The organism is Vreelandella piezotolerans (genome assembly GCF_012427705.1).
GTDB lineage: Bacteria > Pseudomonadota > Gammaproteobacteria > Pseudomonadales > Halomonadaceae > Vreelandella > Vreelandella piezotolerans.
In genome coordinates, this window is sequence record NZ_CP048602.1 from 517,364 (window position 1) to 573,133 (window position 55,770).

56 protein-coding genes (2 of these 56 only partly in view) are annotated in these 55,770 nt (G+C 60.4%); 38 read left to right on the forward strand and 18 right to left on the reverse strand.

Annotated elements, in window-relative coordinates; all coding sequences use genetic code 11:
- On the forward strand, positions 1 to 685 hold the 3' portion of the coding sequence (gene phbB, locus GYM47_RS02390; RefSeq protein ID WP_139528264.1) for an acetoacetyl-CoA reductase. The gene continues 62 nt to the left of window position 1, outside the view; the window shows 685 of its 747 coding nt (coding positions 63-747); the start codon falls outside the window, past its left edge; its stop codon occupies positions 683 to 685.
- A 100-nt stretch (positions 686 to 785) separates the two neighbouring features.
- On the opposite strand, the gene GYM47_RS02395 is transcribed toward phbB, so the two are convergent.
- The gene (locus GYM47_RS02395) at positions 786 to 3,593 is read right to left on the reverse strand and encodes a DUF349 domain-containing protein (protein WP_153843424.1); all 2,808 of its coding nucleotides are present in this window, start codon (positions 3,591 to 3,593) and stop codon (positions 786 to 788) included.
- Between the two features lie 181 nt (positions 3,594 to 3,774).
- Between GYM47_RS02395 and minC the strand changes: the two genes are divergently transcribed.
- The 4 genes from minC to sbcB all read left to right on the forward strand — a co-directional run bounded on the left by minC (position 3,775) and on the right by sbcB (position 7,345).
- Positions 3,775 to 4,512: a septum site-determining protein MinC gene (gene minC / locus GYM47_RS02400; protein WP_139528266.1), complete on the forward strand. Its 738-nt coding sequence runs from the start codon at positions 3,775 to 3,777 to the stop codon at positions 4,510 to 4,512.
- A 149-nt stretch (positions 4,513 to 4,661) separates the two neighbouring features.
- Entirely contained in the window at positions 4,662 to 5,480 is an 819-nt protein-coding gene (gene minD / locus GYM47_RS02405) for a septum site-determining protein MinD (RefSeq protein ID WP_139528267.1), read from the forward strand.
- Complete coding sequence (gene minE / locus GYM47_RS02410) at positions 5,477 to 5,728, forward strand: cell division topological specificity factor MinE (protein ID WP_016915987.1); 252 nt, start codon at positions 5,477 to 5,479, stop codon at positions 5,726 to 5,728. The genes minD and minE overlap by 4 nt, the downstream gene beginning before the upstream one ends.
- Before the next feature lie 123 nt (positions 5,729 to 5,851).
- Positions 5,852 to 7,345 carry an exodeoxyribonuclease I gene (gene sbcB, locus GYM47_RS02415; RefSeq protein WP_153843425.1) on the forward strand — a complete coding sequence of 498 codons (1,494 nt, stop codon included), beginning with the start codon at positions 5,852 to 5,854 and terminating at the stop codon, positions 7,343 to 7,345.
- A 17-nt stretch (positions 7,346 to 7,362) separates the two neighbouring features.
- Here the strand turns inward: sbcB and GYM47_RS02420 are convergent, their stop codons facing one another.
- On the reverse strand, positions 7,363 to 10,206 hold the full coding sequence (locus GYM47_RS02420; protein ID WP_153843426.1) for an insulinase family protein: 2,844 nt from the start codon (positions 10,204 to 10,206) through the stop codon (positions 7,363 to 7,365).
- Positions 10,206 to 10,892: an SOS response-associated peptidase gene (locus tag GYM47_RS02425; protein ID WP_139528270.1), complete on the reverse strand. Its 687-nt coding sequence runs from the start codon at positions 10,890 to 10,892 to the stop codon at positions 10,206 to 10,208. The genes GYM47_RS02420 and GYM47_RS02425 overlap by 1 nt, the downstream gene beginning before the upstream one ends.
- Positions 10,893 to 11,081: 189 nt before the next feature.
- On the opposite strand from GYM47_RS02425, the gene GYM47_RS02430 reads away from it, so the two are divergent.
- Together GYM47_RS02430 and GYM47_RS02435 are read left to right on the forward strand one after the other, a co-directional pair.
- The gene (locus GYM47_RS02430) at positions 11,082 to 11,696 is read left to right on the forward strand and encodes a TetR/AcrR family transcriptional regulator (RefSeq protein ID WP_139528271.1); all 615 of its coding nucleotides are present in this window, start codon (positions 11,082 to 11,084) and stop codon (positions 11,694 to 11,696) included.
- Positions 11,693 to 12,373 (forward strand): 1-acyl-sn-glycerol-3-phosphate acyltransferase, encoded by a 681-nt coding sequence (locus tag GYM47_RS02435; RefSeq protein WP_139528272.1) that lies wholly within the window; start codon positions 11,693 to 11,695, stop codon positions 12,371 to 12,373. The genes GYM47_RS02430 and GYM47_RS02435 overlap by 4 nt, the downstream gene beginning before the upstream one ends.
- On the opposite strand, the gene GYM47_RS02440 is transcribed toward GYM47_RS02435, so the two are convergent.
- Positions 12,370 to 13,644 carry an HlyC/CorC family transporter gene (locus tag GYM47_RS02440; protein ID WP_139528273.1) on the reverse strand — a complete coding sequence of 425 codons (1,275 nt, stop codon included), beginning with the start codon at positions 13,642 to 13,644 and terminating at the stop codon, positions 12,370 to 12,372. The genes GYM47_RS02435 and GYM47_RS02440 overlap by 4 nt on opposite strands.
- Before the next feature lie 101 nt (positions 13,645 to 13,745).
- Positions 13,746 to 14,543, reverse strand: coding sequence for a cytochrome C assembly family protein (locus GYM47_RS02445; protein ID WP_139528274.1), 798 nt, complete (start codon positions 14,541 to 14,543; stop codon positions 13,746 to 13,748).
- A 267-nt stretch (positions 14,544 to 14,810) separates the two neighbouring features.
- On the opposite strand from GYM47_RS02445, the gene ffh reads away from it, so the two are divergent.
- The 11 genes from ffh to GYM47_RS02500 all read left to right on the forward strand — a co-directional run bounded on the left by ffh (position 14,811) and on the right by GYM47_RS02500 (position 25,760).
- Positions 14,811 to 16,223: a signal recognition particle protein gene (ffh, locus tag GYM47_RS02450; RefSeq protein ID WP_139528275.1), complete on the forward strand. Its 1,413-nt coding sequence runs from the start codon at positions 14,811 to 14,813 to the stop codon at positions 16,221 to 16,223.
- Between the two features lie 295 nt (positions 16,224 to 16,518).
- Positions 16,519 to 16,767 (forward strand): 30S ribosomal protein S16, encoded by a 249-nt coding sequence (gene rpsP, locus GYM47_RS02455; RefSeq protein WP_009098555.1) that lies wholly within the window; start codon positions 16,519 to 16,521, stop codon positions 16,765 to 16,767.
- A gap of 51 nt (positions 16,768 to 16,818) precedes the next feature.
- Entirely contained in the window at positions 16,819 to 17,364 is a 546-nt protein-coding gene (gene rimM, locus GYM47_RS02460; protein WP_139528276.1) for a ribosome maturation factor RimM, read from the forward strand.
- Between the two features lie 77 nt (positions 17,365 to 17,441).
- Complete coding sequence (trmD, locus tag GYM47_RS02465) at positions 17,442 to 18,218, forward strand: tRNA (guanosine(37)-N1)-methyltransferase TrmD (RefSeq protein ID WP_153843507.1); 777 nt, start codon at positions 17,442 to 17,444, stop codon at positions 18,216 to 18,218.
- Between the two features lie 147 nt (positions 18,219 to 18,365).
- A complete protein-coding gene (gene rplS / locus GYM47_RS02470) occupies positions 18,366 to 18,722 on the forward strand; it encodes a 50S ribosomal protein L19 (protein WP_054640811.1) in 357 nt (118 codons plus the stop codon).
- Positions 18,723 to 18,826: 104 nt separating this feature from the next.
- Complete coding sequence (xerD, locus tag GYM47_RS02475) at positions 18,827 to 19,708, forward strand: site-specific tyrosine recombinase XerD (RefSeq protein WP_139528277.1); 882 nt, start codon at positions 18,827 to 18,829, stop codon at positions 19,706 to 19,708.
- Complete coding sequence (locus GYM47_RS02480) at positions 19,683 to 20,474, forward strand: DsbC family protein (RefSeq protein ID WP_139528278.1); 792 nt, start codon at positions 19,683 to 19,685, stop codon at positions 20,472 to 20,474. Before xerD ends, GYM47_RS02480 begins: the two co-directional genes overlap by 26 nt.
- An 85-nt stretch (positions 20,475 to 20,559) precedes the next feature.
- The gene (locus GYM47_RS02485) at positions 20,560 to 21,876 is read left to right on the forward strand and encodes a homoserine dehydrogenase (protein ID WP_139528408.1); all 1,317 of its coding nucleotides are present in this window, start codon (positions 20,560 to 20,562) and stop codon (positions 21,874 to 21,876) included.
- A gap of 3 nt (positions 21,877 to 21,879) precedes the next feature.
- Positions 21,880 to 23,268, forward strand: a complete 1,389-nt coding sequence (gene thrC / locus GYM47_RS02490) for a threonine synthase (protein WP_139528279.1) — start codon at positions 21,880 to 21,882, stop codon at positions 23,266 to 23,268.
- Positions 23,269 to 23,274: 6 nt separating this feature from the next.
- Positions 23,275 to 25,071, forward strand: coding sequence for a single-stranded-DNA-specific exonuclease RecJ (locus tag GYM47_RS02495; protein WP_153843427.1), 1,797 nt, complete (start codon positions 23,275 to 23,277; stop codon positions 25,069 to 25,071).
- Positions 25,072 to 25,142: 71 nt separating this feature from the next.
- Positions 25,143 to 25,760 carry a YitT family protein gene (locus tag GYM47_RS02500; RefSeq protein ID WP_153843428.1) on the forward strand — a complete coding sequence of 206 codons (618 nt, stop codon included), beginning with the start codon at positions 25,143 to 25,145 and terminating at the stop codon, positions 25,758 to 25,760.
- Between the two features lie 88 nt (positions 25,761 to 25,848).
- On the opposite strand, the gene GYM47_RS02505 is transcribed toward GYM47_RS02500, so the two are convergent.
- The gene (locus GYM47_RS02505; protein ID WP_231125618.1) at positions 25,849 to 28,362 is read right to left on the reverse strand and encodes a heavy metal translocating P-type ATPase; all 2,514 of its coding nucleotides are present in this window, start codon (positions 28,360 to 28,362) and stop codon (positions 25,849 to 25,851) included.
- Positions 28,335 to 28,781, reverse strand: a complete 447-nt coding sequence (locus GYM47_RS02510; RefSeq protein WP_139528282.1) for a MerR family transcriptional regulator — start codon at positions 28,779 to 28,781, stop codon at positions 28,335 to 28,337. The genes GYM47_RS02505 and GYM47_RS02510 overlap by 28 nt, the downstream gene beginning before the upstream one ends.
- A gap of 262 nt (positions 28,782 to 29,043) precedes the next feature.
- On the opposite strand from GYM47_RS02510, the gene GYM47_RS02515 reads away from it, so the two are divergent.
- From GYM47_RS02515 to rimI, 8 genes are all read left to right on the forward strand, one after another.
- Complete coding sequence (locus GYM47_RS02515; RefSeq protein WP_153843429.1) at positions 29,044 to 30,396, forward strand: OmpP1/FadL family transporter; 1,353 nt, start codon at positions 29,044 to 29,046, stop codon at positions 30,394 to 30,396.
- 272 nt (positions 30,397 to 30,668) lie between these two features.
- Positions 30,669 to 31,767 (forward strand): peptide chain release factor 2 gene (prfB, locus tag GYM47_RS02520; protein ID WP_139528284.1). Its coding sequence is split into 2 segments (ribosomal slippage): positions 30,669 to 30,743 and positions 30,745 to 31,767, totalling 1,098 coding nucleotides; the frame shifts between segments, so codons are not numbered across the junction.
- Between the two features lie 34 nt (positions 31,768 to 31,801).
- On the forward strand, positions 31,802 to 33,313 hold the full coding sequence (gene lysS / locus GYM47_RS02525) for a lysine--tRNA ligase (RefSeq protein WP_153843430.1): 1,512 nt from the start codon (positions 31,802 to 31,804) through the stop codon (positions 33,311 to 33,313).
- Between the two features lie 89 nt (positions 33,314 to 33,402).
- On the forward strand, positions 33,403 to 33,789 hold the full coding sequence (locus GYM47_RS02530; RefSeq protein ID WP_137093711.1) for a hypothetical protein: 387 nt from the start codon (positions 33,403 to 33,405) through the stop codon (positions 33,787 to 33,789).
- A gap of 89 nt (positions 33,790 to 33,878) precedes the next feature.
- Positions 33,879 to 35,282: an MFS transporter gene (locus tag GYM47_RS02535; protein ID WP_153843431.1), complete on the forward strand. Its 1,404-nt coding sequence runs from the start codon at positions 33,879 to 33,881 to the stop codon at positions 35,280 to 35,282.
- A 40-nt stretch (positions 35,283 to 35,322) separates the two neighbouring features.
- On the forward strand, positions 35,323 to 35,631 hold the full coding sequence (locus GYM47_RS02540; RefSeq protein WP_139528287.1) for a BolA family protein: 309 nt from the start codon (positions 35,323 to 35,325) through the stop codon (positions 35,629 to 35,631).
- Positions 35,628 to 36,434 carry a hypothetical protein gene (locus GYM47_RS02545; RefSeq protein WP_153843432.1) on the forward strand — a complete coding sequence of 269 codons (807 nt, stop codon included), beginning with the start codon at positions 35,628 to 35,630 and terminating at the stop codon, positions 36,432 to 36,434. The genes GYM47_RS02540 and GYM47_RS02545 overlap by 4 nt, the downstream gene beginning before the upstream one ends.
- A complete protein-coding gene (rimI, locus tag GYM47_RS02550; RefSeq protein ID WP_231125619.1) occupies positions 36,431 to 36,877 on the forward strand; it encodes a ribosomal protein S18-alanine N-acetyltransferase in 447 nt (148 codons plus the stop codon). Before GYM47_RS02545 ends, rimI begins: the two co-directional genes overlap by 4 nt.
- On the opposite strand, the gene zapB is transcribed toward rimI, so the two are convergent.
- Together zapB and rsmD are read right to left on the reverse strand one after the other, a co-directional pair.
- On the reverse strand, positions 36,874 to 37,068 hold the full coding sequence (zapB, locus tag GYM47_RS02555) for a cell division protein ZapB (RefSeq protein WP_139528290.1): 195 nt from the start codon (positions 37,066 to 37,068) through the stop codon (positions 36,874 to 36,876). The genes rimI and zapB overlap by 4 nt on opposite strands.
- Before the next feature lie 115 nt (positions 37,069 to 37,183).
- A complete protein-coding gene (rsmD, locus tag GYM47_RS02560) occupies positions 37,184 to 37,804 on the reverse strand; it encodes a 16S rRNA (guanine(966)-N(2))-methyltransferase RsmD (RefSeq protein ID WP_153843434.1) in 621 nt (206 codons plus the stop codon).
- Between the two features lie 89 nt (positions 37,805 to 37,893).
- On the opposite strand from rsmD, the gene ftsY reads away from it, so the two are divergent.
- The 4 genes from ftsY (at position 37,894) to rpoH (ending at position 42,114) form a co-directional block, all read left to right on the forward strand.
- A complete protein-coding gene (ftsY, locus tag GYM47_RS02565) occupies positions 37,894 to 39,294 on the forward strand; it encodes a signal recognition particle-docking protein FtsY (protein ID WP_168444427.1) in 1,401 nt (466 codons plus the stop codon).
- Positions 39,291 to 39,959, forward strand: a complete 669-nt coding sequence (gene ftsE, locus GYM47_RS02570; RefSeq protein ID WP_139528293.1) for a cell division ATP-binding protein FtsE — start codon at positions 39,291 to 39,293, stop codon at positions 39,957 to 39,959. Before ftsY ends, ftsE begins: the two co-directional genes overlap by 4 nt.
- Positions 39,956 to 41,002 (forward strand): permease-like cell division protein FtsX, encoded by a 1,047-nt coding sequence (ftsX, locus tag GYM47_RS02575; RefSeq protein ID WP_153843436.1) that lies wholly within the window; start codon positions 39,956 to 39,958, stop codon positions 41,000 to 41,002. Before ftsE ends, ftsX begins: the two co-directional genes overlap by 4 nt.
- Positions 41,003 to 41,244: 242 nt before the next feature.
- Positions 41,245 to 42,114, forward strand: coding sequence for an RNA polymerase sigma factor RpoH (gene rpoH / locus GYM47_RS02580; protein WP_139528295.1), 870 nt, complete (start codon positions 41,245 to 41,247; stop codon positions 42,112 to 42,114).
- Between the two features lie 93 nt (positions 42,115 to 42,207).
- Here rpoH and slmA read toward each other — a convergent pair whose 3' ends face one another.
- From slmA to coaBC, 5 genes are all read right to left on the reverse strand, one after another.
- A complete protein-coding gene (gene slmA / locus GYM47_RS02585; RefSeq protein WP_139528296.1) occupies positions 42,208 to 42,816 on the reverse strand; it encodes a nucleoid occlusion factor SlmA in 609 nt (202 codons plus the stop codon).
- Positions 42,817 to 42,837: 21 nt separating this feature from the next.
- Complete coding sequence (argB, locus tag GYM47_RS02590) at positions 42,838 to 43,737, reverse strand: acetylglutamate kinase (protein WP_054644931.1); 900 nt, start codon at positions 43,735 to 43,737, stop codon at positions 42,838 to 42,840.
- Positions 43,738 to 43,834: 97 nt separating this feature from the next.
- Positions 43,835 to 45,223 carry a phosphomannomutase/phosphoglucomutase gene (locus tag GYM47_RS02595; protein ID WP_153843437.1) on the reverse strand — a complete coding sequence of 463 codons (1,389 nt, stop codon included), beginning with the start codon at positions 45,221 to 45,223 and terminating at the stop codon, positions 43,835 to 43,837.
- 42 nt (positions 45,224 to 45,265) lie between these two features.
- Positions 45,266 to 45,727 carry a dUTP diphosphatase gene (gene dut / locus GYM47_RS02600; protein WP_139528299.1) on the reverse strand — a complete coding sequence of 154 codons (462 nt, stop codon included), beginning with the start codon at positions 45,725 to 45,727 and terminating at the stop codon, positions 45,266 to 45,268.
- 2 nt (positions 45,728 to 45,729) lie between these two features.
- Positions 45,730 to 47,010, reverse strand: a complete 1,281-nt coding sequence (coaBC, locus tag GYM47_RS02605; protein ID WP_153843438.1) for a bifunctional phosphopantothenoylcysteine decarboxylase/phosphopantothenate--cysteine ligase CoaBC — start codon at positions 47,008 to 47,010, stop codon at positions 45,730 to 45,732.
- Between the two features lie 182 nt (positions 47,011 to 47,192).
- On the opposite strand from coaBC, the gene radC reads away from it, so the two are divergent.
- From radC to ald, 7 genes are all read left to right on the forward strand, one after another.
- On the forward strand, positions 47,193 to 47,867 hold the full coding sequence (gene radC, locus GYM47_RS02610; protein WP_153843439.1) for a RadC family protein: 675 nt from the start codon (positions 47,193 to 47,195) through the stop codon (positions 47,865 to 47,867).
- Between the two features lie 263 nt (positions 47,868 to 48,130).
- Positions 48,131 to 48,367, forward strand: coding sequence for a 50S ribosomal protein L28 (gene rpmB, locus GYM47_RS02615; RefSeq protein WP_038481085.1), 237 nt, complete (start codon positions 48,131 to 48,133; stop codon positions 48,365 to 48,367).
- A 37-nt stretch (positions 48,368 to 48,404) separates the two neighbouring features.
- Positions 48,405 to 48,560, forward strand: a complete 156-nt coding sequence (gene rpmG, locus GYM47_RS02620) for a 50S ribosomal protein L33 (RefSeq protein WP_009098622.1) — start codon at positions 48,405 to 48,407, stop codon at positions 48,558 to 48,560.
- Positions 48,561 to 48,696: 136 nt separating this feature from the next.
- Entirely contained in the window at positions 48,697 to 49,524 is an 828-nt protein-coding gene (gene mutM / locus GYM47_RS02625; protein ID WP_153843440.1) for a bifunctional DNA-formamidopyrimidine glycosylase/DNA-(apurinic or apyrimidinic site) lyase, read from the forward strand.
- 79 nt (positions 49,525 to 49,603) lie between these two features.
- Entirely contained in the window at positions 49,604 to 50,794 is a 1,191-nt protein-coding gene (locus GYM47_RS02630; protein WP_139528303.1) for a class I SAM-dependent rRNA methyltransferase, read from the forward strand.
- A gap of 48 nt (positions 50,795 to 50,842) precedes the next feature.
- Positions 50,843 to 51,280, forward strand: a complete 438-nt coding sequence (locus GYM47_RS02635) for an acyl-CoA thioesterase (RefSeq protein ID WP_153843441.1) — start codon at positions 50,843 to 50,845, stop codon at positions 51,278 to 51,280.
- Between the two features lie 179 nt (positions 51,281 to 51,459).
- Positions 51,460 to 52,578 carry an alanine dehydrogenase gene (gene ald, locus GYM47_RS02640; RefSeq protein WP_153843442.1) on the forward strand — a complete coding sequence of 373 codons (1,119 nt, stop codon included), beginning with the start codon at positions 51,460 to 51,462 and terminating at the stop codon, positions 52,576 to 52,578.
- A gap of 22 nt (positions 52,579 to 52,600) precedes the next feature.
- Here the strand turns inward: ald and GYM47_RS02645 are convergent, their stop codons facing one another.
- Complete coding sequence (locus tag GYM47_RS02645; protein ID WP_139528306.1) at positions 52,601 to 52,849, reverse strand: SlyX family protein; 249 nt, start codon at positions 52,847 to 52,849, stop codon at positions 52,601 to 52,603.
- 110 nt (positions 52,850 to 52,959) lie between these two features.
- Between GYM47_RS02645 and GYM47_RS18450 the strand changes: the two genes are divergently transcribed.
- A complete protein-coding gene (locus tag GYM47_RS18450) occupies positions 52,960 to 53,490 on the forward strand; it encodes a cold-shock protein (protein WP_139528307.1) in 531 nt (176 codons plus the stop codon).
- A 61-nt stretch (positions 53,491 to 53,551) separates the two neighbouring features.
- On the opposite strand, the gene GYM47_RS02655 is transcribed toward GYM47_RS18450, so the two are convergent.
- The 3 genes in view from GYM47_RS02655 to dapD are tightly spaced (each overlapping or abutting the next) and all read right to left on the reverse strand, a layout consistent with a single transcriptional unit that may run on beyond the window.
- Entirely contained in the window at positions 53,552 to 53,941 is a 390-nt protein-coding gene (locus tag GYM47_RS02655; protein WP_153843443.1) for a hypothetical protein, read from the reverse strand.
- Complete coding sequence (dapE, locus tag GYM47_RS02660) at positions 53,938 to 55,110, reverse strand: succinyl-diaminopimelate desuccinylase (protein ID WP_153843444.1); 1,173 nt, start codon at positions 55,108 to 55,110, stop codon at positions 53,938 to 53,940. Before dapE ends, GYM47_RS02655 begins: the two co-directional genes overlap by 4 nt.
- A protein-coding gene (gene dapD / locus GYM47_RS02665) for a 2,3,4,5-tetrahydropyridine-2,6-dicarboxylate N-succinyltransferase (RefSeq protein WP_153843445.1) crosses the window boundary here: on the reverse strand, positions 55,097 to 55,770 show its 3' portion. 352 nt of this gene lie beyond the right edge of the window; only the last 674 of its 1,026 coding nucleotides appear in the window; its start codon lies beyond the right edge, outside the window; it ends in the stop codon at positions 55,097 to 55,099. Before dapD ends, dapE begins: the two co-directional genes overlap by 14 nt.

Consider the following 55,770-nt stretch of genomic DNA (forward strand, 5'->3'; position numbering starts at 1 on the left):
TTGCCGTTCGTTGGCGGATGCGGGTTATTTGGTAGTGGCGGGGTATCACAATCCCGACAAGGCCAAGACCTGGTTAGAAGCGCAAAAAGCCGACGGCTATAACAACATCGCGCTATCGGGTGTTGATTTATCCGACCACAATGCCTGCGTCGAAGGTGCCCGTGAGATCCATGAAACGCATGGTCCGATCAGCGTGCTGGTCAACTGTGCCGGTATCACTCGCGATGGCACCATGAAGAAAATGTCCTACGAGCAGTGGTATCAGGTCATCGATACCAACTTGAACAGTGTGTTCAATACCTGCCGCAGCGTTATCGAGATGATGTTGGAGAACGGCTACGGTCGCATCATCAACATCTCTTCCATCAACGGTCGCAAAGGACAGTTCGGGCAGGTGAACTACGCCGCAGCCAAAGCGGGGATGCACGGGTTGACCATGTCGTTGGCGCAAGAAACGGCGACCAAGGGCATTACCGTAAACACCGTCTCGCCTGGCTATATCGCCACCGATATGATCATGAAAATTCCGGAGCAGGTGCGCGAAGCGATTCGTGAAACGATTCCGGTCAAGCGCTACGGCACTCCCGAAGAGATTGGCCGCTTGGTGACCTTCCTGGCCGATAAAGAGTCCGGCTTCATTACAGGCGCCAACATCGATATCAACGGTGGCCAATTCATGGGCTAAGCCCCCGACATCCCCCACGTTCTCTTTCCACAAGAAAGAGAACGCAAAACGGGAGGCGATCTGCCTCCCGTTTGCTATTTAGCGACTAGGTACGCTCCGGTTAGGGTTGCGGTGGGCGCGCTAAACGGCCCAGTAGGTTGTCCAACTCGTTGACTTCCTGCTGCCAAAGACGTTTTGGCATAGGGCCGAGGGCCAAGAGGTCGACCAGCACCTCCTCTAGTTCGTCTGCTTTGCTGCGTTCAGCGTTCAGGCCATTATTCAAACGCTCTACTTGAATGGCAAGCCTTAGCGGTTCGTCCCGCTGCTTGACGCTGCCGAGAGCAAGCAGTGAGAGATGGACACGCAGGCGTGCCAACTGCTCCTCAACGTCGTCCTGCTGTGCGCTGGAGAGAGGCTGCGTGGTAGACGAACGGACCTCGTTACGGCGCTGGTGCGCATCGCGATACGTAGTGGGCAGAGGCGCGGTCAGCACGCCAGCGGCGTCCACCGTCTGAGCATCTTCACCACTGAGTGCCCGATGGTCCGCTGCCAGATGTGCATTGATCAGGGGCAGTAGCGCATGCCACTGCTGCACCTTGTCGACGACTTCAAGGCGGCTCAAGCGTTCCCGTTTTGCACGCAAGATGCCGCCAAGCCGTTTCTGCATGCCGTCGCTTCGGCGGTTGCGGGGCAGCGGCTCTAGCTGCTGAAGACGGGCAAGGTAAGCCTCTAGCCGCTCGGCCTCATTGGCGTGGGCGGGTTGCCAGCTATCCATGTCATCAATGAGATGCTGAAGCTGGTCGAGCGTTTGCTGTTGCCGAGCGGCTTGCTCCTGTTTTTGAGCGTCGCGCTGCGCAAAAAGCTGGTCACAGGCGCTACGAAAGGTCTTCCAGAGCGCTTGTTCGTCACCCTTTGGCGCCCGCCCGAGTGACCGCCACTGCTGCTGTAGCCGCTTGGTGTGAGCAATACGCGTTGCCAGCGGCTGCTCGGAATCGTTCTGCAACGCCTGTACCTGCTCGATCATTGAACGTTTTTGCGCTGCGATTTGCTCGGCGCGCTGGTCGATCAGTGCTTGAAGGCGGTGACGAATCGCACCAAATCGGCGGCCAATGGCTTCGGAGTGCTCTCGGGGGATGGGAGAGTAGTGGCGCCATTGGTGACGTGCTTTGTCACGGATCTCCCGCAGCACGTCGGGGTCTGCATCCTCGGCGGGCTGAGCCAGCAGCGTTTCAAGCTGCTTACAGAGTGCCTCGCGGCCACGCAAGTTGGCCTCGCGCTCTTGGTCGAGCTGGTCACGCCAGGGCGCTAAGCGCTCATGAATACGATCAGACGCTGCACGAAAGCGCGCGGATTGCTCTCTATTGGCTGCCGCATCGCCCAGTGCTTTCCACTCCTTTACGAGCTGGCGGTGATGACGGTCCAGCGCCGATTCGGCCATATGAGGATCGTCGGCCAAGGCTTCGATACTGGCGCAGAGCTGCTCACGCTTGGGACCTGCCACAAAACCGCGCCAGTCGCGCAGCTCGGCAAGCCGCGCGCCAAGATGTTTCAAGCGACGCTTGAGCGGCTTGGCCTCTTCGTCCGTGAGGGCATCGAAGGTGGGCTTCAAACGTTGGTGGAGGCGGCTGGCGCTCTTGAACGCGCCGCGCTCTAGCAGGTGCTCGAAGTTATCGAGCTCACCCTCAAGCGCATCGTGCGACACCTCTGGGCTTGCGGGGGCCGCTTGCTGAGACGCTAGCTGTTTTTGCGCCTGAGCCAGAAGCGCAGGTGGGGTCAGGGCCTCGGGCCAGCGGCATGCGTTGACATGCTTTGACAACGCTTGATCATCGCTATTGGCCAGGGCGCGCTCCACCGCAGGGCATTGTGCTTGCCAGCGCTGCCACGCTTCCATACTCTGCTCGTACTGCGCCAGCGCTTGGCTGTAACGTTGCTGCGTGACTTCGTTAGGAGGATGAAGGTCAGACAGCGCCTGCCAGCGCTGACCCAAAAGCTGACGCTGGGCGCGCAGGCTGTCGATATCCTGGGCGGTCAGTTCCTCGGCCTGGGTGAGGCCTTCTAAGGTTTCTTCTAACCCCTCCAGCAGATGGTCACGCGTACTATCCGCTTCAGCGCGGCGGGCTAGGCGCTGTTGATGCGCCTGTTCCTGGGTTTCGTGATCGTGCAGCGTTTTACGGCATCCCAGCATGGCTTGCTGGAAACGCTGCTCTTGGCTGATGCTGGGCGGATGATTGAGCTGCTGCCACTCGCGCTCCAAGTGGCGCAAACGGCCGCCGTAAAGTGGCTCCCACGGGGCACGGGCGTGCTGCTCCAACTGCCTCAATAGGTGCTCGCGCTGTTCCTGTTGCTCTTCTAACCACTGTTCGTCGTTACGCCGCTGGGTGAGCTGCTCCTTCGCAAAACGTATGATCTGGCGGTCGCGACGCGCCTCTTTCAATAGCCGCTTGAGCGACTCCTCGCTATCGATACGCTGCGCTGCCTGATGGCGTACCGCTGCTACGCTATTGTGGCACGCTTGGTGGACTAGATCGGCTTCATTGCTCAACTGTTCAACGGCGATGAGTCGCAGGCCTAGATTGTCGCCCTGCAGCGCAATCGCGTTGAGCAGTCGTTGGTCGCTCAGCAACGCCACCTGGGCTTGGCGCTGCTGTAGGTCGCTATGCCCCTCGGCACCCGTGAGCCGCTGACACACCGCGTTGAACCATGACTCGTTCTCCTGATGCGGCGGATAGGCAGCCAGCAGTTTTTCGATATCGTCGAGCGCAAGCAGGGCCGCGAGCTGGATGTCGCTGTCGCTATCGCTGGCCAGAGAGAGTAGGGCCTCCCGCTGCTCTGAGTGCTGCGGGTCGAGGGATTGAAGTGCCTTGCGGCGCACCTCGGGATCGGGGTGTTGCCACCGAGGAGCGAACAGGCGTCGTAACAGTCCGTGCATGGATCATCCTGCTGTGAGGTGCGGAACGTGAAAAAAATCAGACATCGATGAGCAGGCGGTTGCAGTCCTCGTCGCTGTCGCTTAGCTTTGCCTTAGCGCGGTGAGTTCTCCAGCCAGTCACCACGCAAGGCGCGAGATTGCGCTACCCTTATCTTACCTGAACATGACATGGAGTTCGGCCATGAGCCTCAACGCCAACAGTGCCGACGTAGCCTTCACCTTCAAGGGCGGCATGCTGCCGATGACCGTCATGGAGTTGACGAGCGCTGACCCGGAGCGTATCCGGCGTCAGCTGGCTGGCAAACTGTCGCAATCTCCTGCGTTCTTTCAGCATACACCCGTTGTGCTGAGCGTGGAAAAACTCGATGAGCCCCACCTGGCCCTGGAGCGCATCTGCGCAGTATGCCGTGATCACAAACTATTGCCCGTAGCGGTGCGCGGTGGAGCCGAGCCGATTCGACAGTCGGCGTGGGCGCTAGGGCTGGGGTGGTTCGCACCCGTTGAAGAGGGACGCGTACGCGCCTTGGAAAGCGTTGAACCGATTGCCGAACCCGAGGAAACCGACAGCGAGCCTGAAACGAGCGGTTTGGGAGCATCCCGGCTTTATCGTGGCACGGTGCGCTCAGGCCAGCAGGTGAGCGCTGCAGAGGGCGACTTGATCGTCATCGGTGCCGTCAATGCAGGCGCTGAAGTGTTGGCGGCAGGCAGTATTCACGTTTACGGCGCGTTACGTGGCCGCGCATTGGCAGGCATTCATGGCAATACTCAAGCGGGTATTTTTTGTCGCGAGTTGGAAGCCGAACTGCTCTCCGTGGCGGGTAATTACAAACGGCTGGAAGATATCGACTCTCAACTGTTGGGACGTGCTGCCGAAGTCCATTTTGTCAAAGAGCAGTTAGAGATTAAGCCGCTGGGATAAGCCACACGACTGAGTGTCGGATAGTGCATCGTGCTTAGCGACGCCACGGCTGCGATCCGTTACAGTGTGTGTTTTGTTGACAGTGATGTTCCCGTTATGCGGGTAGCGCCACGCGCTCGCAATGAACGACTTCAAGAAGGAAGTGACTCTTGGCCAAAATTATAGTTGTGACCTCAGGTAAAGGGGGGGTCGGTAAAACCACCAGCGCTGCGGCGATTTCGACAGGGCTCGCGCTGCGTGGCAAAAAGACGGTCGTGATCGATTTCGACGTGGGGCTGCGCAACCTGGATTTGATCATGGGCTGCGAGCGCCGAGTGGTGTATGACTTGGTCAACGTGATCCAAGGCGAGGCGGGGCTGAATCAGGCGCTGATCCGTGATAAGCGCGTCGAGAATTTGTTCATTTTACCGGCCTCGCAGACCCGGGATAAGGATGCGCTGACCCAAGAAGGCGTTGAGAAAGTCCTGGAGCAGTTGAAAGATGATTTCGACTACATCTTGTGCGATTCCCCCGCTGGGATCGAGCGAGGCGCGCAACTGGCAATGTACTACGCCGACGAAGCCATCGTCGTGACTAACCCCGAAGTCTCTTCGGTACGTGACTCTGATCGCATTCTTGGGTTGCTAGGTTCGAAAACTCAGCGTGCCGAGCAGGGCCTCGATCCGGTCAAAGAGCATTTGCTGATTACCCGCTATAACCCTGCCCGTGTCACCTCAGGCGATATGCTGACCCTGGACGATATTCGCGAGATTCTGGCGATCGATCTATTGGGTCTCATTCCAGAATCCGAAGCCGTGTTACGAGCCTCTAACCAAGGGGTGCCCGTCACCCATGATGGCGGGAGCGATGCGGGCCAGGCGTACGCCGATACTGTGTCACGCCTACTAGGGGAGGAGATGCCGCTGCGCTTTCATGAGATGCAGCGTAAAGGCTTGTTGAGCAGGATGTTTGGGGGTAGTCGTCGATGAAACTGTTGGAGTTCTTGAAGCGTGAGCGCAAGAAATCCGCCTCGGTGGCCAAAGAACGATTACAAATCATCGTGGCGCATCAGCGTAGCCAGCGTGGTCAGCCTGATTACATGCCGCTGCTTGAGCGCGAACTGCTCGAAGTGATTCGTCGTTACGTGCATGTGGACGACGATGCCATTCAAATTTCACTGGATAGTGAAGATAACTGCTCGGTACTGGAACTGAACGTAACGCTGCCCAAAAGCTAAGCGTCAATGTGCGTTCGGGGCGGCGGGTGGCGTCGCGGGTGTGCTAGTCTTGGGCTTTTGTTCCCATCCAGCGAAGGTTGTCGGCGCATGGATGGGCGGTCACGCTCAAGGGAGTTTGCATCCATGGCGACACCGAATGCCGCCCCTGCCAGTTTCCTCTGGCACGATTATGAAACGTTTGGTGCCGATCCTCGCCGCGATCGGCCCGCTCAGTTTGCTGCATTACGTACCGATGCGGACCTCAATGAAATCGGCGAGCCCATCGAACTGTATTGTAAGCCCGCTGATGATTACCTACCTCACCCCGCGGCTTGTTTGATTACCGATATCACCCCTCAAAAAGCGCAGCGCCGTGGGCTGCCAGAAGCGGAATTCGCGCGGCAAGTGCAGAGCGCCATGAGTGAGCCCGGCACCTGCGTGGCAGGCTATAATAGCCTGCGTTTCGATGATGAAGTCTCGCGCCATCTGTTTTATCGCAACTTGCTCGACCCCTATGCCCGCGAGTGGCAAAACGGCAACTCCCGCTGGGACTTGATCGATGTGGTGCGGGCGTTTTATGCGCTGCGCCCAGAGGGTATCGAATGGCCATTGCGAGAGGATGGCGCCCCCAGTTTCAAACTAGAGCATCTGACGGCGGCGAACGGCATTGCCCATGAGGGGGCTCATGACGCGGTGGCCGACGTGCGCGCCACCATCGCCTTGGCACGACTTCTGAAAGCGCGTAACCCCAAGCTGTTCGATTATTTGCTCGGTTTGCGCGGCAAGCGCGCGGTGGCCAAACAGCTCGACCTTCCCAGCGCCAAACCGCTATTGCACATTTCCCGCCGTTATCCGGCCAGCCGAGGCTGTAGCGCCCTGGTCATGCCGTTGGCAGAGCATCCCACCAACCCCAACGGGGTGATCGTGTACGATTTGAGCGTCGACCCCGGCGATTTGCTGTCGCTCAGTGCCGAGCAGATTCGTGAACGCGTGTTCGTCAGTCAGCAGGACCTTTCTGAAGGTGAGGCGCGCATTCCGCTCAAGGTGATTCATATCAATCGCTGTCCGGTGGTCTTTCCCGCCACGGTGCTCAAAGACGTGGAAGGTGAGCAGAAGGGCGAGTACGGTGCGATCGTGGCGCGCTTGGGCATCGACATCGCCGCCTGTCGAGGGCACTGGAAAACTCTGCGCGAGGCCAGCGGCGTGGCGCAGAAGGTGACCGAGGTATTCAGCGGCGGCTACGAAGAGTCGCCCCAAGACCCTGATTTGATGCTCTACTCCGGCAGCTTTTTCTCTGCGGCGGATCGTCAGCAGATGGAGCGGGTGCTGGCGATGGACCCCTGGGACTTGGTGGGCCAACGCTTTGCTTTTCAAGACCCGCGCCTGGAGGAGATGCTGTTTCGCTTGCGTGCCCGCAGCTACCCCGACACCCTGGAGGGTGAAGAGCGCGAGCAGTGGGAGGCGTTTCGCTGGATGCGTATGAACGATCCTGCGCTATCGGGATTGACGCTCAAAGCGTTTGCGCGTGACATCGAGCGTTACAATCAGCAGCCGCTCACCGATCATGAGCGGCAGATTCTCGAAGAGCTGGTGATGTTCGTCGAGGCCATGATGCCAGCCCAGGCATTCGATGCCTAAGCTGGCAATGGTGACGGCTAGCGAGCGTCGAAGGGGGCGAGCGTCTCACGGTAAGCGGCGATATCGCTGGGCGCATCCCCAGGATTGAAGCGAATGTCTAGCGGGTGTGCGAGCAGCGCAGGCCAGAGCGCCTGCAGCTCCTCGACACTAACCTCGAGGGCGCGTTCTGCGATCTGCTCACGGCGGTCGAAGCGTACCTCGTCGAGTGCCGTGGCTTGCCAATAGCGATTGGCCATGCCCTGCAGGCTGGTATCCCGCTGGCGCAGTCGGTCATGCACCGCTTGCCGGTGGGCCGCCAGCTCCTCATCGCTGAGCGTCTCGAGGCGCTCCCCGGCGGCTGCCATGAAGGCGTCCATCCGTTCGGCAATGGTGCCACTATCCACGTCCGGCGACTGCACGATCAGACCAATGCCCGGTGCTTCCAGCAGCGGCGAATAGCCCGCATTGACGATATAGCCAAGCTGCTCCTCGGTGCGTAACTGCTGGTAGAAGGGCGTGTCCAGCCACTGGGCCAGAACGCTGAGGCGCGCCTGCTCGTCGATGCTGGTATCGCGCCCCTGCAGGTAGCGCAGTACCAGTGACTCTTCACGGGTGCTGTGTGGATGAAGCACCGTCGATTCCTCGCTCGCCTCCAGTGGCGCCAGCGTGGGAATGTCATCCTGCGTCAAGCGCGGGGTCAGCGCGCCGCGAATGAGACTGGCCTGTTCTCGTGCCTGGTCGGCGGTCAGGTTCCCCACGGCCATGGCGTCGATGTATAGACCATCGAGGAAGCGTTCGCGAAAATCCTCCAGGTGGTGCTTATCGAGTCGTTTGCTGGCGGCCAGCAGTTCGTCGGTCGACCACTGGGGGGAGAGCAGCGCCTCACCCAGGGCTCGGCTGGCTTGGCCGGTCAACGACGCGCGTGGCGCGTTGCGCCACTCCCGCTGTAGCTGGTAGCGCACCCGCTCGAAGGCGCCAGCAGAGATATCCGCCTGCTGAAGCTGCTCGATGGCTTGCTCGATGAGCGGCGTTTGGCCATCCCGCCAACCGGAAAACGACAGCGTCATACCGCGCGCGTGGGCGTAGGCGCTAAACGACTGACCGGCAAGCCACGCGGGGTAAAGCGACTCGTTGAGGCTGTCGTTGAGCCAGCCTGCGAGTAACCGCGTCAGCACGGCCTCTTCCGCCGAGTAGCTGGCGCTGGGGTGCTGTAGGCTCACCCGCCATTCGACGCTGGGCGTATTGAAGCGGCTGTCCTGCATGTGCCAAGCGGTAAACGTCGGCGTATCGATGAGTGTCGACGGCTGCTCGTCCTGGCCCGCTTGAAGGGTTAGGTCGCTGGCAATGAAAGGGTTGGGGGCAGGGAGCGCGAGACCGCTCAAGATCTGACCGGCCGTCGTGGGTGGCAGCTCTTTCCACTGGGTATTGAACCACGGTGAGACGGTATCGCTCTCCACATCCGGCGCAGAGTAGACGCGCAGCAGGTTGTCAGGCGTTAGGGCGTCCAAGTAGAGCTGCTGGCGCTCGCTGTCCATGCCGTCCATGCGATAGGCGGCGTACTGCACGTCTTCCACCGGGTAGCGCGAAAGGCTCATGGCTAGGCGGGTGGCCTCTTGCTGGGGGGCGCCGTGCTGTTGAAAGCGAAACGCCTGCTCGCTGAGACTTTTTTGCTCGTCGTAGCGCCACTCGGCCAGCCCGTCGGCGCGAATCTGCTCGATCGCGGCAAACAGCGTGGCTTCGATGTCGTCAAGGCGTTCGGCACCCATGGGCGTCAGGCTAATGGAGACGGTAAATAGTGCTTCATTGCCATCACCGCGGCCCACACCCGCTGAGAGCCCATCGGCCAGGCCCGCCTCACGCAGCACGGCCAGCAGGCTACCGTCGCCCTCATCGCCTAGTAAGTGGGCGATGAGCTGAGTCGGCTTGGTGCGGTACTCGTCCGTGGGGTCGGGAACGGGGAAGTAGAAACGCAGTTGGCGGCGATCCTGCAGCGACTCTCGTTCGATATAGCGCGGCAAGGTGTCGGGGTCGATCAGCGGCTCGTCGACGGTGGGTGCGCTTAATCCATGGTCAGGAATGTCGGCAAAGCGCTCCACCACGAGGGCTTCCAACTCGTCGAGCGGCTGGGGGGCCACCACGGCCAAGTTCATGACGTTGGCGTCGTAGTAGCGGTGGTAAAAATCGATCACCCGCTCGCGTAGCGTTGCTTCGCCCTCTGGCGGGTTGGCCAGGGTGTCTCTGCTGCCCACCGCGAAACCGGTGGTGGGATTGTCTGGGTTGAGCAGTTGATTCAGCACGTCGTTTTCACGACGGGACTCATCGCGGATGCGCGCCATGTACTCGGAGTGGACGATGTTGCGCTCGCTCTCCAGGTGGTCGGCATTGAACAGCGGCGAGAGAAAGAATTCGCTAAAGCGATCCAGCGCGCCGGGCAGCGCGGAGGGCTCGATATCGAAAAAGTAGTTGGTGTCCTGCTGAGCCGTGAAGGCGTTGTGCGACCCTGCGTTATCCGAGATGTAGCGCTGATAGGCATCCGACTGCGGGTAGGGGTCGGTACCTAAAAACAACATATGCTCAAGGAAGTGGGCCAGACCCTGGAGGTCGTCCGGGTCTTGAGCACTGCCGACCCGCACGTTCATGGACGCGGCGGCCTTGTCGGCATCGGGGTCGCTGACCAGCAGCGCCTGTAAGCCATTGTCGAGGGTGATGACCCGGTAGTCGCGGTCATCGAAAGGGCTGATGGTCGGGGTAATGGCCTCGGCGACCGGGCTCTCTTCTGCCCAGAGGGGAGTGGCGGGCGCCAAGAGCAGGCCGATGGTCAGGCCAACAAGCGCGCGCCTTGCCAGCAGGCGAGGCGGAATAACAGACATAGTGGGCAACATTACGGCTCCTGTGACACGGACCAGCGCAACATGGGCCCCGTAGGGTGTGCGCAAGAGGGTGACTGATAGGCAGGGTTATTCACATGCTTTGATACCGGAAAAGCGCCCAACAGTTCCAGTGGGGCGGGCATCAACATGGGCGTTAGTGCCTCGACGTCGGTGCCAGGGTCTAGCCAGCGGTGTAGCGCCTGAGGGGGAATGATCACCGGCAAGCGGTCGGTGAGCGACGATAGGCAGGCGTTGGCTGGCACGCTAATCAGCGCCGTCGAGTCGGTAAAGGTGGTCAGCGTGGTGTGGTAACGGCACCAGAGCGCACCGAGTAGCAGCGGGGAGCGGTTCACGTGGGTCACCAGAAACGGTTGCTTGCTGCGTGTCTGGGGCTTCCACACGTAAAAGCCACTCACCGGAATCACGCAGCGCCGAGCGTTGAACGCTTCGTGAAACATGGGGCGCTCACTCAGCGTTTCCGCTCGGGCGCAGTGCGGGGCGTGGTCGAGGACCTTGAGCCAGGGCGGCGTCAGCCCCCAAAAGAGCGGCGTGTGCGTTAACTGCCCCTGCTCTAAACGAAGGGCGGACACGGGCTGGCGCGGTGCTAAGTTGGGAGACTCGATGAGCAAAGCGGTGCTTTTGAGGTCTGGCGCAAGGCGGGCAAGGGATAGGCGCTGTACGTGTAGGCGTCCCGTCATGCCGGTCTCCTTAGGGCGCGATGCCTGCGGCGCTGATGCAAAATGGCAAAGGGAAGTCGTAATACGTTAAATGTCGCGTTTTAGTGTCGAAAACAGTGTTCGATGTAAGGTATCCTATCGTATACCTTGCTCACGCTAAAGCGCGAGGAGGCATTCTTCCCTGTTTGCCGCTGACCTGAAGAGATCGCCATGGCCCGTCCTAGACAGCATGCGCCCGATGCCCTCCACGCGCAGGTCATGCACGCTTGTGATGAGTGGTTGGCTAAGCAGCCAGTCCATGGTTTATCACTACGTGCTCTGGCCAGAGAGGTGGGCTGCGCGCCCAGTACGCTGCTAAAACTCTACGGCAGCTTTAACAATTTATTGCAGCACGTCAACGTAGAAACCCTCGCACGTTTGCAGCACACCATCACGAGTTTGGCTGAAGACGATCCCGAGCCCTGGCTGCGTTCTCTGGCGCATGCTTACTGGCGGTTCGCCGAGCAGGACTGTTATCGCTGGCAGCTGTTGTTCGACTATCCGCTGGCTCAGGAGGGTGAGCTGGACCAGCGTCAGAGCGATCTCATCGAGGCGCTGTTTACGCAGGTAGAAACCTCGTTAAAGCAGTATCAACCCGTTCTAGACGACTTGGAAGCGCGTCGTCTAGGCCGCACGCTCTGGGGCAGTGTACATGGCTTGGTGCAGCTTGGCTTGAATGAGCGGCTTGGCTATTGGCAGGGTCAGCAACTCAAGGTCGATGAACTCTTGGAGCAGCTCATGAGCACGGTGCTGGCTGGGTTGCGTCACCGGGGTGCCACGACGTGACATGGGGGATCAAGACCACCCGTTGCTTATTACGCCGTGTCATTTACCTGGCCATGCGCGGCTGTTATCGGCTATCTGTACACGGTCAATTCAATGTTCCCAAGCAGGGGGCGGCGCTGGTCGTGTGCAACCATGTGAGCTTCATGGATGCACTGGTGCTGGGCGGTGGAAGCCCCCGCCCGCTGCGCTTCGTGATGGACCAGCCTATTTTTGAATCCCGCTGGCTGAAGTGGTGGTTCCAACTGGTGGGGGCGATTCCGATTGAGTCGGAGCGCCACAGCCCCGGCGCGCTGCGGCGCACCCTGGATGAGGTGAGCAGGGCGCTGCGCCAGGGAGATATCGTCATGGTATTTCCAGAGGGGCGCTTGACCCCCGATGGGGAGATTCACACCTTCCGTCGTGGTCTCGAAACCATCCTCGCGCGTGACAATGTACCGGTGATTCCTGCCGGGCTGGCGGGACTATGGGGGTCGTGGACGTCCCACTACGGCGGCAAGGCGTTGAAAAAGTGGCCCTCCCGTTTTAGGGCGCCAGTGAGCCTGCATTTTGGCCCACCCATCGCCGTCCATGAGGTCGAAGGCGTCGCGCTAAGGCGTTTTTTAGAGCAGCGAGTTAGAGCATTGAAAGCCGCGGGCGACAGCGACATCGCTCGGCGCCCGTCGAAGCAGGCGGATTAACGGCGGGGCAGGCGTAGTTTTTGCCAGCAACGTGCCGATGTGATCAAGTTGTCGCGAATCTCCAGAATTTCCATCCGTGTATTGCCGATTTGCAGGCAGGCAGGGCCTTCTGGGAACGCCTCCAAGTGTTCGAGAATCAGCCCGTTCAGCGTCTTGGGGCCGTCGGTGGGTAGCTGCCAGCCAAGCATCTTATTGATCTCGCGGATATTCGCCGTGCCTTCGATGACATGGCTGCCGTCGTCCTGCTGATGAATTTCGTCATCTTCGGAAACGTCGGTGGTGAACTCGCCGACGATCTCTTCGAGAATATCCTCCAGCGTCACCAGGCCCTCTACATCGCCGTACTCATCCACTACGATACCGATCCGTCGCTTCTGCTTCTGAAAATTCAGCAGCTGGGTATGCAGTGGCGTGGACTCGGGAATGAAGTAGGGCTCCCGCGCTTCTTGAACGATGGCGGCTTTAGTCACCTCGCTGCGGGATAAAAAGCGCGCAGCGTTACGCAGGTGCAGCATGCCAATGATGTTGTTGATATCGCCCTTATAGACCGGTAGGCGTGTGTGCTGGCTGGTCCGGATCTGGGTCAGAATGTCTTCCAGCGAATCGTCCAAATCGATACCCAGCACTTCGTGGCGGGGCACCATGATGTCGTTCACCGTCACATTTTCGAGGTCCAGAATCGATAGCAGCATGGCGCGGTGGCGGTAGGGGATTAGCGTGCCCGCTTCGTGCACCACGGTGCGCAGCTCGTCACGGGTAAGATTGTCGCCGCCGTTATCGACGCTTTTGACGCCCACCAGGCGTAGCAGGCCGTTAGACATTACGTTGACCAGCCATACCAAGGGGTAGAGCAGTTTGAGCAACGGTTCCAGCGCAAAGGACGTGGGGTAGGCGATGCGCTCTGGCTTGATGGCTGCGTACGTCTTGGGCGTCACTTCCGCAAAGATCAGAATAGTGATGGTCAACAGCGCGGTGGAGATGGCGGGGCCCGATACATCGCCAAAAAAGTGAATGGCGATGATGGTGGCAATCGAGGCTGCCAGGTTGTTGACGAAGTTATTGCCAATGAGGATGACGCCAATGAGACGATCGGGCCGGGTGAGCAGGCGCATGACACGCTTGGCTCTGCGGTCGCCGCTGTTGGCCTGGTGGCTAAGCCGGTAGCGGTTGATCGACATCATGCCTGTTTCAGAACTTGAGAAGAAGGCAGACAGCAAAATGAGTAAGGCTAGCAGGCCGAACAGTAACCCCAGGGGGAAGTCGTCGCTCAAGTCGAAAGTTCCTTTATGGCGTATGAAGCTCGATTTGTAGAAGGATGCCAGTAGCGTGTCAAGCATGCCGCCAGGGCTGCTTGACCGCAATGCCCGCAGGCTTAGCGGTTAAGCAGAATTTCCAGCACGAATTTACTACCAAAGTAGGCCAGCAGCAGTAGAGCACAACCGCCGAGTGTCCAGCGTACGGCGCGCATGCCACGCCAGCCAAACCGGTAACGCCCTACTAAGAGCGTAGTAAAGATGACCCAAGCGCCCAGCGATAGCACCGTTTTATGCACCAAGTGCTGGGCAAAAAGATTATCGAGGAAGATAAGCCCGCTGATGATCGATAGGGTGAGCAGCACGATGCCTGCCCACACCAGCTCGAACAGTACGCGCTCCATGGTGGTCAGCGGTGGTAGCGACTGAACGATGCCGCGAATATGGTGATGACGCAGCGCCTGATTCTGCAAGCCCACCAGCACCGCCTGAACTGCCGCAATGGCCAGCACGGCAAAGGCCAGTGCAGAGCTTACCGCGTGGAGCAAGATGCCCGGCGTCAGGCCGCTATGGCTACCCTGGCTGGGTAGCCATGTCGCCGCGATCAGCGCAATACCGGCCAGCGGAAAGAGAGCAATACCGGCATTCAGTACCGGTTTGAAGAGGCTGGCGACGAGCACCACGTTGACGGCCACCGCCATCAGTAGCGTGGCGCTGGTGGTAAATCCGGGGAGTAGTCCCGGAGATGCACCCACTAGTTTGACGACGACGGGGATGTGGAGCAGTAGGCCGAGTGCACCCAGCAGGCGCACCATCCCCTGGCGAGGTGGCACCCGGCGAAACAGCGTCATGCCCTGCCAGATGGCAGCGGCGACATAGAGTACAAAAGCGATCGTGGCGAACGGGAGCGCCTGCATGATGCTATCCATGCGCCTTGCAGCGCGTTGTTGAACAATAGGGCCAAATCGGCGACAACGTTTGCTGAGGGGCAACTTGCCAGCGCGCCTCAGGCTTTCTCCGTTCCCTCTAGAACGGCTACCCTACTATAACCAATCAAAGCGGCGTCGCACAGCCGTCGAGCGCCAACGCTGACGGCCATGGAGACTCAAGCCGCGAGCGCGTATAATTGCCGCCACATTCGTCCGGTGAATACGCCCGGCGACAGCGACGGAGGCAGAGGCCCCATGTTTCAGAATCTGAGTGAGCGTCTTTCCCAGACGCTGAAGTCGATCAAAGGCCAAGCACGGCTGACCGACGACAATATTAAAGACACCCTGCGCGAGGTGCGCAAAGCGCTGCTGGAAGCCGATGTGGCGCTTCCGGTCGTTAAAGCGTTCATCGAACGGGTACGCGAGCGCGCCGTAGGTCAAGAGGTGTCAAAAAGCCTCTCGCCAGGTCAGCAGTTCGTCAAAATCGTCCAGCAAGAGCTGGAAGCGATCATGGGCGAGGCCAACGAGGGCTTGAGCCTGAAGGGCTCGCCTGCCGTGGTGCTGATGGCGGGTTTGCAGGGGGCCGGTAAAACCACCTCCGTCGCCAAGCTGGCCCGCTACCTGCGTGAGCGCGAGAAGAAAAAGGTATTGGTGGTGTCGGCAGACGTCTACCGTCCAGCGGCTATCGACCAGCTCGAAACGCTGGCGAAAGAGGTGCAGGTCGACTTCTTCCCCTCGCGCTCTGATCAAAAACCGGTCGATATCGCCAATGCGGCCATCAAACACGCCAAGATTCAGTTCCACGACGTGGTGCTGGTGGATACCGCCGGTCGCCTGGCCATCGATGAAGCGATGATGGCGGAAATCCAGGCGCTGCATAAGGCGATCTCCCCCCAGGAAACGCTCTTCGTCGTCGACGCCATGACCGGCCAGGACGCGGTCAATACCGCGAAAGCCTTCCACGATGCGCTGCCGCTGACCGGTGTCATACTGACCAAGGCGGATGGCGATGCGCGCGGCGGTGCCGCGCTCTCGGTGCGCCATATCACCGGCAAGCCCATCAAATTCATGGGTGTGGGCGAGAAAGTCGATGCCCTCGAGCCTTTCCATCCTGACCGGGTCGCGTCGCGCATTCTGGGTATGGGCGACATGCTGTCGCTGATCGAAGAGGCCGAACGCACCGTCGATAAAGACAAGGCCGCGAAGCTCGCCAGCAAGGTCAAGAAAGGCGATGGCTTTGACCTGGAAGACTTTCGCGACCAGCTCCAGCAGCTCAAGAAAATGGGCGGCATGGGCGGTTTGCTAGGCAAGTTGCCCGGCATGGGACAAATGGCCGAGCTGGCGCAAGGCCCTGGTCCTGAAAAAGAGCTGGGCAAGCTGGAGGCGCTGATCAACTCCATGACGCCCCACGAACGCCGCAAGCCCGATATCATCAACGGCTCTCGCAAACGGCGTATTGCTGCTGGCGCAGGCCTTCAGGTGCCCGATCTAAATCGCCTGCTCAAGCAGCATAAGCAGATGCAGAAGATGATGAAGAAAGCGGGCAAGAAAGGCGGCATGCAGAAAATGATGCGCGGTATGTCGGGCATGATGGGCGGCGGTGGTGGTCCGGGTGGCCCCGGCGGCATGGGGGGTATGGGTGGCCCTGGCGGCTTACCCTGGCGCTAGTACCGCCTGGAGAGTGCGCTTGAGCGCGTTCGGCATGGTTGACGGCCTGTGAGTTTTCTGGCTATCAGGCTTTCCAAGCCGGGCGCATTTGCGTAGAATGCGGCCTCTTCATGCGTGGGTGTTGGGAAAATGCGCGTCAGCGTGGTCTCCGACACTGCCCAGTGAAGGTCCTGATGGAGTCTCGCCAACGCTTTGATAAGCAGGCGGTGCGCCAAGAAAACAGTATGACGAGTGTTCTGATAGCGGCTTGCGCTATGTCCCACTCGCGTAACCTCAACCGAAGGATAGTTATCGTATGGTTACCATTCGTTTGGCACGTGGTGGCGCCAAAAAGCGTCCCTTTTATCACCTGACCGTGACCGACTCTCGTAACGCCCGTGACGGCCGTTTCATCGAGCGTATCGGCTTCTTCAACCCGGTCGCCCGTGGTCAAGAAGAACGTCTGCGCGTCGATCTGGATCGCGTCACTCACTGGCAGAGCCAAGGCGCCCAGCTGTCTGGTCGTGTTGCCGAGCTGGTCAAGGAAGCGCGCAAACAGGCGTAAGCCTGTCGCACGCTGTAGCAATCGATGCTGTTGTAGCGGGAGTGGTCGTCGATGACGCGTTTCAATACTGGCCATACTGACGACACGCATGTGGTGCTTGGTAAGCTCACCAGCCCTCACGGGATCAAAGGGTGGCTAAAGGTGTACTCCTATACCAATCCCATGGACAGCATTCTAGAGTACCCCGAATGGTGGGTGCGCCAAGGGGAAACCCTCACGCGCATGACCGTCTTGCAGGGGAGTCGGCAAGGCAAAGGGCTTGTCGTGCAGCTGAAAGGCGTGGATGATCGAACGGCAGCCGAAGGGTTGGCCCAAGCGGACATCCTGATGCCCAAAGAGGCGCTGCCCGAGCTTACCGACGACGAGTATTACTGGCATGAGCTCGAAGGCCTTACCGTCTTCACTCGGTCAGGCGAACGGTTAGGGCAGGTCAGCTACCTGTTCGAGACCGGCGCGAACGATGTCATGGTGGTACGCGGTGATAACGACGCAATCGACAAGCGCGAGCGGCTGTTACCCTTTTTGCCCGATGATGTGATCGTTGAGATCGACCTGGAAGATGGCCGTATGGTGGTCGACTGGGATCCTGAGTTCTGATGAGCCAAGACGCTTTGAACGAACAGCCAGCGGACGATCCAGCGGTGCTCGAAGAGGACGCGACAGACGTACCGGCGATGTGGATTGGCGTGGTATCGCTGTTTCCCGACATGTTCGATGCGATAACCCAGCAAGGTGTGATCGGTCGAGCGGTAGAGAAGCAGCGCATTGCCCTTGAGTTCTGGAATCCGCGTGATTATGCCACCGACCGCCACCGCAGCGTGGACGATCGCCCCTATGGCGGCGGCCCAGGCATGCTGATGAAGGTAGATACGCTCCGAGCGGCTATCTTTGATGCGCGCCAACGTGCCGAGCAGGCCACCGGCCTGACGCCAACGGTGATCTACCTGTCGCCCCAAGGGCGTCGGTTGGATCAGCAGGGTGTTCAAACGCTCGCGTCGGCAGGCCCGCTGGTCGTGGTCGCCGGGCGCTACGAAGGTATCGACGAGCGTGTGGTGGAGAGTGACATCGATGAAGAGTGGTCGATTGGCGACTATGTGCTGAGCGGCGGCGAGCTGCCCGCGATGGTGCTGATCGACGCAGCGGCAAGGCTGGTACCCGGCGTGCTGGGCCACCAGGATTCCGCTATCGAAGACTCGTTTAACGACGGTTTGTTAGACTGCCCGCACTATACCCGTCCTGAAGTGATTGACGGGCGCCGAGTGCCTGACGTGCTGCTTAGCGGAAATCATGCAGCCATCAAGCGCTGGCGGTTGAAGCAGTCGCTGGGGCGTACCTGGCAGCGTCGTCCTGATCTGTTGGCAGGACGTACTCTTAACGCCGAGCAGCAAACGCTGCTAGACGAGTTTATCGAGGAATACGCTTTGTCCTCTACGGCGGTTGCCCGCCCGTAGCACAAAGCGGCGGTGCAGGACGACGACAGCCGTGCGTACCTGCGTCACCCATAACGACTCCCGCGTAGCTCGCTTCGAGCGCCGGGATCACGGTTTGCCCCTTCCACGACTGCGTGGCAAGCCATTACGTTATTTAGGAGTATGAAGATGAGCAGCAAGAACAAGGTGATCCAGGCGATCGAAGCCGAGCAAATGAGCAAAGAGATTCCTGCTTTTGCACCGGGCGACACCATCGTCGTTCAGGTTAAAGTAAAAGAAGGCACTCGTGAGCGTCTGCAGGCGTTTGAAGGTGTGGTCATCGGTAAGCGTAACCGTGGCCTGAACTCCGCTTTCACCGTGCGTAAAATCTCCCACGGTGTTGGCGTCGAGCGTACCTTCCAGACCTACAGCCCGCTGGTAGACTCCATCGAAGTCAAGCGTCGCGGTGACGTTCGTCAAGCCAAGCTGTACTACCTGCGTGAGCGTAGCGGTAAGTCGGCGCGTATCAAGGAAAAGCTGGCTTAATCGCCACTTTTTCTCGAGCGCCTGGCGCTCGGATACGGAAAACCCCGTCACCGCTTTGCGGGGCGGGGTTTTTGTTTATGGCTTTGCAATGAGACCGTTAGCCGATGAGCGTGATCGATGCGTATCTGGATGCTCTGTGGTTAGAGCAGGGCGCCAGCGACCATACGCTAGCGGCCTACCGTCGTGATTTGACCGCTTGGCAAGAGCAGCTCGAGCGCGATGATGAAACGTTGCTCACGGCGTCCCCCGCGCGGTTTGGCGCTTGGATGGAGCAGCGCCGCGAGCAGGGATACCAGCTGCGCAGCAATGCACGGATGTTGTCGTCGCTACGCAGTTTTTATCGCTGGGCACGACTGTATGGTCATATCGACAGCGACCCGCTGGCCAACGTGTCGCTCCCCAAAGTGCGCCCCAGCCTGCCCGATACGTTGGAAGAAGACGAAGTCGAGCGTTTGTTGCTAGCCCCGGATGTGGGCACGCCGCTGGGTGTGCGTGATCGCACCATGCTGGAGCTGCTTTACGCCTGCGGGCTACGAGTGTCGGAGCTGGTCGGGCTGACCGGCGACGCGATCAACCTGCGCCAAGGCGTGGTGCGGGTACGCGGTAAAGGCGATAAAGATCGCCTGGTGCCCATGGGGGACGAGGCCGCTGCTTGGCTGGCACACTATATCGAAACGGCGCGGCCAACGCTGATGCAAGACCCCACACGCCCGGCGCTGTTCCCTGGTCGAGGCGATAAGGCCATGACGCGGCAAACGTTTTGGCATCGTATCAAAGCCCATGCCATCACGGCGGGCATTGCTCGGCCGCTTTCTCCTCACACGCTGCGCCACGCCTTTGCGACCCATTTATTGAATCATGGGGCGAATTTGCGGGTCGTACAGTTGCTGTTGGGTCATAGTGACCTGTCCACCACGCAAATTTATACCCATGTTGCCCAGGCGCGCCTGGAGCAACTGCATGCTGAACACCATCCGCGAGGTTAATCAAAGAATGCACCTACGTATGCCGACCGTTGCGAAATCCTGTGTTCCCTGGCTGGTGCTGGCGAGTAGTTTAATCCCTGCGGCTGCCTTCGCCGATGACGTGGCCGAACGCTTGGCTGACAGCTTGCAGGTGAACGGCCAGCCAATGCCGGTAGAGCAGGTGAGCGCCACGCCGATGGAAGGGATCTACCATGTACGCCTGGAGAGTGGTGAGTCGTTTTACGCCAATGCAGACGGTAGTCATTTTTTGGTAGGGGACCTTTATCAAAACGGGGATAATGGGCTGGTGAATCTGACCGAGCAGGCTCGCAACCAAGAGCGCGCAGCGGCGCTAGCGGCGATTCCCGAGAGCGAGCGCGTCGTGTTTAGAGCCATCGATGAGCCCAAGGCCACGGTGGTGGTATTTACCGACCCTACCTGCCCCTACTGCGAGCGCCTTCATGAGACCATTCCCGAGCTCAACGAGCGGGGAATTGCGGTACACTATCTCGCCTTCCCGCGGGCCGGGATGGGCAGCGGTGCCGCCGAGACCTTGCAGCAGGTATGGTGCTCCGACAACCGTAGCGAAGCGATGAATCGGGCCAAAGAGGGCCAGACGATCGCCGCTTCGGCCAGCTGCGACAATCCGGTGGCCGATCAATACGCGCTGGGGCAAGCGCTAGGGGTGCAAGGCACGCCCGCGATCATCCTGCCCGATGGGCAAATGGTGCCTGGCTTCGTGCCCCCCGAGCGGCTCGTGGCCATGTTAGGCTTGGAAGACGAATAACGTCACATGAGTGACGAACGAACACGCTGAGACACTGATTCAAGAAGCGGCACCTGCGGGTGCCCAACATGAAAGGGGACGTATTTTGAAACCGGTAAGAGTAGGCATTTGTGGGTTAGGTACTGTCGGTGGTGGCACCTTCAACGTATTGACGCGCAACGCGGACGATATCAGCCGCCGTGCAGGCCGCCCGATCGTGATCGAGCAGGTAGCCCACCGCAGTATTCATCCCGACTGCGACATTACCGGCATCAAAGCGACGACCGACGTGTTCGAAGTCGCCAACAACCCCGATGTGGACGTACTGGTCGAGCTGATTGGCGGCTACGATATCGCCCGTGAACTGGTGCTCACCGCGATTGCCAACGGCAAACACGTGGTCACCGCCAATAAGGCGCTGATCGCCGTCCACGGTAACGAAATTTTCCGTGCCGCCCATGAAAAGGGGGTGATCGTCGCCTTCGAAGCCGCCGTGGCGGGCGGCATTCCGGTCATCAAGTCGCTGCGTGAAGGTCTGGGGGCCAACCGTATCGAGTGGGTGGCCGGTATCATCAACGGCACCGGCAACTTCATTTTGACCCACATGCGCGACGAAGGCCGTGCCTTCGAAGACGTGTTGGCCGAAGCCCAGGCGCTGGGCTATGCCGAAGCCGACCCGACGTTCGATGTGGAAGGCATCGATGCGGCGCACAAGCTGACCATCCTGGCTTCCATTGCCTACGGTGTGCCGCTGCAGTTCGAAAAAGCCTTCACCGAAGGGATCTCCCGCATTACCGCCGAGGACGTGGAGCAGGCCGACAACCTCGGCTACGTCATCAAGCATCTGGGGATCTCCAAGCGCACCGATCAAGGGTTAGAGCTGCGTGTTCACCCCACGCTGATTCCCAAAGAGCGTCTGCTCGCCAATGTACACGGCGTGAAAAACGCCATTGCGGTGATGGGCGATGCGGTTGGTCCCACGCTCTATTACGGCGCGGGTGCCGGTGCCGAGCCTACGGCGTCAGCCGTGGTCGCCGATCTGCTGGACGTGGCGCGGGACATTGCCACCGACCACCACTACCGCGTGCCTTATCTGGCGTTTAGCGGCATCGACGAAGACGTTAGTCAGCTGCCGATCATGCCGATGGAAGAGATCACCACGGCGTACTATCTGCGCCTGCTGGCGGTGGACCGTCCTGGCGTGCTGGCCCGCGTGGCCACGATTTTGGCCGAGCAGGGCATCTCCATCGAGGCACTGATTCAAAAAGAGGCCACCGAAGGCGAACTGGTGCCGATCATTCTGCTGACGCATCGCACCAAAGAGAAGCAGATGAACGAAGCGATCCGTGAGATCGAAGCCATGGCGGATATTGCAGGCCCCGTCACGCGAATTCGCGTGGAAAGCCTGGACGAGGGAGAGTAACCGATGCGCTATATCAGCACGCGTGGGCAAGCGCCCGCGCTCTCTTTCGAAGAGGTAGTGCTCACCGGCATGGCTAGCGACGGCGGTCTTTACGTTCCGGAAACGCTGCCCGAATTCTCCAAAGAGGAGCTGGCCAGCATGGCCGGGCTCTCCTACGCCGAGATCGCCTTTCGGGTGATGAAGCCGTTCGTCAACGGTGAGATCGATGACGAGACCTTCCGCCGTCTGGTGACCGAGGCGTATGCCACGTTCAACCACGACGCGGTGGTGCCGTTGAAGCAGCTGGATGCCAGCCACTTCCTGCTGGAGCAGTTTCACGGCCCGACACTAGCCTTCAAGGACGTGGCGCTGCAACTGCTGGGACGACTGCTGGACCACTTCCTGAAAAAGCGCGGTGAGCGCGCGGTGATCATGGGGGCCACGTCCGGGGATACCGGCTCGGCGGCCATCGAAGGCTGCCGCCACTGCGACAACCTCGATATTTTCATTCTGCACCCCCACAACCGCGTCTCCGAAGTGCAGCGTCGCCAGATGACCTCGGTGCTTGCCGACAACGTCTTCAACATCGCCATTGAGGGCAACTTCGACGACGCCCAGGCGATGGTCAAGGCCAGCTTTGCCAACCAAGACTTCTTGAACGGCACGCGGCTCGTGGCGGTGAACTCGATCAACTGGGCGCGCATCATGGCCCAGATCGTCTACTACGTGGCCGCTGGCGTGGCGTTGGGTGCGCCCCAGCGGGAAGTGAGCTTCTGCGTGCCCTCGGCCAACTTCGGCAACGTCTTTGCAGGCTATATGGCTTACAAGATGGGCCTGCCGGTGAAGCAGTTCATCATCGCCACCAACGCCAACGACATTCTGCACCGCACGCTCGCGGCCAACGACTTCTCCAAGAAAGAGCTGGCAGCCACGCTGGCGCCTTCCATGGATATCGTCGTGTCGTCCAATTTCGAGCGCCTACTGTTCGATGCCTACGACCGCGACGGGGCCGCCGTGGCCGCGCTGCTGGAGCGCTTCCAGCAAGCGCCCACCGCGCTTGCCGATGCGCCGCTGGCCAAGCTGCGCGAGAAGTTCGCGAGCTACAGCGTCGATGACGAGACGATCCTGGAAGTGATTCGAGAAGCGCATCATCGCACCGGGGAAATTCTCGACCCGCACACGGCCACTGGCTACCGCGCGGCCGAGCGGGCGCGTGTGGATACCACCACACCGATGATCACCCTGGCTACCGCGCACCCGGCAAAGTTCGCCGAAGCCGTGGTGAAAGCGGGCTTCCAGGGCGTACCGCTGCCGACCCACATGGACGACCTGCTGGAGCGCGAAGAGCGCTACACGGTGTTGCCCGCCGAATTGAGCGCGGTCCAGCAGTTCGTTGCTGACAACCGCCGCTGAGGTGATATGACCCAGGTGTCACCCCTTTCTCAGCAGAGTCACCATCCCCGCTTAGAGCCTCGTCCCCTGGACGAGGCTGTCTATTTACGTGCCCAGTCAGAAGGACTGAGCGAGCTGCAGGCGCGGCTGTTGGCCTCCCGGCTGCCAGGCTATACCGGTGAGTTGGCGCCGCTGGTGTCACCGAGCCTGCGCTATCTCGTCCATCCTGAAAAACTCGCCGATGGCCCTCGTGCGGCGGAGCGCGTTGCTCAAGCGGTCGCCGAGGGCGAGTCTATCGGTATTCTGACCGACTACGATGTGGATGGCATCACCTCCCACGTGGTCATTCGGCGCACGCTGGTCGAGCTGTTTGGCGTGCCCGAGCACAAGCTGCACAGTTTGATTGGCCACCGTATTCACGATGGCTACGGCATCAGCCTGCCGCTGGTGGATCGAACGCTGAGCTTAAAACCGCTGCCGACGCTGGTGATTACCGCCGACTGCGGCAGTTCTGACGAGCCGCGCATTGCGCGCTTGAAAGCAGCGGGTATCGATGTGGTGGTCAGCGACCACCACGCGCTGCCCCTGGAGGGCCCGCCGCCCTCGGCCTACGCCTGCGTGAACCCGACCCGCGGCGACTGCGCTTACCCGGATAAAACCATTGCAGGCTGCATGGTGGCGTGGCTTCTGATGTCACTCGCCCGCAGTGTACTGGTGGAGTGGGGCGCGCTGCCCGAGGCCACGCCGAAGCTCTCGCCGTGGCTCTCCTACGTGGCGTTAGGCACCGTGGCGGACTGCGTCTCGCTAGGCGGAAGCCCCGCCAATCGGGCGGTGGTCAGCCATGGCCTGACGCTAATCAACCGCATGGACGCCGCCTGCTGGCGAGCCATGGCCGCGCGCTTAGGGGCCGACAGCGTGCCCTTCAATGCCGAAACACTGGCGTTTCAGATGGGGCCGAGAATCAACGCTCGCTCACGATTGGACGACCCCTACGCGGCACTTCACTTCATGCTGGCCGAGAGTGACGGCGTCGCGAACCGGCAGCTCGAGGTGCTCGATCAGGATAACCAATCGCGCAAGGCCATCGAAGCGGATATGGCCGAGGAGGCGCGGGCGCTCGCCGCACCTGCTTTGGAGGCCAACGAGCCTGCCGTCGTGGTGCTTCTGGAAGATGGCCACCCCGGCGTGCAGGGCATCGTCGCCTCGCGGCTGGTCCAGGCCTACGGGCGTCCAGCCGTGGTGCTGACGCGGGCAGCGGCACCTAATATGCTCACCGGCTCCGGGCGCTCCATCGAGGGGCTGCACCTAAGGGATGCCCTGCAGCGCACCTTCGAGCTTGCGCCCGAGGCGCTGCCGCGCTTCGGCGGGCACAGTGGTGCCGCAGGCGTCGGCGTGCCGCGGGAGCAGCTCGATACCTTCAAAACGGCGTTTTTGCAGGCGGTGAGCGAGCAGTTGGGCGATACACCGCTCTACCCGCGTCTGTGGACCGATGGCGAGCTCTCGACTGCCCAGCTCTCGTTGGCCACGCTGGAAGAGATCGAGACCTTGGGCCCCTACGGGCGGGAGTTCGATCCGCCGCTGTTCGAAGGGCGCTTTATCGTCGAGGCGTTACGCCCCGTTGGGGCGGAGGGTTCACACCTAATGATGGAGCTCTCCATGGGAGCGGTGACCCGCAAAGCGATTTGGTTTCGCGCTCTCACGCCGGGGGAGCTGCCCTCGTTTGGCGTGGGCGACACGCTGCACTGCGCGTACAAGCTCAATCGTAACCGCTGGCGGGGACGCGAGTCGCTGCAGCTGATGGTGGAGCACGCTAGCCCCGTTTAACGCTCTCCGCTATCCTCGCGTCCTTGGCCGCTCGAGCGGCCGCTCCAATAATCCCAAAAAAGGACGCTCTCATGCGCATGGAAGATCTTCCCAAGGACCCCCACAAGCCCTACGAAGACATCATGGCGATGTTGTTGGGGACGCTGTTCGTCGCACTCGGGGTGACGTTCTATACCCACGCGGTGTTGCTCACCGGTAGCACCGCAGGGATGGCGCTACTGCTCAATTACCTGACCGGGTGGGGTTTTGGCGTCTGGTTTTTTGCCATCAACCTGCCGTTTTACTATCTGGCGATCAAACGCATGGGGTGGAGCTTTACGCTGCGCACCTTTGTCGCCATTGGCTTGGTCTCGCTGTTCTCCGAGCTCACCCAGGGGTGGGTCGAATTTGCCAACGTGCCGTCGCTCTACGCGGCGCTGATGGGCGGGGCGCTGATGGGCATTGGCATGCTGATGCTGTTTCGCCACCGTACCAGCCTTGGCGGTATCAACATTCTCGCCCTCTACCTGCAGGACAAACACGGCCTGCGGGCGGGCTATGTGCAGCTCGGCATTGACGGCGTGATTCTGCTGATTGCCCTGACTCAGCTCCCCCTGGATCGAGTAGGCTACTCGGTACTCGGCGCGCTGATGCTCAATCTAATCATCGCTCTGAACCATAAGCCAGGGCGTTATATCGGGGTGAGCTAGCCGTGATGACGTAAAATCATCTAGTTAAGCCAAAACCACCAGACGATCAAGCCAATGATGGCAATACCCGCAAGGTTGATCAGTAAACTCATACGGCCTCCTGTTGGCTGGGCTTCCATAACCGCAGGCGGTTGGCGTTGCTGACCACGGTGATCGACGAGAGCGACATGGCCGCCCCAGCAAGGATCGGTGAGAGCAGCATGCCGGTCATCGGGTAGAGCACGCCGGCGGCAATTGGGATGCACAGCACGTTATAGCCAAACGCGCCGATCAGGTTCTGCTTGATGTTGGTCAGCGTGGCCCGACTCAGTTCGATTGCGGTGGCCACGCCGTGCAGCGAGCCGCGCATCAGCGTGATACCGGCGCTCTCCATGGCGATATCGGTGCCCTGACCAATGGCAAAGCCGACGTTGGCTCGGGCCAGTGCGGGGGCATCGTTGATGCCGTCGCCCACCATGCCAACGACTTCGCCCACCGCTTGGCGGCGCTCGATCTCTGCATGTTTGTCATCGGGCGTCATCCCAGCCTTGAACTGGCTAATGCCGACCTCGCGGGCCACCGCAGCGGCGGTATGCTCGTTATCGCCCGTGAGCATTACCACGGTTAACCCATCGTCCTGCAAGCGCTTCACGGCGGCCGCGGCATCGTTGCGCAGCGGGTCGCTAACGCCGAAAAGGGCGGCCAGCTTGCCGTTCACCGCTAAATAGACCAGCGAGCGCGCCTTGGCTTCCAGCTGGCGAATGTGCTCGTCCGCTGGGGAGAGGTCGACTCCAGCCTCCTCCAATAGCCGCGCATTGCCCAGCAGCAGCGCGTCATTGGCTTGGCTGGTGCCTTTCACACCGCCGCCGGTCACGCTATCAAAGCTAGCCAGCGTATCGGGGCGGGCGTCGTGCTCTTCGGCGTAGGCCGTCAGCGCTTTGGCCAGCGGGTGTTCCGAGCGGCTCTCTAGGGCGGCCACCCAGGCCAGCACTTGGGGGCTGTCGTTATGCAGCACCGTTGCCTCGGTGACGCGCGGTTTGCCCTCGGTCAGCGTTCCCGTTTTATCGACCACCAGGGTGGTCAGGCGGCTCGCGGTTTGCAGCGCCTCTCCGCTGCGCACCAGTACGCCATGCTCGGCGGCTTTGCCCACGCCAATCATGGTGGAGATCGGGGTGGCCAAGCCCAGCGCGCAGGGGCAGGCAATGATCAGCACGGTCGTGGCAGTGACCAGCATATGAATGACCACCGGGGCAGGCCCCAGGTTGTACCAGGCAAGGGCCGTCGACACGGCCATGATCATCACGGCGGGCACGAACACGCCTGAGATTTTATCGGCCAGCTCACCAATCGGTGGGCGAGAGTTTTGGGCGCTGGCGACCTGCTCGGTAATGCGTCCCAAACGGGTATCGCGGCCGATGCGCGTGGCGCGGTAGACTAAACTGCCGTTGCCATTCACCGTGCCCGCACTGACCTCGTCATCCGCCGTTTTGTGCACTGGCACGGGTTCGCCGGTGAGCATCGACTCATCGATATAGCTCTGGCCGTCGAGTACCACGCCATCTACCGGAAGCCGCTCGCCTGGGCGCACGCGGATACGGTCATCCAGCGCGACGTCGTCCACCGCGATCTCTTGTTCGACGCCGTTGCGGATCACCCGGGCGGTTTTCTCCTGCAGGTCGAGCAGCCGTTTAAGCGCATTGCTCGTGCGACCGCGGGCACGTAACTCCATGGCGTTACCCAGGAGAATCAACCCCACCACCATGGCCGACGCTTCAAAATAGATGCCCTGAGCCACCTCCGGCAGCCAGGGGGCGAAGAGCACCACCATCATCGAGTAGAGCCAGGCGGTGCCAGTGCCCATTGCCACCAGGGTGTCCATGTTGGCCTGATGATGCTTGAGCTGTTTCCAGGCGTTGGTGAAAAAGTGCCGCCCAGGAAAGGCCAAAATGGCGAGCGTCAGCAGGCCAATCACCAGCCAGTACAGGCGGCCCACGCCCATGGCGTGTGGGTGATAGACGAACATGCTCATCATCAGCGGAATCGCGAGGGAGAGTGACAGCACGCTGCCCTTTAGGCGCTGGCGGTAGGTAACGGCCTCTTGCGCCTCGCGCGTGCGCTCGGCGTCACGCATATCCACGATCGGTTCGGCGCGATAGCCCGCTTCGGCCACGGCGGCCATTAGCGCTTCCTGAGTAGCGCTGCCGGTGATGTGTGCGGTGTGGGTGCCGAAATTCACCGAGGCGCCGCTGACGCCGGGCGTGTTGGCAAGCGCTTTTTCGACGCTTTTGACACAGCCCGCGCAGGTCATGCCGCTAATTAGCAGGCGCTGTTGGGGCGCAGCCACGGGAGTGCTCTGTGAGTCGGTGGACGACGGCGCGTCTTGGTGAGATACGTCACTTGTGTCGTTGCTGGGTGGGTAGCCCGCTTCGTTGAGAGCACTATCCAGCGCTTGATCGTCGAGGGAACTGGCCACTTCCAGACGCTTTTCTGCCGGAAAGCCCTCCACTTGGGCCGCTGGGTCATGCGCTTGAATGGCCTCGCGCATGCGCTTGACGCAGCCCTGGCAGTTCATGCCCGGCACGGTGCGGGTCAGCATCATGGTTTGCTCGGTGTCGTGCTGCATGGGGCCTCCTCGGGAAAACTTTCGATCAAGCGGCACAGGCTGTGGCCATCCGGGGTGCCATCGGGCATGTCCTGCCAACTTTCCAGTGCCTGTTCCATTCGCTGGGCGAGTGCTTCGAGTTCGGCAATGCGTGCGCGTATTTGCGGCAGCCGGTGAGCGAGCAGATCGCGCACTAGCGGGCAGGGGGAGTCGCCTTGGTCGGCATGGGCCAAAATGTCGCGGATTTCCGCGACGCTAAACCCCAATTTTCGCGCTCGCTGAATAAAGTGCAGACGCTCCAGGTCGTTATTAGAAAAGAGCTGGTAGCCGTTTTCAGGATGCCGGCGGGGGGAGAGCAGGCCTTCGCGCGTATAGTGGCGTACCGTCTCAGGCGTCACGTGAGCACGCTTGGCGAGCTCCCCCACTTTTAAATCGCTCATTGGCATGCCCAACCCCTGTGTGTGGTTAACGTATTGTGAGTGTAAAACCTTTGGGTAACCCATAGGTCAAGCGTTGCTGGTCACTCAGCCGAAAGGACTAAAACACTGATTTAAAACAGTCGTGCGACTAATGTATAAGCAAAAAACAAAATAAAACGCTCGTTTGCCCTTGAACCAAACCCGACATTGGGCGAAAACTGAGGTGTAAGAACAACGCGGGTGGATGGCAGAATCCGCCGGATCATCGGGAGAGAGGCCCACAATGCATAATAACTTCAAAAAACTAACCCTAGTGGCCGCGGTAGCATCAGTAGCTTTTGCTAGCCAAGCCAACGCAGGCGGATATCAAATCAACGAGCAGAGCGTCAGCGGCCAGGGTTACGGCCATGCAGGACGCAGCTCCAACGTTCATGATGCCACGATCGTGTACGGTAACCCGGCGGGTATGTCGTTCCTCGACCGCGCCCAGATTACGGCGGGCGGTACTTTTCTGAGCGTCGATACGGATATTAGTAATGTGAGCGCTAGCCGTACGTTGGATGCTGGGGTTGCTCAGGGTGGCGCACCGAATGGTGTGCAGATACCTGTGGGTGGCATCCCAGGTACTAACGATGGCGATATGGTGCCCGGCACGCTGGTTCCCTTCGCGTTTTATGCTCATCCTGTCAACGAACAGCTGGCGTTCGGCTTTGGTGTCTATGCGCCGTTTGGTTCTAAAACCGAGTACGAAGATACGTTCCAAGGCCGCTATTTTGGCGACTATACCGAACTACGTGTCGTGAGCGCCCAGCCGACCGTTTCATACCGTTTTAACGATCAGTGGTCGGCCGGTATCGGTATTACGTATAACCAAGTAGAGGGTGAGCTGCGTCGCCAGTTGCCCACCAGCGCAGCCTTTAATGCAGCAGGCGACATCGACTCTCGGGTAGAGGGTGACGATGACGGTTGGGGATATAACCTGGGTGTTATTTATCAGCCGGTACCCGAGACCACGTTGGGCTTGACCTATCGCTCGGCAGTGGATTACGAGCTGGAGGGCACCTTCCAAGCCACAGATCCGCTGGGTAACGTCGTGCGTGCCGATACGGCGAGCCTGGACTTGACCACGCCTGAAACGGTCAACTTATCGTTGACGCAGCAAATGACGGATCGCCTGAAGTTGATGTTCGGGGCTTCCTGGGTGCGCTGGAGCCAGTTTGAAGAAATCTCGATTGTAGGCAGCCAGGGCAATGAAATTACCAACGAGCAGCAAAACTACTCGAATGCCTGGGCCTTTGCCACAGGCGGTGAGTATCAGTTAACGCCGACCTTAGCCCTGCGTGCAGGTGTGACGTTAGACTTCACGCCTACCAATGACCAAGACCGCAGCGTACGTATTCCGTCCGATGACCGGCGCATCTTCTCGCTTGGCGCAGGCTGGAGTCCGACCCCTGACTTGACGCTGGACTTTGCCTACTCCTACCTCACCGAGCGCAGCACCTTTGTTGAGCAAGATCGCCAAGACCTGCTTGCCAGTGCCCAAACCGGTGGTATTCCCGTCGGCGGCGCGACTTACTCAGCCGACTACAAAAACGAAGCCCATGGTTTCGGTGCCCAGTTGACCTATCGGTTCTGATCGACGCTCGCGCTTACTGATCGGTCTTCGACCTACTGACCCGGCTTCGGCCGGGTTTTTTACGTGATGCGCAAAGGGCTGGGTGGGTGCGGTGAGCGCTGGGTTTCGTTACAATGCGTCCCAGAATAACGCCGCTGGGGTAGCTTGCGCAGGTGTCGACCACCTAACCGTGAGCTGCCACAGCGGCGCCTGTCTCTTTTACGCTACCATCCAGCGTGCAGGAGACGTCGTCCATTTACAAACCCAGTCACCGACCAAGGCCAAAGCGATCCATGTTGGAAACCAACCCGATTCATCACCAGATCAAGGACCTGTCTGAGCGGACAGACGTTCTTAGGGGGTATCTTTGACTATGCCGAGCGTAAAGATCGGCTAGAGGAAGTCTCCCGCGAACTCGAAGATCCCAACGTCTGGAACGACCCCGACTATGCCCAGAAATTGGGTAAAGAGCGCGCCACCCTCGAGGCCATCGTGGCGACTATCGACGAGCTGGACCAGGGGCTAGCGGATAGCCGCGACCTGCTGGAGCTCGCCGAGATGGAAGAGGACGAGGGCACCGTCGAGGAAGTACGCAAAGAGCTCGACGGCTTACAGGGCGCTCTGGAAAAGCTCGAGTTTCGCCGCATGTTCTCGGGAGAAATGGACGAGAACAACGCCTACCTGGATATTCAATCGGGCTCCGGGGGCACCGAAGCCCAGGATTGGGCCAACATTCTGCTGCGCATGTACTTGCGCTGGGCCGAGAGCCACGGGTTTAAAACCGAGATCATCGAAATCTCGGCGGGCGAAGTCGCTGGCATCAAATCGGCATCGCTGCATATTCAAGGTGACCACGCCTTTGGCTGGCTGCGTACCGAAACCGGCGTTCACCGTTTGGTGCGCAAGAGTCCGTTCGACTCCGGCGGCCGCCGTCACACCTCGTTTGCCTCGGTATTTCTGTCGCCGGAAATCGACGACAGCTTCGAGGTCGAGATCAATCCATCGGATCTGCGTGTCGATACCTATCGTTCCAGCGGTGCCGGTGGTCAGCACGTCAATACCACCGACTCGGCAGTACGGATTACCCACGAGCCGACCGGTATCGTGGTGGCGTGTCAGAGCCAGCGTAGCCAGCACGCCAACCGCGATTTCGCCATGAAGCAGTTGAAGGCGAAGCTGTGGGAACACGAAATGCAAAAGCGCAATGCGGCCAAGCAGGAGGCGGAAGACTCCAAAGCCGATATCGGTTGGGGCAGCCAAATTCGCTCTTACGTACTGGATGATCAGCGCATTAAAGATCTGCGTACCGGCGTTCAGTCCAGCAACTGTGACAAGGTGCTCGACGGGGACTTGGATCAGTTCATCGTCGCCAGCCTGAAGCAGGGTTTGTAATCTTTTTAGCGTTTGAACAGAAATAGGGTGCCCGATGGCTAACCAAGACGCGTCTTCTCTCGATAACGAAAATCACCTGATCGCCGAGCGCCGTGCCAAGCTGGCGGCTCGCCGTGAGCGAGCGGCCGAGCAGGGCAAGAGCGCTTTCCCGAACGATTTCCGCCGCGACAGCCTCACCGTCGAGCTGCACAACCTGCTGGGTGAGAAAGACAAAGCCGAGCTGGAAGCGCTGGATCATCAGGCGTCGGTGGCCGGTCGCGTGATGCGCAAACGCGGTCCTTTCATCGTGATTCAGGATGTGGCGGGCCAGATCCAGCTTTACGTGGATAAAAAGGGGCTGCCGGAAGACGTCCTGGAAGACATCAAAGGCTGGGATATCGGCGACATCGTGGCTGCCCGCGGCCCGGTGCACAAATCCGGCAAGGGCGACCTGTACGTGTTGATGGTCGAGGCGCAGCTGCTGACCAAGAGCCTACGTCCGCTACCGGACAAGTTCCACGGCCTGACCGACCAAGAAGCACGCTATCGCCAGCGCTACTTGGACCTGATCATGAACCCGCAGTCGCGTAAGGTGTTCGAGACCCGCGCGGCGGTGATCAGCTCCATGCGCCGTTTCTTCGAAGCCCGTGGTTTCATGGAAGTGGAAACGCCGATGCTGCAGCCGATCCCCGGCGGCGCGGCGGCGCGTCCGTTCATCACCCACCATAATGCGCTGGACATCGACATGTATCTGCGTATTGCCCCAGAGCTCTACCTGAAGCGTCTGGTGGTGGGTGGTTTCGAGAGAGTGTTCGAGATCAACCGCAACTTCCGTAACGAGGGCTTGTCCACGCGCCACAACCCCGAGTTCACCATGGTGGAGTTCTACTGGGCCTACGCGGATTATCGCGACCTGCTGGACATGACCGAAGCCATGCTGCGCACCGCCGCGCAGGAGGTGCTCGGCACCACCACGATCACCTACCAAGGGGCCAGCTACGATTTCGGCCAGCCCTTCAAGCGCCTCACCCTGCGCCAGGCGATTCTGGATCACGGTGACGGCATCACCGACGCCGACCTGGATACCCTGGACGCCGCCCGTGCAACGGCGGAAAGGCTCGGCATCAAGGTGAAAGAGAGTTGGGGGCTGGGTAAAGTCCAAACCGAGATTTTCGAAGAGGTGGCCGAGCACCAGCTCGATCAGCCGACGTTCATCACCGAGTACCCGGCAGAGGTCAGCCCGCTGGCGCGGCGTAACGATGCCGACCCCTTCGTCACCGATCGCTTCGAGTTCTTCGTCGGTGGCCGCGAGATCGCCAACGGTTTCTCGGAGCTGAACGACGCCGAAGACCAAGCAGAGCGCTTCCGCGAGCAGGCGGCCGAAAAAGACGCCGGTGACCTGGAAGCCATGTACTACGACGCTGACTACGTGCGCGCCTTGGAGTACGGCATGCCGCCGACAGCGGGCGAGGGGATCGGTATCGACCGGTTGGTGATGCTGTTCACCGACAGCCCCTCCATTCGTGACGTGCTGCTATTCCCGGCGATGCGTCCCGAAGTTGATTGACGTCAAACGTGGCGCTAGCGGACGAAAAGTTGGTAAGGGCGCGATTTAGCGCCCATAATGGTCAACGTTTCGACGGCGAGGAGAATCCCATGAAACTGCTTAATCGCTCTGCCCTGAGCGTCAGGCCGACCCAGACCTTCGTGGACTGGATCAATGCGCTCGAACCCACCATGGGAGACGACGACCTGACCCTGGACGACGTCGAACGTGAAAGTACGGTCTACCTGATCCCTGAGATGGATACCCCAGAGGCGCTGGAGACATTCGTTCGTGAACGTCACGTAGAAATCCTAGAAACCGAGCTGCGTGCTTGGGAAGAGGATGAGCGTCAGTGGCCAGAAAAACTCGACTGGTCGCTGTTTCAGGACTTCCTGCGCGTGGAGCATAGCTACCTCGCCATCGACCTGGATGACGAAACGGCGTTGGAAATCTCCGATGTCGATGACTCGCTGCTGCTCGACCATGAGCAAGATTAGCGTGCTAGTATTCTTATGCTAAGCGCACTGTAAAACCGGCTTCGGCCGGTTTTGCCGTTTCAGAGGGTGTTGTTCAGGAACTCATCACCATGCGACTGTTTGAAACTCGCCCCGGCGACGACGGCCTGCCTGGGCCCGAGCGCCTATTGGCCGTGCTGGCGCTCGTGACCGGCACGCTAATGGCGGTGGTCGATACCACCATGATCAATTTGGCCTTGCCCACCATCGCCGCTGATTTAGGCGTGTCGGCATCCCGGGCGGTGTGGATCACTAACCTGTTTCAGGTCGTTTGCGCGGCCTTTTTATTGGTGTTTGCCGGTGTCAGCGAGCTGATAACCCGACGACGGCTCTACCTGTTGGGTTTGGCCACCTTCGTAATGGCGGCACTCGGTGCCGCGCTGTCGCGTAACCTCGAAACGCTACTCGTGTTTCGTGCGCTGCAAGGCTTGGGCGCAGCGGCCACGCTCTCCATTGGGCCGTCGCTCTACCGCGCCATTTTTCCGTCCCGTCTGCTCGGCAGCGCGCTGGGGCTCAGTGCGCTGGTCGTGGCGGGCGGTTATGCCGCAGGCCCTACCCTCAGTGGCGTCATTCTCTCGTTCGCGGACTGGCCGTGGCTGTTCGCGCTCAACGTGCCGCTAGGGCTCTGCTCGCTCTGGCTGGCCCGCCGAGCGCTGCCGAGAGAGACCCCGCGCCAAGGTGGCTTCGATACGCTGGGGGCGCTTTACTCGATGCTGATGCTGGCGAGCTTTTTTATCGCCATGGATGCCGTGGGCCACGCCGCACCGGTGTGGCAAAGCGGCGGATGGGGGCTGCTGGCGGTAGTGGGCTGCGCGCTATTTGTGCGTCGCCAGCGGCGGGCGCCTTACCCGTTACTGCCGCTAAGCGTGTTTGCCGAAAAGCGTTTCACGCTGGCGGTGTCCGCGTCGGGGCTAGCGTTTATCGGCCAGGGACTCACCTTTGTGGCGCTGTCGTTCTTTTATCAGGAGCAGATGGGATTTTCGCCCTTGGAGACTGCGTGGCTGTTCACGCCCTGGCCGCTGGCGATCATGCTGGTGGGGCCGGTCGCAGGGCGTTTGGCAGATCGCTTCAACCCCAGCCTGCTGTCGAGTACGGGGCTGCTGCTGCTGATCGTCGGGTTGGTGGCGTTGGCGCTGGTGGACGAGAGTACGGGGGTCGCGGGAAGCTTGTGGCGAACGGCCCTTTGCGGGATTGGCTTCGGGCTTTTTCAGCCGCCCAATAACCGGGAAATGATGGGCAGCCTGCCGCCTGAGCGTAGCGCCAACGTGTCCGGCGTGATGAGCACCACGCGCACGGTGGGGCAGTCACTCGGGGTTGCGCTGGTCGGCGCGGCGCTGGCGCTTGGATCGCCCGTTCAGTTAACCCTCTGGTTGGGGGCAGGGACGACGCTGTTGGCATTGCTGGCAAGTCTTTCCCGTGTGTCGTTGGCCCAGCGGGCGCTCGTCGAGCGGAGGGCATCGTCTGTTGGCGAGTAACGGCGTACAATAGGGCCGTTGCTGACGGAAGGAGAGTCCCATGGCGATACAGACACAAATCGAGCAAAAGTTGGCGGCGCTAACCCCAGACGTGCTCCGAGTCGAGAACGAGAGCCACATGCACAACGTGCCGGCCAACTCGGAAACGCACTTCAAAGTGACCCTGGTAAGCGACAGCTTCGACGGTATGATGCCGGTGAAGCGTCATCAGCAAATATATGCCCTGTTGGCTGACGAACTCTCGGGCCCTGTCCACGCGCTGGCGCTACACCTGTATACGCCCCGCGAGTGGCAGGCGCGCGGCAGCGAGCGTCCCAACTCTCCCAACTGTCGTGGCGGCGGCCAGTGACCCAAGAAGTCACTCGTCGGCACTATCTGGATGCCATGGGCATTACGTCCTGGGCGTCCCGTTATCAGTTACCCAACGCCCTGCCCACTGACGTCTGTGAGTGGCAAGACGCACCGGCCAAAGCGGCACCGCGCGAGCGCTTGCAGGCGCTGCTCGACGACGCCCCCGCGCGCCAGCCCTCTCGCCAGCCCGGTCGTGAATCCGATCTTGCCCCCAAAGTCGCTGCGTCACCCTCGGCCGTCAAAGCGCTGCTGGGCCAGCCAACGCCCACAGAGCAGGTATCTCAGCCAGAGGCGAGCACAGAGCTTGAACCGACAACACAGGTCGAACGCGCCGAGCCACTGACGTTCAGCCTCTCCTGCGCTTGCATCGACGGGCGCTGGCTCAGTCTCTGTGAAGGCGAGATCTCGGCGGTCGAGCAGCAGCTGCTGGCCAACATGCTGCGTGCTGCGGGCATCGGACATGGCGAGCTGCCCGCGGTGATTCACTTCACCTGGCCGCCCATGGCCACTGCCTTCGAGCCTGAAGAGCCCCTTGAAGAAGCGCAAGAGGGCGTGGCAGCGTTTATTGCCGGTGCGGTAAGTCGGCAAGGTTGGCAATTAGAGCAGGTGCTTTGGTGGGGCGCTGAGAGCGCAACGCCCGATTTGGAGCGCGTCATCGCGCTCGATGGTGGGCATAGCGAAACGCTCGCGCTACCGGTTTGGCAAGGGCCCTCGCTGGCTGCGCTGACCCAAGACGCGAATGCCAAACGTGCGCTATGGCCGCGTTTGGTGGCTTTAGGCAAGCAGTGGGGCGATGCGTGATCGAGCGTTTGCGTCCGGACCATCGAGCTCCGCTTCTGAAACTGGAAGCCCTCGCCCAAAGCGGCGCCAGTGGCCAGCAGTTGGCGGAGGCGTTAGCCGATGACCAAACGTGGGTCTTGGGCGATTGGCAGGGCGACGTGCTCGCAGGCTATGCCGTGATCGCGCAACTCCCGTTCGATGCCGAGCTCCAGGCCATTGGCGTGCGGCCTGAGTGTCAGGGGCAAGGCAGGGCACGACGCTTGTTGGGTGAGGTCATTACCTTGGCCACACACTGGCAAGCAGAGCGATTACTGCTGGAAGTGCGCGCCAGCAATCTGCGAGCTATTGCGCTCTATCGGCAGGCAGGGTTTCAGGAGGATGGCCGTCGGAAGGGCTACTACCCGGCCGCCGACGGCGCGACCGGGCGGGAAGATGCGCTGCTGATGTCGCGAGCGCTGGCTTAGGAGGCGCTGCTGTCGTCCATGCCATCGAACTTGCTGAGGACACTCTGCAAGCGGCGCTCCCACTCTTCACGCTCTTGCTTCAACTGCGCGTTTTCGTTGCGTAACTCTTCGTTTTCCAGCTTCATCATCTCCAACGCCTCGACGGTGTCGGTGACTTTTTGTTCCAACTGATTGAACAGCTCAAGGCTCATGCCTACCTCCAGTAACGAACGACAGGCGGTTGCCTGTCGTTATGTCATAAAATCGGGCGTGGTGCGTCACTCGTTGGGGCGAGCGTAACGCCGCTGTTACTTGTCGGCAAGCGCTTTAGGTGAGCAAGCGTCGATAGAGCCTAGCTATGCTTTCACCCGCCCGGGTTTCTCGGTGAAGCTGCCAATGGGTGGGTACTTCGGGCGTCAGGCCGTACTCGGTCTCCAGGTAGATCATCGCCTCGTTAGCGAGCCAACCGTTCGTCTCTAGCGCGCTGCAGCAATCCGCGGCCAAATCTTGATGAAAGGGCGGGTCGAGAAATACCACGTCCATCGGCTGTCCTGGCGACGCGACAAACGATAGGGCATCGGCGGTGATGACCTTGCCCAGCGCGGTTTTCAAGATGGTGAGGTTCTCGCGAATATGCGACGCCACCTGGGCGTCACGCTCGACGAAGGTGACCTCGGCGGCCCCCCGCGAGAGCGACTCGATGCCTAGTGCACCGGTGCCCGCGAATAGATCCAGCACCTGCTTGCCGTAAAGCGCTTGGCCGAGCCAATTGAACAGCGTTTCACGTACGCGATCTGGGGTTGGGCGCAGGCCAGGATGGTCGAGCACCGGCAGTTGGCGGCGCCGGAAATCACCGCCGATGATGCGCAGTTTTCCCGGCGGTTTGGCTTGGCCGCGAGAAGATGTCGATGGGCGCGAGGAGGCGCGCGAAGAGCGTTGTCGTTTCATGACGCGATTGTAGCGGGCTACTTATCCAAAGTCTTGGTCTGCGGTGGTAGGATAATCGCAATGTTCACCTATTTCGTCGGATGACCCCTATGTTCGGTTTTTTCAAACGTAAGAAAAAGCACGACTCCCAGCAGGAGCCTCAGGATGCCCAGGAGCAGCCTGCGCTGTCGGAGGAGCCCGAGGGCTCGACTGAGCAAGAGATTGCTGCGGAGGAGAGATCGGCACCTGCCAAAGCGCCTGCGGAACCCCCTGCGCCCTCTGAGTCGCTGGCAGACGAATCGCCCTCACATGCACCGGCATCCGTAGGTGACGCTGCCGAGGTGCTCGCCCAGGAGCAGTCGCCCGAACCGGTCGATAAAGAAGACGTTCAGCCCACCGGCGTCGATGAAGAGGTGACGCCTGCGTCGCTCATGGATACTGTGCCAGAGCCAGAGCCAGAGCCAGAGCCAGAGCCAGAGCCAGAGCCAGAGCCAGAGCCAGAGCCAGAGCCAGAACCCGCCGCGAAGGCAGCCCTTCAGGAAAAGCCGGTGGCAGAAAAAGGCGAAAAGAGAGGCTGGTTTGCGCGCATCAAGTCTGGTCTAGAGAAAACTCGCGCCAACCTGACCGACGGCCTGGCCGATCTTTTCCTCGGCAAAAAGCAGATCGATGACGAGCTGCTGGAGGACTTGGAAACCCAGCTGCTCATGGCCGATGTGGGCATCGACGCGACGAGCGAGATCATCGAACGCTTGGAAGCGCGCGTCTCCCGCAAAGAGCTCAACAACCCCGAGGCGCTCTACCGTGGCCTGCAAGAAGAGCTGGCCGCACTGCTGGCCCCCGTGTCGACGCCACTCAGCTTCGATAAAGAGCGCGACGGCCCCTTCGTGATTTTGGTGGTCGGGGTCAATGGTGTCGGCAAAACCACCACCATCGGCAAGCTCACCCAGCGCTTTCAGCGCGAAGGTAAGAGCGTCATGCTGGCCGCTGGGGATACTTTCCGTGCGGCCGCGGTCGAGCAGTTGAAGGTATGGGGCGAGCGTAACCATGTGCCGGTCATTGCCCAGCATACCGGTGCCGATAGTGCCTCGGTGATTTACGATGCGGTGGCCGCCGCCAAATCCCGCGGTGTAGACGTGCTGATTGCCGATACCGCTGGACGACTGCACAACAAGAGCCATCTAATGGAAGAGCTGAAGAAAGTGCATCGAGTGATGCAGAAGCTCGATGACACGGCGCCCCACGAGGTCATGCTCGTATTGGATGCGGGCACGGGGCAGAACGCCATTTCCCAAGCGTCGACCTTCAACGAAGCGGTGCCGATTAGTGGGATTACTCTGACCAAGCTGGATGGCACCGCCAAAGGCGGCATCATCTTTGCGTTGGCCAAGCAGCTCGAAACGCCGATCCGCTTTATTGGGGTGGGCGAAGGCCTGGATGATCTGCGCCCCTTCAACGCCGATGACTTCGTCAACGCGCTCTTCGACCGCCAAGGAGACGATGGCCACGCATGATAGCCTTTGAGCATGTGGGGAAGCGCTATGGAGGGCGCTTCGAGGCGTTGGCACACTTGAACTTTCGCGTCGCACGAGGCGAAATGGTCTTTCTTACCGGCCACTCGGGGGCGGGAAAAAGTTCGCTGCTGCGCTTGATCATGCGGTTGGAAAAACCCAGCCGTGGCCGGGTGGTGGTGGCTGGGCACGACATTGCCCAGCTCCACGTCAGTCAAGTGCCGTTCTATCGACGTCAGATAGGTGTGGTCTTTCAAGACCATCAGCTGCTGTTCGATCGTAGCGTGTTCCACAACGTGTCGCTGCCGCTGGACATTCAAGGTGTAGAGCCCCGTGAGGCAGCCCGGCGCGTGCGCGCTGCGCTGGACAAGGTTGGCCTGTTGCACCGTGAAAAAGCCCTTCCTATCGAGCTATCGGGTGGTGAGCAGCAGCGTGTGGGCATCGCCCGTGCTGTGGTCAACAAACCCGCGCTGCTGCTGGCCGATGAACCCACCGGGAATCTGGACCCCCAGCTCTCAGCCGATATCATGGCGCTATTCGAAGACTTCAATCGTATCGGCACCACCGTGATGATCGCGAGCCACGACTTGGCCCTGATTGCGCGCTTGCGTCATCGGATTCTGCGTCTGCGGGATGGCCGTCTAGTAGCCGATGAGGGGGCCGTATGAAGCGCTCGGCCACTCCTCGCCAAAGCGGCGCCGCCCCCCGTGCTGCCCGCGCGCCCGCAAAGCCCCATGCCCCTGTAACGGAAAAAACGCCCCGCGGTGGGGCTCGCTCGCAGCAAACACGTATGGGCAGCCGTCTGCGGGCCTGGGGGCGTCACCACCGGGCCATGGCGCTGGATAGCCTTTTTCGACTGGTGCGCTACCCGTTGGGCAACCTGCTGACCATGCTGGCCATTGCCATTGCCTTGGTGCTTCCCGCCGCTCTATGGCTGACGTTGGACAGCGCCAAGCTGCTGGATGCCGAGCTGGATGAAAGCGCGTCGCTCACCGTTTATCTCGATATGGGGATTGATGCAGCGCAGGCGGCTCGGATCGAAGAGGCGGTGAGCGCTGACGGCGGCGTGGCGCAGACGCGCATGATCAGCCCAGAGCAGGGCATGGCGGATTTCCAGCAGTCGTTGGGCATCGACGATACCCTGGCAGGGCTTGACGATAATCCGCTCCCCGCGAGTATCGTCATTTCCCCTCAAGATGTAGAGCCCGCTGCGATGGCTGAACTGGCCGAGCGGCTCGAGGGGGTAACTGGCATCGATGAAGTACGCGTCGATTTGGCCTGGGTCGAGCGGCTGCGCCATCTGGCGGCGTTGGGACGCCGCGTGGCGCTGGCGCTGGGGGTGCTGTTTGGTTTCGGTGTACTGCTGGTCGTCGGTAATACCATTCGCTTGTCGGTGGAGAGCCGACGCCGTGAAATCGAAGTGGTCATGCTGATCGGCGCAACGCACGCCTTCGTGCGTCGCCCGTTCCTGTACAGTGGAGCCTGGTATGGCGCTGGAGGCGGGCTCTTGGCGCTGGGTCTGTTGGCCTTGGGCAATCACTGGCTATCGCTGCCGGTGGCGGCGCTCGCGGCAAGCTATGGCGCTAGCTTCACCTTGCCGCAGTTGGACGTGACAGGCTCTACAATTCTGCTATCTTGCAGTACACTACTTGGCTGGCTGGGAGCTTGGCTTGCCGTCACGCGCCACCTTTCCAGCATACGCCCGCGCTGAGCATGCGTCTGTCGCGTTGTCATCTTCACGTTATAGGCAGTACATAGACTCCGCGATATTGTCCATGTGGGCAGTCACGGGAATTTCTACCCCCGTGGCGTGATCGATGCCAACTGTGCGTCGATCGTTTGAACCTTTGGGTTCGACTAAGGTCTTAAGGTTAACGCAAGACGTTTGGCTGCGCACATTCACGCGACGCCAGCACGTCAACCACGATAGGTTTTAAGGGAGACCATCTGCACATGAGCACTAGTCTTCTACCGGTGGGACAGCTTTCACCAGGCAATGACCTGGGTGGCTACATTCAAGCGGTGAATGGCATCGCGGTGCTGAGCGTCGAAGAGGAGCGCGAGCTGGCGTTCCGTCTTTACGATGAGGGCGATCTAGAGGCAGCACGTCGATTGGTGCTATCGCACCTTCGTTTCGTGGTGCACATTGCTCGCAGCTACTCCGGTTACGGTCTGCCGCAAGCGGACTTGATTCAGGAAGGCAACGTCGGTTTGATGAAAGCCGTCAAGCGCTTCGATCCCAATCAAGGGGTACGCTTGGTGTCGTTTGCCGTGCACTGGATCAAAGCCGAAATTCATGAGTTCGTGCTGCGTAACTGGCGTATCGTCAAAATCGCCACCACCAAGGCGCAGCGTAAGCTGTTTTTCAATCTGCGTAGCGCGAAAAAGCGTTTGGCATGGCTGAACAACGACGAGGTCGACGCAATTGCCAAAGATCTCGACGTGAAACCGGAAGTCGTGCGCGATATGGAAGGGCGCCTCTCGGCATTCGACGCAGGGTACGACGCATCGCCCAGTGACGACGAAGAGAGTACGTATCAAGCGCCAGCGTACTTCCTCGATGACGCTTCCGCTGACCCGGCGACACAGCTCGAAGACAGCGACTTCGAGGAAGACGCCACGCGCCGTCTTCAACTGGCACTCAAAGCGTTGGACGAGCGCTCGCGGGACATTTTGCAGCGCCGCTGGCTCACCGATGACAAAGCCACGTTGCACGATTTGGCCGACGTGTATGGCGTTAGCGCTGAGCGCATTCGCCAGCTCGAAAAGAACGCCATGAAGAAGCTACGTCAGAAAATGGGCGACGCGGCCATCGCTGCGTAACACTCACGCCTCACGCAGGAAAACGCCCCGCCGGTATCGTTACGGCGGGGCGTTTTCATTTGCTTTGTGCATGTGCTGAGAGCACGCGCCTCATTATGCGGGTTGGGAAGCGTTTCTAAATAGCTGGCCCGAGAGTAGCGTCCACTGATCCTCCCAATACTCGGTAGGCAGCCGCTTGAAGTCGCTGCGGACGTATTGCGAAATACGCCCTTCGGCCTGGGCGATGAGCAGGTTGGCCGCTGCCGAGGCGGTGATGCTGGTGCGCTGCCCTTCACGCAGCTCGGCCTCACGGAGCACCTGCTTGAGCTGCGTTTCCAAGCGCTCGAAGAGCTGGTGTACCCGCTGGCGCAGCCGAGCGGTCTCTCCAGTGAGAACATCGCCGCCCAGTACCCTGGCAAGCCCAGGGTTCTTCTCGGCAAACCCGAGCAAGAGCGAGAGAATCGTCCCGCAGCGGGTCGTGGCATCAGGAATATCGTCGAGAATGCGGGTGATCCTGGCGAAAATGCTCTCTTCGATGAAGTCGATCAAGCCTTCGAACATGCGCGCCTTGCTGGGAAAATGGCGATACAGCGCTGCCTCGGAAACGCCCACTTGCCGCGCCAGGGCGGCCGTGGTGATGCGTTTACCGCTATCTTCTTCCAACATGATGGCCAGCGCCTGCAGTATCTGCTCGCGGCGGCGAGGTTTGCTATCGTCACTCATGACTCGTGCCCTCCGTCGCGATTAGCCTGCGTCAGTGATCAGGGTGCCTACCCCGGCGTTGGTAAAGATTTCCAGCAGTACGGCATGGGGCACGCGACCATCGATGATGTGGGCGCTGTTGACACCACCTTTCACCGCGTCCAGTGCACAGCGGATCTTGGGGAGCATCCCGCCGTAGATGGTGCCGTCGGCAATCAAGCCGTCTACCTGAACGGTCGTGAGTCCGGTCAATACCTTACCTTCGCTATTCATCAAACCCGCCACGTTGGTTAGCAGCATGAGTTTTTCGGCGTTCAGCGCTTCGGCTAGCTTGCCTGCTACCAAATCGGCGTTGATGTTGTAGCTGTTGCCTTTGTCATCTACCCCGATAGGTGCGATGACCGGTATGAAATCACGCGCGGCCAACATCTCGATGAGATCGGTAGAGATCGACTCCACCTCGCCCACGTGGCCAATGTCGATGATCTCCGGCGCGGTCATTTCCGGACTTTGATGCTCTACTTTGAGCTGGCGGGCGCGAATTTGGGCACCATCTTTCCCCGTCAGGCCAATCGCTTTGCCGCCGCTTTGATTGATCAGGTTGACGATGCTCTTGTTGACCAAGCCGCCCAGCACCATCTCGACCACGTCCATGGTCTGCGAGTCGGTGACCCGCATGCCGTTGACGAAGCGGGATTCGATATTGAGTTTCTCCAGCAGACTGCCAATTTGCGGCCCACCGCCGTGTACCACCACGGGGTTAATGCCGACCTCCTTCATCAGCACGATGTTACGAGCAAATGAGTCGATCAGCGTATCTTCGGTCATGGCGTTGCCACCGTATTTGACGACGACGGTTTTGCCGGAGAATTGCTGAATGTAGGGAAGCGCTTCTGACAGCACCTCCACGACGACCTGAGGGTCGCGACTAGCTGAACTCATGACGATGTCCCTTGGCTCTTTTTTAATGTCTGTTGCATGGCTGTGCGCGGCTGGCAATCACAGCGTGTTTAACACGTCGCGCGTTCTAAAGGCGCGATCATGTCGTTGTGGTGGCCGGTATGGTCAGTGTCGGTGCGATGCCGTGGAGCGCTTCGGCAAAACGCCCACGGATGCGAGCAAGTGCAGCGCTATCCTTTCCTTCGAAACGCAGCACCAGGGCGGGCGTCGTATTCGAGGCGCGGCATAAACCCCAGCCGTCGGGGTAATCGACGCGAATGCCATCCAGCGTGGTTTTGATACCTTCGCCGAAGTCGCCCTCTCTGGCAAGCGTCTCGATAATGGTAAATTTTTTGTCATCGGCCACGCTGATGTTGATTTCGGGCGTGCTCACATCCTGAGGAAATTGGTCGAAGAAGGTATCCGCATCCCCTGGGAATTGGGCAAGAATCTCCAGCAGCCGGGCGGCTGAGTAGAGACCGTCGTCAAAACCGTACCAGCGCTCTTTGAAAAAAAGGTGGCCACTCATCTCACCGCCGAGCAGTGCCCCCGTCTCTTTCATGCGCGCTTTGATGAGCGAGTGCCCGGTGCGCCACATCTCGGGTTCACCCCCAGCCTCGCTAACCACCTTGGCCAAGTTGCCGGTGCACTTGATATCGAAGACCACCTTGGCGCCAGGGTTGCGCGACAGCATATCGGTGGCAAAGTGCATCATCAGGTGGTCGGGGTAAATCATGCGTCCACGAGGCGTCACGACGCCCAGGCGGTCACCGTCGCCGTCGAAGGCCAGGCCGATGTCGGCTCCGCTGTGTTGAACGTGGTGAATCAGGTCTTGGAGGTTTTCAGGCTTGCCGGGGTCGGGGTGATGATTAGGAAAGCGCCCATCGATCTCGGCATAGAGCGGCGTGGTCGTTACTCCCAATCGCTCGAGCAACTGCGGGCCTAGCTCGCCAGCCACCCCGTTGCCGCAATCCACCACGGCGCTAAGCGGGCGCGTAACCTTCACATCACTCAAGATGCGTTCCAGATAGGTGGCGCGCAGATCGTGGTGGCGCACGCGACCGTCGCCTTGGGTGAAGTTACCTGCTTGAATGCGCTCAAAGAGCGCAGTAATTGCGTCGCCCGATAAGGTGTCGCCCGCCAGGACGATCTTGAAGCCATTGTAATCCGGCGGGTTGTGGCTACCGGTGAGCATCACGCCTGAGCAGCTCTCTGCGAGCGTGTGAGTGGCAAAATAGAGAACCGGCGTGGGCACCATGCCGATATCGATCACGTCTCTTCCCGCGGCCTGCAGGCCGCGAATGAGCGCCGCCTGCAGGCGTGGCCCAGACGTGCGGCCGTCCCGCGCCACAATCACCGTGTGTTCGCCGCGAGCGGCCGCTTCGGAGCCGACGGCGCGGCCAATCAGCTCGGTGGTGGCATCGTCGAGCGTGTCATCGACGACGCCGCGAATGTCATAGGCGCGAAATATCGAAGCGGGTACGGTCATCATCGATCCTTGAAAAGGCAAAAGGGGGCGTCGTAAGGCGAGCTATTGGCGACCGGTGCTGCCGAAACCGCCGCCGCCGCGGGAGGAGTCGTTGAAGCGCTCGACGATGTCGAGGTCGGCCTGCACCACGGGCACCAAGACGTACTGGGCCAGCCGCTCGAACGGCGTCACGGTGAAGCTGTGTTGGCCTCGGTTCCAAACCGAGATCATCAGCTCTCCCTGATAGTCGGAGTCGATCAAACCCACCAGGTTGCCCAGTACGATGCCGTGTTTATGGCCCAGGCCCGAGCGTGGCAAAATCATGCCCGCTAAGCCCGAGTCTTCAATATAGATGGCAAGCCCGGTTCGCACGAGCTGGCATTCGCCGGGGGCGAGCGTCAACGGCTCATCCAGCAACGCCCGCAAGTCCATGCCCGCAGAGCCTGTCGTGGCATAGGTGGGGAGATAGTCGTGGAGGCGCTCGTCCAGGACGTTGCACTGTAGGCGAGGGCGGGAACTGCTCATGGTTAGGCTCCAGAAGAGGTCAAAGAGAGGTGGGTGAGGGCGTGCCGAACGATCAGCGCGGCCAGCTGCGTTTTAGGCTGTGGCGGTGCGACGAGTCGGTCACTGCCGTCGGATGTTCGCCATAGCAGCAGCGCCGCGTTGTCGTCGCTGCCAAATCCCAGCCCCTGTTGGGAAACATCATTAGCGACGATCATATCGAGCCCTTTGCGGGCGAGCTTATCCTGGGCGTAACGCTCGATGTCTTGGGTCTCGGCGGCAAAGCCCACGACAAAGGGGCGCTGGCCGTCCGGTAGCGCCGCCACATCGGCAATGATGTCGGGATTTTTCACCAGCGTGAGCGTTAGGGTGTCCTGGTCGTCGGTTTTTTTCAGCTTGTGCTCGGCCGCGTTGGCGGCGCGGTAGTCGGCTACCGCTGCGCAGCCAATGAACAGCGCGGCGGTTGGCGCGAGATCGAGCGCTGCCTCGTGCATCTGCAGGGCCGTGTCGACGTTGAGCCGCTCGACGCCTGTCGGCGTGGGTAGGTTCACCGGCCCGCTGATCAGCGTCACTCGTGCGCCTTGCGCGGCCGCCTCGGCCGCCAGGGCATAGCCCATCTTCCCCGAGCTGTGATTCGACAGGTAGCGGACAGGGTCTAGCGCCTCCCGCGTGGGTCCAGCGGTAATCACGACATGGGGGGCGCTGGCCGAGGGGGTAATGGGCGGTGCAAAATGGCGGCTCACGGCCTCCAGAATCTCATCAGGCTCGCTCATGCGCCCTGGGCCGACATCGCCGCAGGCTTGATCGCCCGCAGCAGGGCCTATCAGCTGCCAGCCGTCGCTGGCCAGCTGTGACACGTTGCGCTGAGTGGCGGGGTGGCGCCACATGGCTTGATTCATCGCTGGCGCGATGAGGCGCGGCGCCTCGGACGCCAAACAGAGCGTGGTCAATAAGTCATCCGCCATGCCGTGCACCAATCGTGCGATCAGATCGGCCGTGGCGGGCGCGATCACGATGGCGTCGGCCCAGCGGGCCAGCTCGATATGGCCCATGCCGGCTTCCGCTTCTGGATCTAGCAGCGACGTACGCACCGGCTCCCCCGAGAGCGCCTGAAGTGTCAGCGGCGTAATGAAGGCCTGAGCGCCCTCCGTCATTACCACGCGAACCTCGCAGCCCGCCTGCTTGAGCAGTCGTACGATCAGCGCGCTTTTATACGCTGCAATGCCCGCGCTAACGCCGAGCAGCAGGCGCTTACCCGCAAGTGACGACGTACGTGATGACAAAGGGGAATGCGAAAATGAGGCCATGGTCGGCAGTCCAGTGTGACGATCAACAAGGCGCTTACCATACCATTTGACCGATTATTTTGGCATGCTCGGCAAATGTAGGGGCTAGGTATAGTGAGGCGGCGCCATTGAGTTGGCGTTTGAAGGCGGCGCTCTCTCTTTAACTAGGCCGATAACGGCAGTGCATGGGCAAGGAGGCGTGGATGGGAATCAATCATTGGCCCGAGGGGGAGCGGCCGCGGGAAAAACTGCTGACGATGGGCGCGCAGGCTCTCTCGGATGCTGAGCTTCTCGCCATTTTTCTGCGCGTTGGCGTACAAGGACGCTCTGCGGTGGATTTAGCGCGGGACTTGCTGACCAGCTTTGGTGGTTTAAGGCAGTTGCTGGAAGCCGACCAAGCCCAGTTCTGTGCCGCTCGGGGATTGGGGAATGCCAAGTTTGCTCAGCTACAGGCCACCCTGGAGCTTTCGCGGCGTCATTTGGCCAGTCAGCTGGCCCGGGGTAACGCGCTGACGTCGCCAGCGCTGGTGCGTCACTATTTGAGTTCTCAACTCCGTCACTTGGGACACGAGGAGTTTGCGGTCCTTTTTTTGGACACTCAGCACCGAATTATTCGCTATGAATCCCTATTTCGCGGTACCCTAGACAGCGCATCCGTTTATCCCCGCGAAGTTGCCAAGCGTGCGTTGGAACTACACGCTGGTGCTGTCATCCTGGCCCACAATCACCCCTCGGGTGTAGCGGAGCCCAGTGATGCCGATCGACGTATCACCGAGCGCTTGAAAGATGCCCTTGCACTCTTTGACGTGCGGGTTCTCGATCATTTCGTGGTAGGAGACGGAGACGTGGTGTCCTTTGCCGAGCGTGGCTGGCTATAGTCATCAACTCAGCAGGAGAAAACGCGCGGCGGGTCGTAGGGCCGATGCCCCTTTTCTAAGTAAATTGTCCAGAAACGCGCTTTTTTGGCCTTTTTGGGCGGTTTCGCTTGCTGGTAGCCAGGTGCTCTGGTATAAAGTGCCACCTTTGAACTTGGGTTGAATAACGGATTTGGGTACAGCTAGGCGGTTAACTGCGTCGACTCCCTCCCTGCTCCGGTTTGCCCGACAGTTTTGAACAACTCGCCAAGCGGTTGGAGGCTCTCATGTCCAAAGTATGTCAGGTTACCGGCAAGCGTCCGGTAACTGGTAACAACGTTTCTCACTCCCAGCGTAAGACACGTCGTCGTTTCTTGCCGAACCTGCACACCCATCGTTTTTGGGTTGAATCCGAAAACCGCTTCGTCAAGCTGCGCGTTTCCTCTAAAGGCATGCGCATCATCGACAAGAAAGGTATCGAGACGGTTCTGGCCGATATCCGCAAACGCGGCGACGCAATCTAAGCGAGCTTTTGCTACGCACTTTTGGGAGAGTTAAACCATGCGCGATAAGATCAAGCTGGTGTCTAGTGCCGGTACTGGCCACTTCTACACCACTGATAAGAACAAGCGGAACACCCCGGATAAGTTCGAATTCAAGAAATACGACCCGGTGGTCCGTAAGCACGTTATCTACAAGGAAGCCAAGATCAAGTAATCGCGGTTACGATGATCGGCTTTCACCGCAGGCGAGCGCCTGTTGAAAAACCCGGCCCAAAGCCGGGTTTTTGCATGTCTGTCGTTAGGGCGCTGACGGGTCATCTGTCATGGCGCTGTCATCATAGGCTTTCATCATGCCCGAATTGCCTGAAGTAGAAACCACGCGACGTGGCATTGCCCCCTATATCGAAGGGCAAGAGATTACCGAAGTGCGGGTGCGCCAGCCGCGCCTGCGGGTGCCAGTGCCTGACGATCTGGCCGATCGGCTGATCGGCGCGCGCGTCGGCGAGCTTTCACGCCGTGCCAAGTATTTGCAGATGCCGCTGGCCACACCCAAAGGCAGCGCCACGCTGCTGTGGCACCTGGGCATGTCGGGAAGCCTGCGTATTGCGCGCCTGGGCGACGTGCCCAAAAAACACGATCATGTGGACGTCGTGACGGCTAGCGGTTACGTGCTGCGCTATCATGATCCGCGGCGGTTCGGTTTCGTCGATTGGCGGCAGGGCGACGGCAGTCGCGATACCCGCCTTGCTCACTTGGGCCCCGAGCCGCTCAGCGAGGCCTTCGACGGCCAGTGGCTCTACCGCTTGTCCCGCGACAAGCGCGTAGCGGTCAAGCCTTTTCTGATGGATAACCGCGTGGTGGTGGGCGCGGGCAATATCTACGCCGCCGAAGCGCTGTTCATGGCGGGCATCGACCCGCGCCGTGCGGCGGGGCGTATTTCCCGAGCCCGCTACGATGCGCTGGCGGCCGCCGTCAAAGAGGTATTGACGGCAGCCATTACCCAAGGCGGCACGACGCTGCGCGATTTTGTCAGCGGCCAGGGTGAGCCCGGCTACTTTGCCCAGCGGCTCAACGTTTACGGACGTCACGGGCAACCCTGTTTACGCTGCGGAAGCGAGCTGAGACGTATCACTCTGGGCCAGCGGGCCAGCGTGTTCTGCCCTGGCTGCCAGCGTTAAGCGTCGCCTCGCGCGGCGACCCATTTTGCTTATTTGAGCAGCGCTAGAGCGCTGCCCGCCTGCTTTTTTGGAGATTGTTGTGACTCAACGCCTGCGCCTGAACAAGAACGCCGATCGCCGCTTGAAGGCTGGCCATCTGTGGATCTACTCCAACGAAGTCGATATCAAAGAGACGCCGTTAAAGAACTTCGCGGCGGGTGAGTCCGCGCTCGTAGAGGCCTCCAACGGAAAAACGTTGGGCGTGGCCTACGTGAATCCGCACTCGTTGATCTGTGCGCGTATCATGTCTCGAGACCCGGAAATGCGCCTGGACCGCTCGCTGTTCGTGCATCGCTTCAATCAGGCGCTGGCGCTGCGTCAGCGTCTCTTCGATCAGCCCTTCTATCGTCTGATTCATGGGGAAGGCGACCTGCTGCCGGGGCTAGTCATCGACCGCTTTGGCGACGTGCTGGTGGTGCAGCTCAACACGGCGGGTATGCAGGCATTGGCGGAGGAGATCGTCGATGCACTGGAGAAAGTCGTCAAACCAAGCACGATCGTGTTTCGCAACGACACCGGTGGCCGCCGCCAGGAGGGCCTGGAAGCCCACGTGGAGGTGGTCAAAGGCACGCTACCCGATGAAGTGCTGCTGGTCGAGAATGGCGTGACCTTTGCCGTCCCGGTGCTGAATGGCCAGAAAACCGGCTGGTTCTATGACCATCGTGTCAACCGCGCCTGGCTCAACGGCCAAGTGGCTGGCAAACGCGTGCTGGATGTCTTCAGCTACGTGGGTGGCTGGGGCGTCCAGGCAGCCGCCAGCGGCGCCTCCGAAGTGCTCTGCGTGGACGCCTCTGGCGCGGCGCTGGAGCAAGTGGCGCGCAACGCCGAGCTGAACGGTGTCCAAGAGCAGGTGGCCATCGGCGAAGGCGACGCCTTCGAAGCCCTGGCGGCGCTGAAGGCCGATGGCGAGCAGTTCGACGTGGTGATTCTCGATCCGCCGGCGTTCATCAAAAAGCGCAAGGACATCCCCAACGGTGAGCGCGCCTACTCGCGTCTCAACCGTGAAGCGATGCGTCTGTTGGGCCGCGACGGCCTGCTGCTGTCGGCGTCGTGCTCCATGCACTTGGCGTCCGAGCGGTTGGTCGACGTGGTGCGCGGTGCGGTGCGCCATCAGGATCGTCACGGACAGGTCATCTTCCAGGGCCACCAAGGGCCGGATCACCCGGTACACCCGGCCATTCCAGAAACGGCCTATTTGAAGGCGCTGGGTGTTCGCGTCTTCCGCGATTAATCATCCGCAAATCGTCGTCATGAGGTAGGTAGACAGGGAGCGAGTCACATGGAGTGGGCACTGCCAGACCCGTTTGTCATTGACCTGGAGGTGCTGCCAGAGGCGATCGATGCCTACCAGCACGTCAACAACAGCGAGTACTTGCGCTGGGTCGAGCAAATTAGCTGGGCCCACTCCGAGGCATTGGGGCTCTCTCTCGAGCGTTACCGAACGCTGGATAGGGCGATGGTGGTCCATCGTCACGAGCTGGACTACCTCGCGCCAGCCTTTTTAGGGGATGCGCTGCAGCTCGCGACCTGGATCGTCGCGTGCGACGGGCGTTTTAGTCTGACGCGTCGCTTCCAGCTCAAGCGTGTCGACGATGGCAAAACGCTGCTCAATGCCCGTACTCGCTTTGCCTGCGTGGCACTCTCCAGCGGTCGTCCAAAGCGCCTGCCCGAGGAGTATCAGCGTCTCTATGGTAGTGCGGTAGTAGAGGAAGGGTGATGCGCTACTGAGTGGCGTCGATTTTTTCGTGCGCTGCGCTCAAGCGCTAGATCTTTCTGTCAAAAAACGCCTTAGCCGGCGTTTTTTTCGTTTTGATTCATAGGGGTGGTGGTTCTCACCGGCTGTGCTGTAATGCAGTGAGCGACGTGTCGTTCATCCGGATTGTGGAGAGTTCAGTCATGAAAATTGCCGTTCCCAAAGAGATCAAAAATCACGAGTACCGTGTTGCACTCACACCCACAGGGGTACGCGAGCTAACCGGGCGTGGCCATCATGTCTGCGTGGAAAGCGGGGCGGGCGAAGGCGCAGGCTTTCCCGATAGTGCTTATCAAAGCGCGGGAGCCACCATCGAACAGGTCGTGGAGGCGCTGTGGCAACACGCCGAGCTGATCTTGAAAGTAAAAGAGCCGCAGCCAGAGGAAGTCGCGCGTCTCACCCCTGAGCATACGCTGTTTACCTACTTGCACTTGGCCGCTGAACAGTCGCTCACCCAAGGGCTAATGGACAGCGGTGCCACCTGTATTGCGTACGAAACCATTACCGATGCCAAAGGCGGTCTGCCGCTACTTGCCCCCATGAGTACCGTGGCGGGTCGAATGGCCGTGCAGGCGGGGGCGCACAGCCTGGAGAAAGCGCAGGGCGGCTCCGGTGTGCTGCTGCCGGGGGTCCCCGGTGTGTCGCCGGGCAAGGTGACGGTGATCGGCGGCGGTGTCGTCGGTGAAAACGCCGCCCGCATGGCACTCGGCCTGGGCGCGGACGTCACGATTTTGGACAAATCCATTGCCCGGCTGGAGGTGTTGGATGATCGCTATCAAGGGCGCATCAAGACCGTTTACTCCACGGCCGATGCGTTGGATCACGCGGCCAGGGAGTCGGACATGATCGTGGGCGCCGTGCTCATTCCTGGGGCTGCAGCACCCAAGCTGATCACGCGCGCCATGCTGGCAGACATGAAGCCGGGGAGCGTGCTGGTCGACGTGGCGATCGATCAGGGCGGCTGCTTTGAAACCAGCAAGCCCACCACCCACGCCGAGCCCACCTATCTCGTGGATGGCATCGTGCATTACTGTGTGGCCAACATGCCCGGCGCCGTGGCACGTACGTCTACGCTAGGGCTGACCAACGCCACGCTGCCGTTCGTGCTGGCACTCGCCGACAAAGGCTGGCAAAAGGCGCTCGCCGACGATGCGCACTTCTTGCCCGGCCTGAACGTTCATAATGGCCAGATCACTTACCGTGCGGTCGCCGAGGCCTTTGGCTTGGCGAGCGTCGACCCCAGCAGTGTGGTGGGGCGATAAAGGGCTGAAGCGTGTCTAATGCTCAATAGTGGGGCGGAACGTCATCTTCAGGGCGAAAGCTGCCTTGGCTATCGCCTGCTTGGAGCGCCTGATGCTGTTCACGTAGCCGTTCGCGCATCAAGGCGCTGAGTTGCTCGAGTTTTTCCAAGCGTCGTTCTTGCTGGGCGACCGCTTGGTCGAGCGTATCCAGCCAGTGCTCTTGATAAGCCAGCCGACTCTCCAACGATTCAAGACGTTGAGTGAGCTCGGCAGGCGATAAATCGTTTGTCATGATAACATCGTCACCTTGTGTAGTATGCTCGGTACTGTTAGGAATGGGCCTGGTAGTTCGAGTATTGTCCTTCGTCTGTTACCCATACAACAAGAGAGCTTTCATCATCTATGAACCCAAAAGTTGTTTTTCGCTGTTTCTTTATCAGTATCTTACTGGCCGCCCCCACGCCGCTTTTGTTGGCGGGGATTGTTCATTTAACCAATGCACCGATGGCTGAACAGTGGCTAGCTGGCGCGGCGTTTAGTGTGTATGCCGCCGTCGCCCTTGGCTGCTTTGTCATGTTGTTCATTGGCACGTTAGCCGCCGCTGCCCTGGCGCCGCCCATGGTGGTCAAAGCGGACGTTGCCCGAGTGAAACCAGCACCGCGTCAGCCTCAAGCGACGTCGCCGGTAGCGGACGATGATGAAGAAGACATCATCGATCCCAACGATGGCCGTGAAGAGGGAGAGGTCAAGTGGTTCAATACCAATAAGGGTTACGGCTTCATTACCCGCGATAACGGAGAGGACGTATTCGTTCACTTTCGTGCCATCCGTGGCCGCGGCCCACGGATGCTGGCCGAAGGCCAAATCGTTCGCTATCACGTGATCAAAAACGATCGTGGCCTGCAGGCCGATGATGTGAGTATTATCGAGTAAGCGTTCTCACAGCGTCCCTTGCTGGTAGAGAAAACCCCCGCATTGGCGGGGGTTTTTGCATTTAGCGGCCCGAATCGGGCCATTCGATGGCACGCTCTTGGCCGCTGGGTAGAACTTGCCAAAAACGGTCAGGGTCATCGCCGGGATGCCAGCCGCCTAGCGAGCAGCGAACTTCCACCTGCAGCGCCTCAGCGGCATGCTGAGCGCACTCCTGATCGGTATGCCACGGCGTCTGGTTGCTGTCGAACCAGAGGCTGGCAAAGCCATCGGCGGCGTTATCCACCAGGAGTACCGGGACGCTATCGCCTTGGTGTTGGCCGCGGGTTTTCCATTTGCCTTTGCCCGCTGGACTAAGCGGCGGTGCACTGAGCACCTCGGCCAGCCAGGCGTTGACGTCATCCAGCGTGGCCTGCGCCAGATACACTTCTATGTCTGGAAACCGCTCCATCATACGCGTACCTCGTCGGTGGTCAGCAGCGCCTGAAGCGTCGCTTCGTAAATACGGCTCAGCTCGTCCAAGTCGCTGGCGCGCACCCGTTCGTTCACCTTGTGGATAGTATCGTTGAGTGGGCCAAGCTCGACGACTTGGGCGCCCAAGGTGGCAATGAAGCGACCATCCGAGGTGCCGCCGCTGGTGGAGAGTTGCGGGCGTTCGCCGGTGACGGCTTCTACGCCGCGAATCGTGGCATCCACGAGCTCGCCTTCTGCGGTCAGGAAGGGCTCGCCGTTCAACGTCCAATCCAGATGATACTCGAGGCCATGCGCATCCAAGATCGCTTCGGTGCGTGAGCGTAATTCGTCGTGGGTGACGTCGGTGGAGTAACGGAAGTTGAACACGACTTCCACGTCACCTGGAATCACGTTGGTGGCGCCCGTTCCAGCACGCACGTTGGAGATCTGAAAACTGGTCGCAGGGAAGAAGTCATTGCCCGCGTCCCAATGCTCGTTGACGAGCGCATCCAGCGCAGGCATCGCCTGATGGATAGGGTTGCGTGCCAAGTGAGGGTAGGCCACATGGCCCTGCACGCCTTTGACGTGAAGCACGCCGCCCAAAGAGCCGCGCCGCCCGGTTTTGATCACATCGCCTAGGCGAGCGGTAGAGGAGGGCTCGCCCACGATGCAGTAGTCCAAACGCTCATTGCGCTCGCGAAGATGCTCGACCACTGCGCGGGTGCCGTCGATGGCAGGCCCCTCCTCGTCGGAGGTAATCAAAAACGCGATCCGCCCCTCGTGGTCGGGGTAGCGGGCGACAAAGCGCTCCACTGCCGTCAGCATCGCTGCCAGGCTGCCTTTCATGTCCGCTGCGCCGCGCCCGCAGAGCATGCCCTGGTCGTCGATACAGGGCTCGAACGGCGGGAATTCCCAGTTGGTATGGGGGCCGCTGGGCACCACATCGGTGTGTCCGGCAAACGCGATCACCGGCCCGTGGTGGCCGCGCACGGCCCAAAAATTCTTTACATCACCAAAGGGGAGCTGCTCGATATGGAAACCGAGCGCCGTTAAGCGCTCGATCATCAGGTCTTGGCAGCCTTCATCGTCGGGTGTCACCGATGCCCGGCTCAGCAGGTCGAACGCCAGCGTGAGCGTCGGCGACAGTGAGTCAGGCTCAGTTATGGGCATGTAGCGCCTCGTTCAGCGCGATGGCGCTTTTATTGGTCAAGCACTCGATGCGGCCATTTTGTGAGTTGCGACGCAGCAGCAGGTCGTCTTGGCCTGCCAGCTCGCGGGCGGCGACGGTGTTGACGTCTTGGCCCTGGTCATCCAACAGCGTCACTTTGGAGCCTGCGGTGATGTACAGACCCGCTTCTACGGTACAGCGGTCGCCCAGCGGAATACCGATACCGGCATTGGCGCCGATGAGGCAGCCCTCGCCCACCTTGATGATGATGTTGCCACCGCCCGAGAGCGTGCCCATGGTGGAGCAGCCGCCGCCCAGATCGGAGCCTTTGCCGACCATGACGCCGGCAGAGATACGCCCTTCGATCATGCCGGGGCCTTCGGTGCCCGCGTTGAAGTTGACGAACCCTTCGTGCATGACCGTGGTGCCCTCGCCCAGGTAAGCGCCCAGGCGCACGCGGGCGGTGTCGCCGATGCGGATGCCGCTAGGCACCACGTAATCGGTCATTTTGGGGAATTTATCGACACAGTCGACGGACAGCGCACGGCCAGCCAGGCGTGCCTTGAGGCGGCGGGCGGGCAGCTCTTCGATGTCGATGGCGCCTTCGTTGGTCCAGGCGATGTTACGCAGCAAGCCGAACATACCGGTCAGGTCCAGGCCGT

Excerpts from the sequence above, each read along its gene's own strand:
- GYM47_RS02395 (WP_153843424.1), bottom strand. The coding sequence starts at position 3,593 with ATGCACGGACTGTTACGACGCCTGTTCGCTCCTCGGTGGCAACACCCC.
- minC (WP_139528266.1), top strand. The coding sequence starts at position 3,775 with ATGAGCCTCAACGCCAACAGTGCCGACGTAGCCTTCACCTTCAAGGGC.
- minE (WP_016915987.1), top strand. The coding sequence starts at position 5,477 with ATGAAACTGTTGGAGTTCTTGAAGCGTGAGCGCAAGAAATCCGCCTCG.
- sbcB (WP_153843425.1), top strand. The coding sequence starts at position 5,852 with ATGGCGACACCGAATGCCGCCCCTGCCAGTTTCCTCTGGCACGATTAT.
- GYM47_RS02420 (WP_153843426.1), bottom strand. The coding sequence starts at position 10,206 with ATGTTGCCCACTATGTCTGTTATTCCGCCTCGCCTGCTGGCAAGGCGC.
- GYM47_RS02425 (WP_139528270.1), bottom strand. The coding sequence starts at position 10,892 with ATGACGGGACGCCTACACGTACAGCGCCTATCCCTTGCCCGCCTTGCG.
- GYM47_RS02430 (WP_139528271.1), top strand. The coding sequence starts at position 11,082 with ATGGCCCGTCCTAGACAGCATGCGCCCGATGCCCTCCACGCGCAGGTC.
- GYM47_RS02445 (WP_139528274.1), bottom strand. The coding sequence starts at position 14,543 with ATGCAGGCGCTCCCGTTCGCCACGATCGCTTTTGTACTCTATGTCGCC.
- ffh (WP_139528275.1), top strand. The coding sequence starts at position 14,811 with ATGTTTCAGAATCTGAGTGAGCGTCTTTCCCAGACGCTGAAGTCGATC.
- rpsP (WP_009098555.1), top strand. The coding sequence starts at position 16,519 with ATGGTTACCATTCGTTTGGCACGTGGTGGCGCCAAAAAGCGTCCCTTT.
- rimM (WP_139528276.1), top strand. The coding sequence starts at position 16,819 with ATGACGCGTTTCAATACTGGCCATACTGACGACACGCATGTGGTGCTT.
- trmD (WP_153843507.1), top strand. The coding sequence starts at position 17,442 with ATGTGGATTGGCGTGGTATCGCTGTTTCCCGACATGTTCGATGCGATA.
- rplS (WP_054640811.1), top strand. The coding sequence starts at position 18,366 with ATGAGCAGCAAGAACAAGGTGATCCAGGCGATCGAAGCCGAGCAAATG.
- xerD (WP_139528277.1), top strand. The coding sequence starts at position 18,827 with ATGAGCGTGATCGATGCGTATCTGGATGCTCTGTGGTTAGAGCAGGGC.
- GYM47_RS02480 (WP_139528278.1), top strand. The coding sequence starts at position 19,683 with ATGCTGAACACCATCCGCGAGGTTAATCAAAGAATGCACCTACGTATG.
- thrC (WP_139528279.1), top strand. The coding sequence starts at position 21,880 with ATGCGCTATATCAGCACGCGTGGGCAAGCGCCCGCGCTCTCTTTCGAA.
- GYM47_RS02495 (WP_153843427.1), top strand. The coding sequence starts at position 23,275 with ATGACCCAGGTGTCACCCCTTTCTCAGCAGAGTCACCATCCCCGCTTA.
- GYM47_RS02500 (WP_153843428.1), top strand. The coding sequence starts at position 25,143 with ATGCGCATGGAAGATCTTCCCAAGGACCCCCACAAGCCCTACGAAGAC.
- GYM47_RS02505 (WP_231125618.1), bottom strand. The coding sequence starts at position 28,362 with ATGCAGCACGACACCGAGCAAACCATGATGCTGACCCGCACCGTGCCG.
- GYM47_RS02510 (WP_139528282.1), bottom strand. The coding sequence starts at position 28,781 with ATGAGCGATTTAAAAGTGGGGGAGCTCGCCAAGCGTGCTCACGTGACG.
- GYM47_RS02515 (WP_153843429.1), top strand. The coding sequence starts at position 29,044 with ATGCATAATAACTTCAAAAAACTAACCCTAGTGGCCGCGGTAGCATCA.
- lysS (WP_153843430.1), top strand. The coding sequence starts at position 31,802 with ATGGCTAACCAAGACGCGTCTTCTCTCGATAACGAAAATCACCTGATC.
- GYM47_RS02530 (WP_137093711.1), top strand. The coding sequence starts at position 33,403 with ATGAAACTGCTTAATCGCTCTGCCCTGAGCGTCAGGCCGACCCAGACC.
- GYM47_RS02535 (WP_153843431.1), top strand. The coding sequence starts at position 33,879 with ATGCGACTGTTTGAAACTCGCCCCGGCGACGACGGCCTGCCTGGGCCC.
- GYM47_RS02540 (WP_139528287.1), top strand. The coding sequence starts at position 35,323 with ATGGCGATACAGACACAAATCGAGCAAAAGTTGGCGGCGCTAACCCCA.
- zapB (WP_139528290.1), bottom strand. The coding sequence starts at position 37,068 with ATGAGCCTTGAGCTGTTCAATCAGTTGGAACAAAAAGTCACCGACACC.
- rsmD (WP_153843434.1), bottom strand. The coding sequence starts at position 37,804 with ATGAAACGACAACGCTCTTCGCGCGCCTCCTCGCGCCCATCGACATCT.
- ftsY (WP_168444427.1), top strand. The coding sequence starts at position 37,894 with ATGTTCGGTTTTTTCAAACGTAAGAAAAAGCACGACTCCCAGCAGGAG.
- ftsE (WP_139528293.1), top strand. The coding sequence starts at position 39,291 with ATGATAGCCTTTGAGCATGTGGGGAAGCGCTATGGAGGGCGCTTCGAG.
- ftsX (WP_153843436.1), top strand. The coding sequence starts at position 39,956 with ATGAAGCGCTCGGCCACTCCTCGCCAAAGCGGCGCCGCCCCCCGTGCT.
- rpoH (WP_139528295.1), top strand. The coding sequence starts at position 41,245 with ATGAGCACTAGTCTTCTACCGGTGGGACAGCTTTCACCAGGCAATGAC.
- slmA (WP_139528296.1), bottom strand. The coding sequence starts at position 42,816 with ATGAGTGACGATAGCAAACCTCGCCGCCGCGAGCAGATACTGCAGGCG.
- argB (WP_054644931.1), bottom strand. The coding sequence starts at position 43,737 with ATGAGTTCAGCTAGTCGCGACCCTCAGGTCGTCGTGGAGGTGCTGTCA.
- GYM47_RS02595 (WP_153843437.1), bottom strand. The coding sequence starts at position 45,223 with ATGACCGTACCCGCTTCGATATTTCGCGCCTATGACATTCGCGGCGTC.
- dut (WP_139528299.1), bottom strand. The coding sequence starts at position 45,727 with ATGAGCAGTTCCCGCCCTCGCCTACAGTGCAACGTCCTGGACGAGCGC.
- coaBC (WP_153843438.1), bottom strand. The coding sequence starts at position 47,010 with ATGGCCTCATTTTCGCATTCCCCTTTGTCATCACGTACGTCGTCACTT.
- radC (WP_153843439.1), top strand. The coding sequence starts at position 47,193 with ATGGGAATCAATCATTGGCCCGAGGGGGAGCGGCCGCGGGAAAAACTG.
- rpmB (WP_038481085.1), top strand. The coding sequence starts at position 48,131 with ATGTCCAAAGTATGTCAGGTTACCGGCAAGCGTCCGGTAACTGGTAAC.
- rpmG (WP_009098622.1), top strand. The coding sequence starts at position 48,405 with ATGCGCGATAAGATCAAGCTGGTGTCTAGTGCCGGTACTGGCCACTTC.
- mutM (WP_153843440.1), top strand. The coding sequence starts at position 48,697 with ATGCCCGAATTGCCTGAAGTAGAAACCACGCGACGTGGCATTGCCCCC.
- GYM47_RS02635 (WP_153843441.1), top strand. The coding sequence starts at position 50,843 with ATGGAGTGGGCACTGCCAGACCCGTTTGTCATTGACCTGGAGGTGCTG.
- ald (WP_153843442.1), top strand. The coding sequence starts at position 51,460 with ATGAAAATTGCCGTTCCCAAAGAGATCAAAAATCACGAGTACCGTGTT.
- GYM47_RS02645 (WP_139528306.1), bottom strand. The coding sequence starts at position 52,849 with ATGACAAACGATTTATCGCCTGCCGAGCTCACTCAACGTCTTGAATCG.
- GYM47_RS18450 (WP_139528307.1), top strand. The coding sequence starts at position 52,960 with ATGAACCCAAAAGTTGTTTTTCGCTGTTTCTTTATCAGTATCTTACTG.
- GYM47_RS02655 (WP_153843443.1), bottom strand. The coding sequence starts at position 53,941 with ATGATGGAGCGGTTTCCAGACATAGAAGTGTATCTGGCGCAGGCCACG.
- dapE (WP_153843444.1), bottom strand. The coding sequence starts at position 55,110 with ATGCCCATAACTGAGCCTGACTCACTGTCGCCGACGCTCACGCTGGCG.